General features: G+C 39.3%; 56 protein-coding genes (2 of these 56 only partly in view). 28 read left to right on the forward strand and 28 right to left on the reverse strand.

The genetic code is table 11. From position 1 onward, the window contains the following. The 5 genes from FKZ43_RS01695 to FKZ43_RS01715 form a co-directional block, all read right to left on the reverse strand. Nucleotides 1–479 carry the 5' portion of a hypothetical protein gene (locus FKZ43_RS01695; protein WP_140944145.1) on the reverse strand. 310 nt of this gene lie to the left of the window's left edge, so the window shows 479 of its 789 coding nt (coding positions 1–479); the start codon lies at nucleotides 477–479; its stop codon lies beyond the left edge, outside the window. 24 nt (nucleotides 480–503) lie between these two features. Then, on the reverse strand, nucleotides 504–1,904 hold the full coding sequence (locus tag FKZ43_RS01700; RefSeq protein WP_140944146.1) for an OmpP1/FadL family transporter: 1,401 nt from the start codon (nucleotides 1,902–1,904) through the stop codon (nucleotides 504–506). After that, nucleotides 1,901–2,440, reverse strand: a complete 540-nt coding sequence (locus FKZ43_RS01705) for a hypothetical protein (protein ID WP_140944147.1) — start codon at nucleotides 2,438–2,440, stop codon at nucleotides 1,901–1,903. The genes FKZ43_RS01700 and FKZ43_RS01705 overlap by 4 nt, the downstream gene beginning before the upstream one ends. Continuing rightward, a complete protein-coding gene (locus tag FKZ43_RS01710; RefSeq protein ID WP_140944148.1) occupies nucleotides 2,437–3,390 on the reverse strand; it encodes a hypothetical protein in 954 nt (317 codons plus the stop codon). The genes FKZ43_RS01705 and FKZ43_RS01710 overlap by 4 nt, the downstream gene beginning before the upstream one ends. A 72-nt stretch (nucleotides 3,391–3,462) precedes the next feature. Then, on the reverse strand, nucleotides 3,463–4,224 hold the full coding sequence (locus FKZ43_RS01715) for a flagellar basal body L-ring protein FlgH (protein ID WP_140944149.1): 762 nt from the start codon (nucleotides 4,222–4,224) through the stop codon (nucleotides 3,463–3,465). A 141-nt stretch (nucleotides 4,225–4,365) separates the two neighbouring features. On the opposite strand from FKZ43_RS01715, the gene FKZ43_RS01720 reads away from it, so the two are divergent. The 13 genes from FKZ43_RS01720 (at nucleotide 4,366) to FKZ43_RS01780 (ending at nucleotide 19,079) form a co-directional block, all read left to right on the forward strand. Then, complete coding sequence (locus FKZ43_RS01720) at nucleotides 4,366–4,806, forward strand: hypothetical protein (RefSeq protein WP_140944150.1); 441 nt, start codon at nucleotides 4,366–4,368, stop codon at nucleotides 4,804–4,806. Nucleotides 4,807–4,825: 19 nt separating this feature from the next. After that, nucleotides 4,826–5,161: an AtuA-related protein gene (locus tag FKZ43_RS01725; RefSeq protein ID WP_140944151.1), complete on the forward strand. Its 336-nt coding sequence runs from the start codon at nucleotides 4,826–4,828 to the stop codon at nucleotides 5,159–5,161. Nucleotides 5,162–5,253: 92 nt separating this feature from the next. After that, entirely contained in the window at nucleotides 5,254–6,018 is a 765-nt protein-coding gene (locus tag FKZ43_RS01730) for a glycoside hydrolase family 191 protein (RefSeq protein WP_219916499.1), read from the forward strand. After that, nucleotides 6,015–6,422, forward strand: coding sequence for an ATP-binding protein (locus FKZ43_RS01735; protein ID WP_140944153.1), 408 nt, complete (start codon nucleotides 6,015–6,017; stop codon nucleotides 6,420–6,422). The genes FKZ43_RS01730 and FKZ43_RS01735 overlap by 4 nt, the downstream gene beginning before the upstream one ends. Beyond that, nucleotides 6,415–7,620: a GT4 family glycosyltransferase PelF gene (gene pelF / locus FKZ43_RS01740; RefSeq protein WP_140944154.1), complete on the forward strand. Its 1,206-nt coding sequence runs from the start codon at nucleotides 6,415–6,417 to the stop codon at nucleotides 7,618–7,620. Before FKZ43_RS01735 ends, pelF (FKZ43_RS01740) begins: the two co-directional genes overlap by 8 nt. Before the next feature lie 5 nt (nucleotides 7,621–7,625). Next, nucleotides 7,626–9,161 (forward strand): GT4 family glycosyltransferase PelF, encoded by a 1,536-nt coding sequence (pelF, locus tag FKZ43_RS01745; RefSeq protein WP_140944155.1) that lies wholly within the window; start codon nucleotides 7,626–7,628, stop codon nucleotides 9,159–9,161. Further along, nucleotides 9,130–10,752, forward strand: a complete 1,623-nt coding sequence (locus FKZ43_RS01750) for a hypothetical protein (RefSeq protein WP_140944156.1) — start codon at nucleotides 9,130–9,132, stop codon at nucleotides 10,750–10,752. The genes pelF (FKZ43_RS01745) and FKZ43_RS01750 overlap by 32 nt, the downstream gene beginning before the upstream one ends. 1 nt (nucleotide 10,753) lies before the next feature. After that, a complete protein-coding gene (locus tag FKZ43_RS01755; protein WP_140944157.1) occupies nucleotides 10,754–12,508 on the forward strand; it encodes an LTA synthase family protein in 1,755 nt (584 codons plus the stop codon). Next, nucleotides 12,501–13,943, forward strand: coding sequence for a PP2C family protein-serine/threonine phosphatase (locus tag FKZ43_RS01760; protein WP_140944158.1), 1,443 nt, complete (start codon nucleotides 12,501–12,503; stop codon nucleotides 13,941–13,943). Before FKZ43_RS01755 ends, FKZ43_RS01760 begins: the two co-directional genes overlap by 8 nt. A gap of 7 nt (nucleotides 13,944–13,950) precedes the next feature. Then, nucleotides 13,951–14,322 (forward strand): response regulator, encoded by a 372-nt coding sequence (locus FKZ43_RS01765; protein ID WP_140944159.1) that lies wholly within the window; start codon nucleotides 13,951–13,953, stop codon nucleotides 14,320–14,322. Beyond that, nucleotides 14,322–16,370 carry an anti-sigma factor antagonist gene (locus tag FKZ43_RS01770; RefSeq protein ID WP_140944160.1) on the forward strand — a complete coding sequence of 683 codons (2,049 nt, stop codon included), beginning with the start codon at nucleotides 14,322–14,324 and terminating at the stop codon, nucleotides 16,368–16,370. The genes FKZ43_RS01765 and FKZ43_RS01770 overlap by 1 nt, the downstream gene beginning before the upstream one ends. Next, nucleotides 16,327–18,192 carry a DUF2194 domain-containing protein gene (locus tag FKZ43_RS01775; protein ID WP_140944161.1) on the forward strand — a complete coding sequence of 622 codons (1,866 nt, stop codon included), beginning with the start codon at nucleotides 16,327–16,329 and terminating at the stop codon, nucleotides 18,190–18,192. Before FKZ43_RS01770 ends, FKZ43_RS01775 begins: the two co-directional genes overlap by 44 nt. Then, nucleotides 18,189–19,079 (forward strand): hypothetical protein, encoded by an 891-nt coding sequence (locus tag FKZ43_RS01780; protein ID WP_140944162.1) that lies wholly within the window; start codon nucleotides 18,189–18,191, stop codon nucleotides 19,077–19,079. Before FKZ43_RS01775 ends, FKZ43_RS01780 begins: the two co-directional genes overlap by 4 nt. On the opposite strand, the gene FKZ43_RS01785 is transcribed toward FKZ43_RS01780, so the two are convergent. Beyond that, nucleotides 19,058–21,151 (reverse strand): response regulator, encoded by a 2,094-nt coding sequence (locus FKZ43_RS01785; protein ID WP_140944163.1) that lies wholly within the window; start codon nucleotides 21,149–21,151, stop codon nucleotides 19,058–19,060. The genes FKZ43_RS01780 and FKZ43_RS01785 overlap by 22 nt on opposite strands. Nucleotides 21,152–21,277: 126 nt before the next feature. On the opposite strand from FKZ43_RS01785, the gene glmM reads away from it, so the two are divergent. The 3 genes from glmM to dprA are packed head-to-tail and all read left to right on the forward strand — an operon-like array spanning nucleotide 21,278 to nucleotide 24,013. Continuing rightward, complete coding sequence (gene glmM / locus FKZ43_RS01790; RefSeq protein WP_140944164.1) at nucleotides 21,278–22,633, forward strand: phosphoglucosamine mutase; 1,356 nt, start codon at nucleotides 21,278–21,280, stop codon at nucleotides 22,631–22,633. Continuing rightward, complete coding sequence (locus FKZ43_RS01795) at nucleotides 22,630–22,917, forward strand: EutN/CcmL family microcompartment protein (protein ID WP_181180208.1); 288 nt, start codon at nucleotides 22,630–22,632, stop codon at nucleotides 22,915–22,917. The genes glmM and FKZ43_RS01795 overlap by 4 nt, the downstream gene beginning before the upstream one ends. After that, nucleotides 22,907–24,013: a DNA-processing protein DprA gene (gene dprA, locus FKZ43_RS01800; RefSeq protein WP_235894660.1), complete on the forward strand. Its 1,107-nt coding sequence runs from the start codon at nucleotides 22,907–22,909 to the stop codon at nucleotides 24,011–24,013. Before FKZ43_RS01795 ends, dprA begins: the two co-directional genes overlap by 11 nt. 38 nt (nucleotides 24,014–24,051) lie before the next feature. Here the strand turns inward: dprA and FKZ43_RS01805 are convergent, their stop codons facing one another. Beyond that, nucleotides 24,052–24,537: a Spy/CpxP family protein refolding chaperone gene (locus tag FKZ43_RS01805; RefSeq protein ID WP_140944167.1), complete on the reverse strand. Its 486-nt coding sequence runs from the start codon at nucleotides 24,535–24,537 to the stop codon at nucleotides 24,052–24,054. A gap of 82 nt (nucleotides 24,538–24,619) precedes the next feature. Between FKZ43_RS01805 and FKZ43_RS01810 the strand changes: the two genes are divergently transcribed. Continuing rightward, nucleotides 24,620–25,882, forward strand: a complete 1,263-nt coding sequence (locus FKZ43_RS01810; RefSeq protein WP_140944168.1) for an amidohydrolase family protein — start codon at nucleotides 24,620–24,622, stop codon at nucleotides 25,880–25,882. Here the strand turns inward: FKZ43_RS01810 and FKZ43_RS01815 are convergent. Genes FKZ43_RS01815 through FKZ43_RS01825 form a run of 3 tightly spaced genes read right to left on the reverse strand, consistent with a single transcriptional unit; the run spans nucleotide 25,862 to nucleotide 28,448 of the window. Next, nucleotides 25,862–26,830: an ROK family protein gene (locus FKZ43_RS01815; RefSeq protein WP_181180209.1), complete on the reverse strand. Its 969-nt coding sequence runs from the start codon at nucleotides 26,828–26,830 to the stop codon at nucleotides 25,862–25,864. The genes FKZ43_RS01810 and FKZ43_RS01815 overlap by 21 nt on opposite strands. A 5-nt stretch (nucleotides 26,831–26,835) precedes the next feature. Continuing rightward, nucleotides 26,836–28,140, reverse strand: coding sequence for a replication-associated recombination protein A (locus FKZ43_RS01820; RefSeq protein WP_140944170.1), 1,305 nt, complete (start codon nucleotides 28,138–28,140; stop codon nucleotides 26,836–26,838). Between the two features lie 20 nt (nucleotides 28,141–28,160). After that, nucleotides 28,161–28,448: an FtsB family cell division protein gene (locus FKZ43_RS01825; protein ID WP_140944171.1), complete on the reverse strand. Its 288-nt coding sequence runs from the start codon at nucleotides 28,446–28,448 to the stop codon at nucleotides 28,161–28,163. A gap of 119 nt (nucleotides 28,449–28,567) precedes the next feature. Between FKZ43_RS01825 and FKZ43_RS01830 the strand changes: the two genes are divergently transcribed. Both FKZ43_RS01830 and FKZ43_RS11640 read left to right on the forward strand, forming a co-directional pair. Further along, nucleotides 28,568–30,118, forward strand: coding sequence for a sodium-dependent transporter (locus tag FKZ43_RS01830; RefSeq protein WP_140944172.1), 1,551 nt, complete (start codon nucleotides 28,568–28,570; stop codon nucleotides 30,116–30,118). Nucleotides 30,119–30,123: 5 nt separating this feature from the next. Then, complete coding sequence (locus tag FKZ43_RS11640; RefSeq protein ID WP_268904355.1) at nucleotides 30,124–30,255, forward strand: hypothetical protein; 132 nt, start codon at nucleotides 30,124–30,126, stop codon at nucleotides 30,253–30,255. Between the two features lie 36 nt (nucleotides 30,256–30,291). Here FKZ43_RS11640 and FKZ43_RS01835 read toward each other — a convergent pair whose 3' ends face one another. Together FKZ43_RS01835 and FKZ43_RS01840 are read right to left on the reverse strand one after the other, a co-directional pair. Further along, a complete protein-coding gene (locus tag FKZ43_RS01835; RefSeq protein ID WP_235894661.1) occupies nucleotides 30,292–33,090 on the reverse strand; it encodes a T9SS type A sorting domain-containing protein in 2,799 nt (932 codons plus the stop codon). Between the two features lie 24 nt (nucleotides 33,091–33,114). Further along, nucleotides 33,115–33,534 (reverse strand): hypothetical protein, encoded by a 420-nt coding sequence (locus FKZ43_RS01840; RefSeq protein WP_140944173.1) that lies wholly within the window; start codon nucleotides 33,532–33,534, stop codon nucleotides 33,115–33,117. Between the two features lie 164 nt (nucleotides 33,535–33,698). Between FKZ43_RS01840 and FKZ43_RS01845 the strand changes: the two genes are divergently transcribed. The 7 genes from FKZ43_RS01845 to FKZ43_RS01875 are packed head-to-tail and all read left to right on the forward strand — an operon-like array spanning nucleotide 33,699 to nucleotide 40,185. Then, entirely contained in the window at nucleotides 33,699–34,898 is a 1,200-nt protein-coding gene (locus FKZ43_RS01845; RefSeq protein ID WP_140944174.1) for an alanyl-tRNA editing protein, read from the forward strand. Between the two features lie 3 nt (nucleotides 34,899–34,901). Then, the gene (locus tag FKZ43_RS01850) at nucleotides 34,902–35,192 is read left to right on the forward strand and encodes an acylphosphatase (protein WP_140944175.1); all 291 of its coding nucleotides are present in this window, start codon (nucleotides 34,902–34,904) and stop codon (nucleotides 35,190–35,192) included. Then, nucleotides 35,188–35,697 (forward strand): 2-C-methyl-D-erythritol 2,4-cyclodiphosphate synthase, encoded by a 510-nt coding sequence (ispF, locus tag FKZ43_RS01855; RefSeq protein WP_140944176.1) that lies wholly within the window; start codon nucleotides 35,188–35,190, stop codon nucleotides 35,695–35,697. The genes FKZ43_RS01850 and ispF overlap by 5 nt, the downstream gene beginning before the upstream one ends. Next, nucleotides 35,675–36,283 carry a DedA family protein gene (locus FKZ43_RS01860; protein WP_140944177.1) on the forward strand — a complete coding sequence of 203 codons (609 nt, stop codon included), beginning with the start codon at nucleotides 35,675–35,677 and terminating at the stop codon, nucleotides 36,281–36,283. The genes ispF and FKZ43_RS01860 overlap by 23 nt, the downstream gene beginning before the upstream one ends. Before the next feature lie 3 nt (nucleotides 36,284–36,286). After that, a complete protein-coding gene (locus tag FKZ43_RS01865; protein ID WP_140944178.1) occupies nucleotides 36,287–36,874 on the forward strand; it encodes a phosphatase PAP2 family protein in 588 nt (195 codons plus the stop codon). Next, nucleotides 36,855–38,462: an apolipoprotein N-acyltransferase gene (lnt, locus tag FKZ43_RS01870; RefSeq protein WP_140944179.1), complete on the forward strand. Its 1,608-nt coding sequence runs from the start codon at nucleotides 36,855–36,857 to the stop codon at nucleotides 38,460–38,462. Before FKZ43_RS01865 ends, lnt begins: the two co-directional genes overlap by 20 nt. Further along, a complete protein-coding gene (locus tag FKZ43_RS01875; protein ID WP_140944180.1) occupies nucleotides 38,455–40,185 on the forward strand; it encodes a DUF885 domain-containing protein in 1,731 nt (576 codons plus the stop codon). The genes lnt and FKZ43_RS01875 overlap by 8 nt, the downstream gene beginning before the upstream one ends. Here the strand turns inward: FKZ43_RS01875 and FKZ43_RS01880 are convergent. The 15 genes from FKZ43_RS01880 to FKZ43_RS01950 form a co-directional block, all read right to left on the reverse strand. Further along, complete coding sequence (locus tag FKZ43_RS01880) at nucleotides 40,135–40,902, reverse strand: SIR2 family NAD-dependent protein deacylase (protein WP_140944181.1); 768 nt, start codon at nucleotides 40,900–40,902, stop codon at nucleotides 40,135–40,137. The two genes, FKZ43_RS01875 and FKZ43_RS01880, sit on opposite strands and share 51 nt — an antisense overlap. A gap of 80 nt (nucleotides 40,903–40,982) precedes the next feature. Continuing rightward, a complete protein-coding gene (locus FKZ43_RS01885; RefSeq protein WP_140944182.1) occupies nucleotides 40,983–41,351 on the reverse strand; it encodes a sigma-54-dependent transcriptional regulator in 369 nt (122 codons plus the stop codon). 30 nt (nucleotides 41,352–41,381) lie between these two features. Beyond that, entirely contained in the window at nucleotides 41,382–42,758 is a 1,377-nt protein-coding gene (locus tag FKZ43_RS01890; RefSeq protein ID WP_140944183.1) for an Ig-like domain-containing protein, read from the reverse strand. 15 nt (nucleotides 42,759–42,773) lie between these two features. After that, the gene (locus tag FKZ43_RS01895; protein WP_140944184.1) at nucleotides 42,774–44,000 is read right to left on the reverse strand and encodes a type II secretion system protein GspD; all 1,227 of its coding nucleotides are present in this window, start codon (nucleotides 43,998–44,000) and stop codon (nucleotides 42,774–42,776) included. A gap of 12 nt (nucleotides 44,001–44,012) precedes the next feature. Beyond that, complete coding sequence (locus FKZ43_RS01900) at nucleotides 44,013–44,894, reverse strand: hypothetical protein (protein ID WP_140944185.1); 882 nt, start codon at nucleotides 44,892–44,894, stop codon at nucleotides 44,013–44,015. A 14-nt stretch (nucleotides 44,895–44,908) separates the two neighbouring features. Next, entirely contained in the window at nucleotides 44,909–46,528 is a 1,620-nt protein-coding gene (locus tag FKZ43_RS01905; RefSeq protein WP_140944186.1) for a PilN domain-containing protein, read from the reverse strand. Nucleotides 46,529–46,557: 29 nt separating this feature from the next. Further along, the gene (locus tag FKZ43_RS01910) at nucleotides 46,558–47,796 is read right to left on the reverse strand and encodes a type IV pilus twitching motility protein PilT (protein WP_235894662.1); all 1,239 of its coding nucleotides are present in this window, start codon (nucleotides 47,794–47,796) and stop codon (nucleotides 46,558–46,560) included. Between the two features lie 26 nt (nucleotides 47,797–47,822). Next, a complete protein-coding gene (locus tag FKZ43_RS01915) occupies nucleotides 47,823–49,202 on the reverse strand; it encodes a hypothetical protein (protein WP_140944188.1) in 1,380 nt (459 codons plus the stop codon). Nucleotides 49,203–49,219: 17 nt separating this feature from the next. Continuing rightward, on the reverse strand, nucleotides 49,220–49,912 hold the full coding sequence (locus tag FKZ43_RS01920; RefSeq protein WP_140944189.1) for a hypothetical protein: 693 nt from the start codon (nucleotides 49,910–49,912) through the stop codon (nucleotides 49,220–49,222). Nucleotides 49,913–49,925: 13 nt separating this feature from the next. Continuing rightward, nucleotides 49,926–50,471 carry a hypothetical protein gene (locus FKZ43_RS01925; protein WP_140944190.1) on the reverse strand — a complete coding sequence of 182 codons (546 nt, stop codon included), beginning with the start codon at nucleotides 50,469–50,471 and terminating at the stop codon, nucleotides 49,926–49,928. Nucleotides 50,472–50,476: 5 nt separating this feature from the next. After that, the gene (locus FKZ43_RS01930; RefSeq protein ID WP_140944191.1) at nucleotides 50,477–52,264 is read right to left on the reverse strand and encodes a GspE/PulE family protein; all 1,788 of its coding nucleotides are present in this window, start codon (nucleotides 52,262–52,264) and stop codon (nucleotides 50,477–50,479) included. A 12-nt stretch (nucleotides 52,265–52,276) separates the two neighbouring features. Beyond that, complete coding sequence (locus FKZ43_RS01935; RefSeq protein WP_140944192.1) at nucleotides 52,277–53,647, reverse strand: type II secretion system F family protein; 1,371 nt, start codon at nucleotides 53,645–53,647, stop codon at nucleotides 52,277–52,279. Between the two features lie 64 nt (nucleotides 53,648–53,711). Then, nucleotides 53,712–54,161, reverse strand: a complete 450-nt coding sequence (locus FKZ43_RS01940; RefSeq protein ID WP_140944193.1) for a type IV pilin protein — start codon at nucleotides 54,159–54,161, stop codon at nucleotides 53,712–53,714. Nucleotides 54,162–54,385: 224 nt separating this feature from the next. Further along, nucleotides 54,386–54,838, reverse strand: a complete 453-nt coding sequence (locus FKZ43_RS01945) for a hypothetical protein (protein ID WP_140944194.1) — start codon at nucleotides 54,836–54,838, stop codon at nucleotides 54,386–54,388. Between the two features lie 19 nt (nucleotides 54,839–54,857). Next, a complete protein-coding gene (locus FKZ43_RS01950; protein WP_140944195.1) occupies nucleotides 54,858–55,550 on the reverse strand; it encodes a tetratricopeptide repeat protein in 693 nt (230 codons plus the stop codon). Nucleotides 55,551–55,675: 125 nt separating this feature from the next. On the opposite strand from FKZ43_RS01950, the gene FKZ43_RS01955 reads away from it, so the two are divergent. Further along, nucleotides 55,676–55,933: a hypothetical protein gene (locus FKZ43_RS01955; RefSeq protein ID WP_140944196.1), complete on the forward strand. Its 258-nt coding sequence runs from the start codon at nucleotides 55,676–55,678 to the stop codon at nucleotides 55,931–55,933. A 35-nt stretch (nucleotides 55,934–55,968) separates the two neighbouring features. On the opposite strand, the gene FKZ43_RS01960 is transcribed toward FKZ43_RS01955, so the two are convergent. Then, nucleotides 55,969–56,742 carry a transglycosylase SLT domain-containing protein gene (locus tag FKZ43_RS01960; RefSeq protein ID WP_140944197.1) on the reverse strand — a complete coding sequence of 258 codons (774 nt, stop codon included), beginning with the start codon at nucleotides 56,740–56,742 and terminating at the stop codon, nucleotides 55,969–55,971. A gap of 285 nt (nucleotides 56,743–57,027) precedes the next feature. Here FKZ43_RS01960 and dnaN point away from each other — a divergent pair, with 285 nt between their 5' ends. Further along, nucleotides 57,028–57,671 carry the 5' portion of a DNA polymerase III subunit beta gene (gene dnaN / locus FKZ43_RS01965; protein ID WP_140944198.1) on the forward strand. It continues 496 nt past the right edge of the window, so only the first 644 of its 1,140 coding nucleotides appear in the window; the start codon lies at nucleotides 57,028–57,030; its stop codon lies off the right edge, out of view.

Genomic DNA, 57,671 nt, shown 5'->3' on the forward strand with positions numbered 1-57,671 from the left:
AAATCAACCACCGGATAAAGCCAGCCAACCTCATAATCACCAGAACTTGTGAAAACATTATCCGCTGGAGCAAGATGTAGGATAACGAAAGTGTTTGGGAAAACATCTATCTGCTCGGGCTTTAAACCAACAGGTGAATAATTCAACTCGTTAATATAGTTAAAGTTGATAACCTTGGACGATTTCATACCGATGAAAATTTGTGCCTCGTTCAAGTTCAACCAGATTTTTTCACTTGTTTTATTTTTCAATCTCAAATGAATAAAAGAATCATCAATCACAAAATCAACCCCGATATTTTGGTCAGAAAAATAAAGCTTATCCCTTACGACTGGCTTGATGATTCTGTAAACATACTCGTATTTTTTCCCGTAGGGAAAGACCTTGTGGTTTTCTTTTTGGGGTGGTTTTTCAATGACTTGTTTTGAGCTGGTGCAACCCAATAAGAAAAGCAATAAAACAAAAGAAAATTTTCTCATTTTTAAGGCATTGCGAATTTATTTTCAAAACCTATATCGCAATGTCAAAACAAAACTCCGAGTTGAGTTCTCCTCATCGGTGACTAAGCTATAATATGAATTCCCAAGACTATAACTATATTGTGTGTGGATTGTGCTCCATTTGCCCGTCACGTAAGCGAAATCAACAAGGAGCGTCTTTTGTAAAAGAACGCTTAAACCGAAACTTAAATACTTGATAGACCTACTTGTGATTCCTTTGTCTTCAAGATAAGGTGATGGTCGGTAAGAGTAACCCATCCTTAACTTAACCTGTTCAAAAAAAGGAAGCGTAACTTCCACACCACCATTCAAAATAAATGTCTCAGTGAAAATCTGCTTTATTTCCCTATTCAGCTGAACAAGGTCTGGATTATTTTTAAACTCCATTTGTCTCCAATCAACATAAACAACATCTCCAGCTACCAAGACGACATCTTTTAAGTTAAAAGACATACCAGCGCCAAAATAAAAAGGTGACACAACATCATATCTTGAAACCCCAGAGTAAGAATAAGAAAACGAATCGCCATTATCAAAAGAGCTTTCACCGCTCCTTGAATAGTTCTCTTTAACACTCAATGACATCGGTAATCTCGTCATCAACCCAAATCTAAAAGTCCTGCTTCTATACATCAAACCAGCATTTGCAGAGAAACCACTGACGCTTGCATCTATCAAATCTGAAACTGTCAAACTTTTAAAATCCCACGGGTAATCCCTGTAAAAATTTCTAACATCACTCTCAATAAATTGGCGATCGTATTTATAACTTCCAGTTACAATTGCCAATGTTAATCCAACCGATAAATTTTCCGCTATGTCAATTGCCCCGGAGACGAACCATTGATTTAAACCGCCACTTTCATATAATGTTATCTTTTGTTGAACATTGCGCAAAATTTGGGTCGCCCCGGTTGAATCTTCAAGTCCGAGATTCCAAGCAAGGTCAAAATCGGGGTTTGGGTCATAAAGTGAAGGAACTATTGAACTTTCTGAGTTGAAAAGTGAAAGGGATAATGTCCCTGTGAAATCCGAGACCTTTGCGTATCCACCGGCAAATACCAAACTCCCGCGTATAGTTGGAACCGGCATGACAAGTGCAATTGTCCCAAGCGATGTGTTTGTATTTTCAAATGAATTTGAATATCCCGTAACCCTTGACAAATTTTTCAAACTGAAATAATTCAAACCACCAGCAAACTCAAATCTTTTTATCTGCGCAAGCCCAGCTGGATTCCAGAATATAGCCGAGTAGTCATCTGAGACACCAATATAAGAAAATCCAAGCCCAATAGCTCTTGCCCCAAGACCGAGATTTAAATTTGAATACCTCAAAGCATCGTCAGGAAATTGCGAATAAGCGAGGTTGAAAACGAAGAACAATATCGCTGTTAATTTCTTCATTTTCTTCTTGAACCAATATTTCTTTTTCCTTCCTTGTTTTGTTCGCTTTCTTTATTCTGCTCTCGGGAGTTCCCATCCGATGAACGCAAATTGCCAAGACTTCTTGCCCCTTCGGAATTCACCTCACTTCCCTTGCTAATTGAACCGGTTGACGATGATTTTGAAGAGGAATCCGAACCCGATGGTGTCCTTGAAGGCGGTGGCGAAAACGACTCGTTTGACGGTGTCCTATGTGTCCCAAACTCACGCACTCTTTCAAAAACCGAACCAGTTGAAGAACCAGTATCTGCTTCCATATTAACCCAAGAAAACCACCAAGGATAATTGTAATAAACCCAAGCCGATGCATCCTGAGATGGCATCAAGTCATAAAAATAATCAAGGTCAGCCCTTGAATGACAACCTGAACAATTGCTCCTATAACTCACATGTGAAGTATAAACCCCACCGGAGGAATCTTCATAATTCACCTCAGGATGTTTTATAATTGTATAACAGCCAGCGAAAATCAAAAGGACGAAAATTAAATTTCTCATTTTCTTCTATTCCCTGTTTGTCTCCTCCCTTGCGTTACAGTATTATCACCTTGTCCGGAACTATTAGATGTTCCTGAATAATGCGGTGTTAAACCGATCCGGGGCTGAAAGCCTCGGGAATCTTCAATCAACATACTTCTGCCAGTGTTATAATCTCTATACAATTGAATTTTTGAGGTCCTGTTAGAACCGCTTCTGCGTGGGGGCGTTGAATCATTTCTCGGTTTCTGTTCTTTATCCCCAGACCTTGGTTCAATTCTTGGCGCAGATGTCCCTCGTGATGAACCTATATTTCTCGGTGATTCACTTCTTACACCACCCCTTTCAACCCCGGGTGTTTCTCTACCTGAAGACCCGGACGGTTTTCTCAAAGTTCCCTCAGTAGAACTTCCTTGAACATTGCCACCCGAATTTATTGCAGGCGCAGACCTCGTCGGCGGAGAGAAAGTTACACCTGTTTCATCACTATTTCTACTCTCACCCGAACGCGTTGAGCCGAAGTTTCTCGTCCTATAAACGATCGCCTTGCCACCGGAGACAGGATAATACGGATTATTAATCACAATTATAATCGGAGCCCTATACCACCACGGGTAATAATACCATCCCGGGAAATAAAGATATGAATAGTATCTATCCCACCAATACCAATCCCACCACCAATATCTATCCCACCAAAACGGGTCATAATACCACCACTCACCCCATCCAACGACGAACCCTGGCGTATAATACCTGAAGAAAAGGTAATATCTCGGATAAGGAAGGTAATAACGATAGGTGTAACCTTGATAATACCAAAAATTGTAATCGTCGGTGTAGTAGGAATAATTTTTCTCTTTTTTGCTCTCAAAACTCTGATAGCCCTCATCTTCCCTTATAGTTCCGATCTGTGTATAACACCCCCAAAGGAAAAGCGTTGCAAGAGCGAGAAAAATTAATTTTTTCATGGCTCACACCTCCAAAAATATCTTAAAGTTCCTTTTCAAATACTTTAACAAAACAAAAAAGCAAAAAATTCTTCAAAGTCCCTGAATATACTCAAGTTTCACAACCCTTGAATTTCCCGGGTCTTTATTCACAAGTATATCTTTCCAATTAAACTCAATCGTGAAGCCACTCCCAAGCGACCACCTTATCCCAGCGTTTAAATAACCTTTCCCAGAGCCAAGTGCATTTGCAGAATTATCATTCACAGCGAAATTATATTCAACGGAAAAAGTTATATCTTTCCCTATCGTTTTATCAAAGCCAATGTAATAATTCAGCGACTTATCTCCGTCATCTTTTTCAAGTGAATAATTAATCCCACCGTGAACGGATGAATATCCTAGGAACTTAAACGACTTACTCGCAACAGCATAAAACCCAGGCGATTTAAATTCATATCTTTTCAAACTATCAATATACCCCTCTCTTCCCTGCGAATCAAAGCCAAGAGCGATCGCTGGAAAATTCAAGCTTTCATCAATTATCCTTATCTTCAAATTCACCCCGGGAAGTCTATACCAATTCACATTTCCATTGCCGATTATCTCTGTCCCGCCGTAAGAGATACCAAAATTCAATCTGTTAAATGCAGATGCGGTAAGGCGAAGCATTAGACCGCCATCTGCGAAAAAATCAGCATCAAGTGCCACACTATTTGATTTCAAAAGCCCAGCCGTTGGCATATCAACGATAAATCTTTGCTGAAAATTTGCCGATGCCCCAGCTGAACCTTGCCCACATAAGTAGTTGGCTAAAACAACAAACAAAACCAAAAACCTCAAGACCAAACCCATTTACAAAACTCCTTTAAATTTGAATGCTACACTAAAAATAGCAAAAAAATTAAAACTTTTCAATTCCTTAAAAGCGCAGTCAAGCGAACCTTGAAAATCTTATAAATTTTTGATAACTTTTTTGAAAAAAGGCGCACCAATATGAAAAAGATATTCCCGTTAATTTTAGCTCTTGCGATTTTCCAACCGTTACAATCTCAACATAAACTCGGTCTTGGCGTTTATCTTGGAGCACCAACCGGCATAACAGGTAAATTCATTCTTTCAAGTTCAAACTCATTTGACTTAACCTTAGCGTGGCGTTTTAACGATGCTTTATTCCTACAAGGACATTATGTCTTCAACTTGAATGAACTTCAAAAATACGGCGACGGAACTTTTAATCTATACGCAGGACCAGGTTTATTTTTCAGAGCCTCTTCAAAGAAAGATGACTTCATCGGTGCAAGCGCTAATCTCGGTGTGAACTTTTTCCTGAAGAAAAGATATGAATTTTTCATAGAAATCTCACCAAAACTTGGACTGATCCCAGGAACGGATTTTGACATAACCGGCGGAATTGGATTTAGATTTTTCTTCTAAATTAAATCCGTTCGCTAAAATGAAAAAAATAAAACTTCTTGAAATAGCCCATGCAAGATCGGGTGATAAAGGAAATTCTGCAAATATCGGCTTGATAGCAAGGAAACCAGAATATTATCCCCTGCTTGTTGAGAAAGTAACCGCAGAAGTGGTAAAAAAACACTTTGAGGGAATTTGCCTTGGTGAAGTTGAAAGATGGGAATTGCCAAACCTTTACGCTTTAAATTTCCTCCTACATGATGCACTCGCGGGCGGTGGCACCATCTCGCTAAGAAACGATGCACAAGGCAAAACACTTGCCTTCGCCCTCTTGCGACTTGAAATTGAAGTTCCCGATGACTTTGAGATAAAATAAAAGTTCAAATATGGGGAAAGTTGAAAAATTAATCAATGAAATGGACAAGCTCTTGAGCATTATAAATTCAAAAAATCCATCAAATGCTGGTATTGATCTGCCTTCTGACGATTAGTTCAATATCTCAAGCTCAAAAAATTGATCACATAAAAAAGTATGCTGTCTGCTACGCAAAAATAACCCCTCAAGAAACGAGCGGTTTTGAGCTTTTAATACTTGACCCCGACATCTACACTAAAGATGAAATCCTTGACTTTAAAAAAAGAGGCGTTAAAACGATCGCCTACCTTAACATCGCAGAATTTGAAACATACCGAAAACCTGCTCTCCCAGAGTCAATAATTATCAGTAAAAATCCACTATGGGAAGGACATTTTTATGTTGATATAAATTCACGAGCATGGGAGGATTACATCTTTTTTGATAGGATTCCGAAAATAATATCAAAGGAATTTGACGGCTTCTTCATTGACATGGTTGACATCGTGAGCATTTTCCCGAACTTTGAAGATAAAATCATTGATTACATAAAAAGAATAAAAATCCAAAACGATGACAAAATTTTGATCATAAACAACGGTTGGGTCTTGCTTGATACATTGAAAAGTTTCGCTGATGCTTTTTTAATTGAAGGGCTATTCACACGCTACGATTTCAAAACAAAAAGATATTTCGTGCGATTTGAAAAGGAATACAAAGACAGAGTTGAAATCCTTAAGAAACTCGGTAAAAAAATTTTTACGCTTGATTTTCTCCCCGAGAATGACAAAAGAAAATACTTCGTCAAATCACTTTCGTTGAAATACGGGTTCACACCTTATATATCAACCATAGAACTAAACAAGATCTACAGATGAAATTTGAAATCAAAGACAGGGTCAGCGCAAATAAAATTTCAGAGATAAGATCAAAGCTGAAAAACTTTTTGCTTTCAAATGAAATTCCAGAAGAGACCGCCTCTGACATTGAACTTGTCATAAGCGAAATGCTGACAAATGTTTATAAGCACTCATATAAAGAGAAAGAAGGCGAGGTGATTGTAAAAGCATCAATTGACGGTGATGAATTAACTATTTCAATCAGGGACTTCGGAGAGAAATTTTCGCCAGCGGATATAAGAGAGCCAGACCCTGATTTCCTCGCCGACCATGGTTATGGGCTTTACATAGCAAGTCAAATAATGGACAAAATTGAATACATCCTGTCACATGAAACCGGGACCGAGGTAATTCTAAAAAAACTGCTTAAAAGTAATGGTTGATGTCTGTCTTATACTTGAGGGAACATATCCTTACGTCGTTGGTGGCGTTTCAAAGTGGACACATGCATTGATAAAAAATTTAAGCCATTTGAAATTTTCAATCGTTCATCTTTATGAGGAAAGGAAAGAAACGATGAAATATCCAATCCCTGAAAATGTTGAATCAATTATTGAGATTGATGTAAAAAATGGTCTAGGTTTCAAATTTGATTTTAGAGATGTTCTTTACCTAATCCCTCGGGCGAAGGTTTATCATTGTCTATCAACTGGATTTGCTGGGGTTTTGGGGTTGCAGATAAAATCGGCACTAAAAAGACCGCTCATCGTAACTGAGCACGGGATTTATTGGAAAGAGCTTGAGTTTGGCGTTTACGAAGTTGAATGCGGATTTAAAATTTTCAAAAGCGAAAAAGAAAAAATGAATATTTGCATCGCACGAAGAGAATTTTTGCGAATATTCAAAGAGATCGCACTTAAATGTTATCTTAAAGCTGACCTCGTGACGACGGTTTGCAAATATAATCTTGAACAACAATTAAGTTTAATCCCTGCGCAAATGGTTGAAGATGTAAAGCATAAATTCAAAGTTATAGAAAATTTCATTGAACCTGGATTTTTTAACCCAGGGGGGAGATCAACCAATGATGAAAAGGTTGTAACTTTCATCGGCAGAGTTGTCCCGATAAAAGATGTTAAGACATTTATAAAAGCAATGCCTTTAATTTCACGGCGCTTTCCAAATGTTAAATTTCTAATTGTGGGCGATCTTACACAAGATAGCAGTTACTCATCAGAATGCATTGAACTCGCTGACTCGCTTGGGGTTTCAGATAAAGTTAAATTCATCGGTGAAGCAAGAGCGCTTGATTATTTAAAATCAACCGATATCCTCGTCCTGCCAAGTGTGAGTGAGGCTCAACCGTTTGTCATCCTTGAAGCCATTGCATCGGGAATCCCAGTTGTCGCAACATCGGTTGGGGGTATTCCAGAAATTCTGAATGAAAGGGGTATTGAATGTGGTCTTTTGTTTGAGGCTGGAAATCATGGAAAACTCGCTGAACATGTAATCAAACTTTTAATAGATGAAAACCTGTGGAAAAAGTTTTCTGAAAATGCTATTAAAAAGGCACAGAAATTCACACTTGAAAATTTTATAAAAAGCTATTCCAAAATTTACAGCGAATTTATAAAGAGCTGACGAAAATGGGCAAAAGACCGGCGGTTTTATTTGAAACAGAGGGGACATATCCATTCGTTGGGGGTGGAGTTAGCACCTGGGCTGATATACTTGTGAATAATCTTCCAGAGTTTGATTTCTACATTTACGCTATCACTGGATTGCCGTATGTTGAATTCAAATATAAATTGCCGAAAAATGTAAAACTTGTCAGACAAATACCGCTTTGGGGTTCGGAGGAACCGTTTGAGGACATCTTCTTTGAGGTTCCGTTTTCAAGCATTTATATGAGAAAAACCAAGGTAAATGAAAGAGCAGTTTTGAGAAAGTTCATCCCAATTTTCATTGAATTTTTGTCCTCATTGATGGACCCATTTTCAAACCCTGAGGATACAGCCGGGTATATATGGCTTATGCATAGATATTTCAGCGAGTATGATTACAAAGAGACCTTTAGAAGTTTTACACTTTGGCAAGAATTCAAACGCTTCGTGATTTTGAAATATATTGAGGATAATCAATTTCTTCACGAGGATGAGATGCCATCAGTATATGATTTAACGCTTGCCATGCGTTGGCTCTATCATTATTTGATGCCACTTTATGTTGATGTCCCTGAAGTAGATTTAAGCCATGCAACAGCTGCGGGGTTTTGCGGGATTCCAAGCGTAGTTGCAAAGATGCGCGATGGCACACCGTTGATAGTCACGGATCACGGCGTCTTCGCAAGAGAAAGATACATAGGGATCGGCAGTGAAAAAAGTTTGAGTTTCTTTGCGAAAAAATTTCTCATAAACCTTTCAATACTTGTCAGCAAAATGCTTTACAAACTTGCGGATAAAGTTTTGCCGGTGTGTAGATTCAACACGGTTTGGGAAAGAATCTTCGGCGTTGAAGAGGAAAAGATAAAAGTGATATACAATGGGGTTGATCCGGAGGTCTTTAAGCCGAAGCCAAAACCCCAGAAAAATCAAGGGATACCAACGGTCGTAGCAGCTGCACGGATAATGCCACTTAAAGACATTGAAACGATGATAAAATCGTGTGCAATCGTAAGGGAGGAAATCCCAAATGTTAAGTTTATCGTCTACGGCTCGCTTGATGTTGATCCACTTTATACAAGGAAATGTCAGCTTTTGATAAAACAATTAAAGCTTGAAGATAACTTCATACTTGCGGGACATCATCCAAATCCGAGCGAAATTTACAACGAAGGGGATATTTCAGTTTTATCAAGTATTTCAGAAGGTTTCCCATATACAGTCATTGAGTCAATGGCATGCGCAAGACCTGTAGTTGCGACAGATGTTGGGGGTGTTAGAGAAGCCCTTGAAGGATTTGGAATAATTGTGAGACCCAGGGACCCAAAAGCCCTTGCTGAAGGGATAATAAAACTTCTAACTGACCACGAACTTCGCGAAACCCTCGGAAGAAGAGCAAGGGAGGAGGTCCTCGCAAAATACAGGATAAATTCAACGATTGAGGAATACAAAAAATCCTATTTTGAGGCAATCCAAAAATTAAAAGTAGATGAAAGGGAAGAACTTTCCGTCAAATACTGAAATTGAAAGATTAAAGAAAATTGAAAAGGTCGCTGATGAAGTAATTGAGAAAATTGGCAATCCAGTAAGCCCACTTCAAGTTTCCGCCGTGATTGAAAGCCTAGGATATAGACACGCAGATTGCCCAACCGAATTTGGGAAAAAGAACATTTTTGAGTTAAGTAAGGATGTGTATAAAATTTGCAAGCTGAAAGTAAGAAGGGGAAAAGCCAAGAAAGGGAAAACAAAACAACTTGGCTTTCTTCATTCATTCTGGATTTTTATAAGATATTTTTCTGGTGGAATTGCACTTGGACTCCCTATAGCAAGTCAAATCGCCTTTATCGCCTTCACTGGTTATTCTCTATGGGCGTGGATTAAATTCACTGAACTTCAAGCAACGATTGTTGCTCTGGGAACGATTTTAAGTTTTATCGTCACCGGTGGATTTACACAAGTTATAGGAAGAGAAGTGACATATTACTTAAGCATAGGAAACAAAATAACAGCAAGGGCAATCGCATTTAAACTTTTCAACTACGGGTTTGCAACATCCATCGCCTTTGGCTTTTTACTTTTCATCTTAAATTTAGTTTTTGAAATCTTCCCCAAAAAATTTCTTTTAATAGCCCTCGTTTACTATTTTCTGCTCTCAATCCTTTGGCTTTCAACAAGCTTGATTTATTCGGCGAAAAGAAAACTTGCGGTATTCACAATTCTTTCAATAGGAACACTCGTTGTGATCTGGCTTCACAAGTTCAATTCCCTCAACATACATATCGCGCATATAATTGGTTTGACGACTTCGGATGTCTTAATGACGCTATGGGCAAGGTTTATTTTTAGATTAAAAAAAGGCGAAAAGAAAATCACCTATGTCTCATTAAAAGTTAAAAGGCGTTCTGTTTTAGCTTATGTCAATAGCCCGTTCTTCAAATTTGGGCTTTATTATTTCCTGCTACTTTTCCTTGACAGGTTGATCTCGTGGAGTGCCCCCTCAAAGGGGAAATTTTATCTCTTTTGGTTCAGAACTCCTTATGAGCTTGGGGTGGATTGGGCGTTACTTTCCTTCGGGCTAATGCTAGCCATGCTTGAATATACGGTTAATGATTTCTCAGAAAAACTCATTCCAACGCAAAAGAAATTTCCCGCGTTTGAGATAAAATCTCATAATGCTTGGTATCTTAACTTTTACCTTGTTAAATTTTCACTTCTTGTTATTTTCGGGCTTGCAAGTATAATAGCGGTATATTTAATCGTGATGAAACTCGGTGAGGTGTATCAGCACATAAAAGAAGTAAGGGAATTCTTTTCAAGCCCGATTACATTTAAGGTTTTTTACTTGGCTTCAATTTCATATTTATTTCTCGCTATCGGATTATTGAATAATCTTTTCTTCTTCACCCTTTGGAAACCCGAATTTGGACTTAAAGCGATAAGAAGCGCTCTCCTCGTTGACCTTGTAGTTGGATTGATCTCAAGCAGATTGATAAGTTGGGAATACGGAGTGCTCGGCTTTACACTTGGTTCACTTGTGTTCGCAATTACTACAACTTGGCATATGCTGAAATTTTTAAAAACGATAGATTACCAATACTATTCCGCTTTTTGAGATGTTTGAAAAAGTTCTCTACATATTAAAACTTCATCTCGGCATAGCTTTAATCTCGTTTATCTTATGGAAATTAAGGTTTTGGAGCGAGTGTGATAAGCGGATTTGTTTTTGGAGACATTTCTATTTGTTCTTTACAATTTTGCTGTTCGCATCATCGGTTACGATCGCTTTAAAATCGTTTGACATAATTTTCATAATCTTTCTCATCTTTCTTTTCATCTCGTTTGATTTCTTCGTCGCGAAAAGAGGCAAAAAAATTGAGATTTTTAAAATAACTTTGAATCAAAAAATTTACGACTTGCTTGACGGAAACATCACCTTAAAAGTGAAACTTTTCAAAACGAAACCAAACATAACAAATATCATCGCGATCTTCATCATATATGTGCTTGGGTTATTTATGTGGGTAAAGCCAGCGCTTGAAAACGCTTCATTTTTCAATCTCCACCAATATAATCTCCTTGTCAAAACAACATCAATTTTAACAAACAGCTCTAACTTAACAATTGCAAATCTTGGGATATGTTCACTTTCCGCTTTTTTTGCCTCAATTTTCAATGTAAACCAACATCAAGTGATTCACTTATTCGGTGCGTTTAACTTCATGCTGTTATTTTCCGGGGTTTCCATCTTAACATTTAGGTTGACCAATGACTTAAAATCAGTGATTTTGAGCGGTTCAATTATAGCGTTTGTCTTCCCACATCTTAATTTAGTTTCAAACCCCGTTGAAGGAAGTTCCTTTTTACTTGGGATTTCATGGGCTCTTTTCACCTTATACTTCTGGAAGGATGAAAACCTAAACTTTACCTTCAAACTCGCTGGAATATTGAGCGTATTTTTGATTGACATATTCATCGGATTTATTTTAAGCATCTTGATCTTAACGGGAGAAACTTTTGAAACTTGGAAAAAAGAGAAAAGTTCTCGTTTGATCTTTACTGCTCCTTTAATTTTCCTCTCACTTCTTGTTTTTGAGTTTTATATTTTCCGCCATGACCCCAAACTTATGACCCTCGCTTACGCTTTGCTCTACAATCAAGAGATATCCAGCGTTGTATCCCGAGACATTGGGATATTTTTAATTCTCATCTCACTCCTTGGCTCCGTCATTGGAATTTTCTCCGGGTTGATGTTTTACAGCGTATTAACTTTTACCCTGGTAATATTGATTTCTCTCTGCGAGCTTTCAATTTTAAGCTTCATACCATACGAGCAATTCTACCCGCTTGTGTTTGTTCTCTCAACCCTTTGGCTTTCCTTTTTGATTTCAAAAATTTTAAATCATAGAAAATTTTTGCGCGATGTTATAACTTTACTTACGGCTCTTCTTGTCACGCTCAATGGTCTTCTTGCTGGTTCTGTGAAACTTGATACACCAATTGAACCCGACGAATTCGTCGTCCTTGTTGATAAAATCAGTAAAGATAACCTGCCGTTTTCATTCGCTATCGTCTCCCATCGTGGGACAAAGGCAATGGTGGAAAACTTATCATGGTTTATGGATTGGGAATATTTTGCAAAAAATTATATTTTTATAGATGATGTCAAAAAAATTTACGATGTGGTTTACATACTCGTTCCAGAGAAAGAAGCAATTGACAAGATAAACAAAGCATTTTTACCGCCAATTGAAAATTTACCCGAAGTTCTTGACTCAATTTGTGTAAACTACAAATACGCAAGGGCACAGGTATATTTTAAAGGCAGATATGTGAAAGCTTATAAACTAACGAAGTTGAGAAATGATTGAACGTCTTATAAAAATATACACCGAGAAATTCTCAAAGTTTTCACGAGCCAGGTTTGCTGTATTTGATAGGAACGGAAGGTTAATAGCGAAGACAGGTGAGTTTGAGGATTTTGAGAATGGGATAAAGGTTGATCTTATGTCAAGTTATGGTGAGATGTTTCTCTATGTCAAGCCATCGGAAAACGCAGAAATGGAGATTGAGCTTTTGAAATTTTTATACACTGAGCTTTTAAACTACGAGGGTTATATAGAGCAACTCGTCAAGGAGCTTGCAAACAGACAAGAGGAGCTCAGCATCGTTTATGATATTATAGCAAGGGCAAGTTTGGTATTTGATGAGGCTGAGATAGCGAAAATAGTTATGGGTAAAATCAACTCAATGCTATCACCAAAGGCATGCATAATTGGAATTTTTGAGGGGGATACTTTAAATCAAAAGTATGCAAGCGGTGTGATTAACGGGGATATGAAGTTTGAAGCTGAAAAATTGATTGATAGAGCAATTAAGCAGAGAAATTTTATAATTTTGTCCAGGAAAATGGCTGTCCCGATGCTTTCCGGGGAAAAACCTATAGGTGGAATTTTTGTCTATAGCGATAAAACTGAATTTGACACAACGGATGCAAAACTACTTTTAACGCTTGGGAACTATGCTGGTATTATACTTTATAGGAACCAACTTATTGAGGAGATAAAGAGGGCTGAAGTTGTAAGACACGAGATTGAGCTCGCAAAAAGGATTCAAGAAAATTTGCTCCCCAAGTTCATACCAAGATTTGAAGGTCTTGATATATTTGCACTTATAAAGCCAAGCTCAGTTATAGGCGGTGATTATTACGATTTCATAACGGATAAAGGGAGAAGGATTTTCTTAATAGCTGATGTGTCAGGGCACGGTATAAGCTCGGCTCTTTTACTATCAAGCTTGAGGAGCATTGTGAAATTAATGTATGAGTTTTCAAAGTCCACAGGTGACTTTCTTTCTCTTATAAACGATGTCATTTATAAAGACACCTCTGAAATAGGGATGTATTCAACGATTTTCGTGGGCGAATATAATTCAACTGAGGGAACGGTTACCTATTCAAATGCTGGTCATGTTCCACCTTTATTTTTCAGACGAAGAAATAATGAAATTTTTGAGCTTGAGGTTCATGGAGCACCTGTGGGCTTGTTTGAAGGGGAAAATTATGAAGTCAATCAAATCTTACTTTCAACTGGGGATATGATACTTGCCTTTACAGATGGTTTGACGGAACTGAGAAATGAAAAAGGCGAATTTTTTGGGATTGAAAACCTAAAGAAATTAATCTTTGATACAAGAGATAAATCCGCCTCAGAGATTTGCAATATAATTTATGAAAGCGCTCTGAAGTTCAAGGGAAACGCTGAACAAAAGGATGATATAACATTGCTCGTCATAAAAAAGGTTTAAGGAAGAAATGGCATATAAAATTCTTGTAGTTGATGATGACATAACGGTTCAGCGATTGCTTGAGTTTATCCTGCGTAAACTTGATGTTGAAATTTTAATAGCAGGTGATGGTGAAACCGCAATTGAGATGATAAGAAAGGAGAAACCCGGACTTGTATTTCTTGATGTTATGATGCCTGGTAAAAACGGGATTGAGGTATGTCGCGAGGTAAAACAGGACCCAGAGCTCAAGGACATATATATTGTCATGTTAACCGCTATGGGAGAGGAATCAGAAGTAAGGGCTATGCTTGATTCAGGAGCTAATGAATATGTCCCGAAACCGTTCAGCCCGTCGGGGATAATTGAGATAGTTAAAAAAGTAATTTCGCAAAAGTGATGTTAAGCAAAATCCTTGGGAAAGAGGAAAGGAAGCTTGTTGATGTGTGGAGAGAATTTGGGAAATTTATGTTTTTTGAAAGGTCATCAGCTGAAGGCTTTGAATTTATATTTGATGTGCTTGAGGGTGTCTTTAAAGCGCCAGCTTACTATATTTACTCCGTCTCCGTTTCCGGTGAAGGTTTAATACTTGAAAGCATGCGCTTAAGAAGCGAAAGGATAGATAAACTTGATGAAGAAGTAAGTGAGTCAATAAAAGAGCCAGAGTTAAAGATGGTTTTGAGAGATGAATATAAAAACTTCGGTTACGCTTTGATTTGGGCTGGGGAATTCATAAACATCCCGCTTTATCTTTCTGGCAAATATATCGGAAATGCTTTCTGCGGTCCATATGAACGCGAATCCTTTGACAAGGAAATAATCCTCTGGATGAAAAATTTCTCAGAAGCTTGTGCCATCGCTTTAAGGCAGATAAAGCTTGGGGAGGAAATGCGCTCAAAAATTCACCTTCTTGAGTCACGGGCAAATGTCAGCAAAAAGATGCTTGGCTCAACTCTTGAAATGAATAAATTCTTAAACCTCCTCCTTGAACTTGCCATCACTGCTACAGGAAGCGATGCTGGCTTTATAGCAATGTGGGATGACAAAGTCAAGAGAATGAAATTGAAAGCGAGCAAAAACTTATCCGATGATTTTATAAATAACCTTGACCTAAATCCCGACACCGGGCTCTTTGAATGGGTTGGAGAGGAGATGATAGTTCGCGATTTTGATTTTTTGTTGAAGTTTAAGGTGAATTCAATAATTGCGGTCCCACTTGCCGAGGAGAAGAAATTGCTGGGGATATTTTCACTGATAAATTTCAAGAAATTAAAACAATTTGATGAATTCGCTCTGAAAATACTCTCCTCTTTCGTTGAACAGATAAAAATTGTCGTGCAGAACTTTGACCTGTTCAACCAATTCAGCGAAAGATACTTGAAAACATTGATGGCTTTAGCTGAAGCGTATGATATGAGAAGTGAATTCACAGCTGGACACTCAAACAGGGTTACGAACCTTGCGATTGAGATAGGGAAAAAACTTGGACTTGAAATGGAAAAAATTAGAGAGCTTAAAATTTCGGCGCTTCTTCACGATGTCGGTATGTGCGGTGTCGTTGACATTGGCGAGGGCTATCAAGCTGATTTCAATCATCCGATAATTGGAGCGAGCATGCTTGAAATTCTACCCATAAGCCCAGATATAATTGAAGGTGTTAGAACGCATCAGGAGTGGTATGACGGGTGGGGTTTCCCTCAAGGTTTAAAAGGTGAAGAAATACCGTTGTTTGGCAGAATCCTCGGACTTTGCGAATTTTTCGTTGAGATGTCATCAAATTCAAAGTTAAGAAAAGCCCTCAGCTATTCACAACTTGAAGCAGAGATAAGGCAAAGGTCGGGCTCTCAATTTGACCCTAAAATCGTCTCCGCCTTCTTCTCAGTTATGAACGAAAAAAGGCAAAATGCGGGGACAGATTGGATTGAAGAGTGTTGGAAATTCAAAGGTGAACCGAAAGATGTATGTTCAAGATGTCCTGTCTATGAAAGCAAATTGAAAAAGTGCTGGCAATCGCCCGAAAATATGTGTAGGTTTCACGGCGATTACACTTGCGACGAATGCTTCATTTTCCTTGAATGGATTGAAAGAGTAAAAACAAAAAAATTGGAAAGTAAAATGGAATACAATGTCACGGAAAAAAACAACTACGCAATAGTTAAACTTAAAGGGGAACTTGATGTCGGCAGTTCAATTCAAGTAAGAGAACTATTCAAGGGCTTGATTGAAAAGGGAAAGGTAAATATAATCATTGATTTTTCCGATGTGACTTTCATTGACAGTTCTGGGCTTGGAATTATAGTTGTCGCCTATAGAAACGCAAAAGAAAAGGGCGGAACCATAAAATTTGCAAATGTCAATCAAAGGATAAGAAAACTTTTTGAGATAACGAGAACGGAGAAACATTTTGAATTTTACGAAACGCTTGACGATGCGGAAAGGTCATTTTAAAATACTCTTTCTCATCCCATTTTTAGTTTTTTCAAATTGTAGCGGGAAAAGAAACGAAATCAACTTGACGATACAAAAAAGCGAAAAGCTACTTCTTATATATGACTCTTCTGATCTTTATGCTCTTGAATGTGTTGAAAACGCAAGGATGTCTTTTAAATACGCAAAACTTTTATATGACGAGATAGACCTAAAAAACTACAAAGGTGGCGAACTTTCAAAACTCGGAAATTACTTTGCGATAGTCCTTGCGACCGAATTCATAAAAAAACTTACAAAATCAGATTGCGAACATTTAAAGTCGTTTGTTTCGTCAGGGGGAGGTCTTGCAGTTATTTACCGCGGATACAATGAAAATTTAGCCGACATCTTTGGAGTTAGGATTAGAGATCAAAACCAGCCATTTTTAAAACGTGGTCGTTCGGGTCTTCACTTTAAAAGTGATTTCATCCCTGGTTTAAAAGGGACGGCAATTCCTGATTCAATACTTCGCGATATTTCAATGTTTGATTTCGTTCATGTGGGCGACAAAAATATAATTGCAGCTACATCTTCTGGAATACCCGTGGCTTGGAATTTAAGATATGGCATGGGAAAAGTCACCTATTGGAACTCTTCTATTCTTTCAAATAGGTCTTTCCGTGGTTTCATAACGCAAACGATCGCTTCCGTCTCATCAAAATTTGTTCAACCGATAGCGAATTTTTCTGTCATTTTTATTGACGATTTCCCAACCTCTGTTCCCAATGCGGTAAAAAAGATTATATGGGACGAATTCAAAATGAACTTGGCGGAGTTTCATTTTTTAGTTTTTTATCCCGATATGCTCAAATTGTCAAACGAGTTCGGATTAAAATACACTGCAGGTCTTGTTTTCAACTACGGGGCGAGTATAACGCCACCCTTTCACTTGAATGAGTGGAGGATGGGAAAAGCAAATGTTCTCAGCAAGGAAATTGAAGTTTCAAAAACGATAGCAAAGCAGTTCAAAATCAACCATGAGCTTGGATTCCACGGCTACAATCATACATCTCTTTTAGTTGATGATTGGGGGGACATTGAGAATATGAAAAGAGCTATAGAGTATGCTATGAAAAAGTGGAAAGAGGAAGGGCTTGGAAATCCACCTGTAACATACATACCGCCGATGAATTTAATTGATTCTGTTGGAATTCAAGCGCTTGTGCAGTCGGCTCCATCTATCAAAGTAATCGCTGGACTATACGCTGGCTTTTTTGAACTCGGTCAAAGAAGAGAATTTGGTCCAGAACCTTGGAATGGGAAATTTTATTGTATACCGAGGGTTTCAGCTGGATTTATGATTGATGATTATACGAAGGCGATAATTTTAAGTGCTATTGCGATGTTAGGCGTTTGGACACACTTTGTTCACCCGGATGATGTAATCTACACACCTGAAGAAGTTGAAAATCCTGAGCTTATAAGAAATTGGTTCAGTTTGCCATGGCGTGGGACAAAAGAAGAAGGGCTTTATTTCAAGTTTAGGAACTGGGTCAAAACTTTAAAGGCAAATTATCCTTACCTGAGGTTTATGAAGTGTGAAGATGCTTATGAAGAGATGAAAAGGTTTGACGACTTAAAAATTGAATATGAATTCTCAAACGATGAGATAAAAATCAAGGTAAATCAAAAAGATGCCTTCATCATCGTTCAGTTTGACGCAATTTATAAAGGCGTTGATGTGTTAAACGCAAACATAATTCATTATGGGCAAACATCAACTACTAACTATGTGGTACTTAAAACCGAAAGCGAGCCCATCATTTTAAAATTAAAAACAAAAGTGACAGCTCTGGGATGAGATCTTTTGTTATGGAGTTGAAAAGCACCTTTTTCCATCTTAGTTTTAACATATCTTTCGCTTTCCTTCCTTTATTTCTTTGGGGCTATGTTTTAAGCGGAGCGGATATAACCGCGAGGTTTTGGATTGGGATTTTAATTTTACATCTTTTGATTTATCCCGGTATGAATGGAATTTACGCATATTTTAGCAAAAGAAAGGGTTTGATATCGGGGCTTTGGGACATCAAACCAGCTTCTAAATTTACACTTTTTATTTCCTTGATTTTTGTTTTGGCGGGCGTTTTTACAAGTTTAAGATCAAATTGCTTCTATTCTCTGACAACCTCAGTGATTTTATTCATTTTATTTTCGCTCCCATTTACAGGTATAAAGTCAAAACCCTTCTGGGGTATTTTGGTGATCTCATTTTCTTACGCGATTGCTGGATTCGGTAGTGGATGGCTTTGTGGGAGCAACTTAAATAATTTTTTCAAAGATTTATTCAATATCGTTGGGTTCATCTCGGCGGTTACTTTTGTAGCTGGCTTCTATACTTTATCACTTGTTTACAGAATTTCGGAGGATTCCGAAAGAAAAGGGGACCACTTCATTGAGAATCTTGGGGAGAGTAGATCGTTCGGAATTGCAAAGTTAATGCTTTCAATCGCTGGGATAACCGCAACTGTTGTCGTAGCGGGAAAATTTACGCTTTATGAGTTGATCGGGGTAATACTTTATTTCTTGATCGGTTTTCTCGCTGTTGATAGGTTTGAGAAGAATTTTCATCTCCAAAAAGAGATACAAAATTACAGGACGGTTTTAAGTTTTAACATCACAAACTCAACTGTTCTCTCACTTTATCTGCTTTTTAGAATTATCGCCTCTCACTTTTTGTTTATTGATTGAATGGCGTTGTTGACGATAAGCAGAAGTTCATCAAGTTCAAAGGGTTTGGTTATCAAATAATCAACACCTCTTTTTTTAGCGTCATTCACCGTTATATCAATTCCCCATCCAGTTAACATTATAACTGGGGTATTAGCGTTTTTATCTTTTACTTCTTTCGCTATCACCCAACCGCTGAAGTCGGGAAGTGCGAGGTCTGTGACGACGAGGTCAAATTCATGGACTTTGACATATTCAAGTGCTTTTTTACCATCTCCAGCTTCTGCAATTTTACAACCAAGCCCTGTGAAAATATCCCTCAAAAGATAAAGAACTGATTCATCATCCTCAACGATCAAAACATTTAATTTTTGAATGTTTTCCATTTCTTTTCTTCCTGCTATCCCTTTGGAAGTTTTTTCTCTACTTGCTGGGAGGACAATTATAAATTTTGAGCCCTTTCCAAGTTCACTCTCAACGAGGATTTCTCCGTTATGGCTTTTGATGATCTCATAAGCTATTGAAAGCCCAAGCCCTGTGCCAGATGAACCTTTGGTCGTGAAGAACGGCTCAAAAATCCTTGTCATTGTCTCCGAATCCATGCCAATTCCCGTGTCGGATATATAAATTGCAACTTTCTCATTATTTATGTTGTAAATTCCAACGGTCAACTTTCCACCATTTGGCATCGCTTCAATTGCGTTTAAAATTATATTCACAATCGCTTCCCTAAGCTCAGATGCGTTTGTAATTCCCATTAATCTATCTTCGGGAAAATCCTTGACTATCTCGTATTTGACGCCCTTCAATTCCGCTTCGTCTTTCCATTTTGATTTTGTAATTTCAAGTGCATCCTCAATTATATTTGCAAGGTCAAGGGGGATAAGGTTTGGATGTGTCCTTGGTTTTGAAAATTCCCTTAAACGAGAGATGACCCTGCTTGCGTCTTGCCCTGCTTTTTCAATTAATTCAATTTCTTTTAAAAGCGATTCATCTGTTAATTTGGTTTTAAGAAGTTGCGCTCTGCCGAGGATAGCGCTCAAAAAATTGCTTAATGTATGAACTATACCACCAGCAAGCTGACCAAGCGTCCTCATCTTTTCGGTCAAAAGGAGCTGCTGATGAACTCTTTTTAATTCCTCATACGCCTGACGGAGCGATTTCTCGGACTCTTGAAGTTCAATAAAGTATCTGACCCTTTCAATCGCCACCGCTGATTGATTTGCTATTTGCTCAATGAACGGAATCTCCTCATCAATTTCAAAATCACCACTTATCTGTAATGTCATAACCCCAAGTACTTTACCCCTTGAAAACATCGGCGTGCTTAATATAAAACCACCAGTTTCACTCTCATCAATGAAAAGGTTATATGGCGATGGAATATCCTTCCCTGAATATCTCACACACTTGGTTTTCTTCTCGTAAATTAACTCCTTCCACAACTCATGCGACTTTATGCTGAAACGATAATTCGGATAGGAAATCATAACTCTTCTTCCGTGGATTAAGTAAACATGGGCAAGCCCTTTTAACTGCTCCATCTCTTCGTCGTAGATATCAATGAAAAAACTTTCAACGGGTATAACTTTAACTATGTGATCGTATATTGATTTAACAACTTCATCAATCGTCATGGCAGATGAAAGTTCGGAGCTAAAACTGTGAAGGATTTTAATCTCACTTAAAGTTTTTTGTAACTTTTCCTCTGCTATTTTTCTCTCCGTTACATCGTGCATGACACCTTGGATATACTTAACATTTCCGTTTTCGTCTCTAACAACCGACCAATAAATGCTGATCCATTTCACTTGTCCATCCTTTCTTACGATCCTGAACTCTGTGACCCTCGGAAGCTCGCCTGTTTTGAACGCTTGGTAATTCGCCCTAAGAAGTCGCCAATAATCTTCCGGATGGACGAGATTTTTAGCCCTTACAAAACCATTTAGAAATTCCTCGGCTGTGTATCCGGTTATAGAGTAGCAAGATGGTGTTATATAAATGAAGTTATAATTTGAGTCAACAGCGAAGACGACATCGTTAAGGGCTTCAAGGATTGAGCTACTAATTGATGAGAGATGTTCACCGCCCATAATCAAACTTCTTTAGTTTTCTCTACGAGAGCAATTTACAAAAATATCTTTCGCTTATCAAGTTTTAGAGCATTTGTCATTTTCAATCGCTTTGTTTAAATTTTTGAAAAAATTGAGCGGTTGCGGATGAGCTTAATTGTGAGTGTTTCTGGGGTTAGAGGAGTTATTGGGGATACTTTAACGCCATATGAGATTATTCGTTTCACGGGCGCATTTGCAAAATTTTGCTCCGGGGGAAAGATAATGGTCGGTAGAGACACGAGGATTCACAGCGAGATGATCTCAAAAATTGTCGTTGGAACATTGCTTTTTATGGGTTGTGAAGTTGTTGACCTAGGTATTTGTCCAACTCCAACCATTCAACTTGCCGTTGAACATTCCGACTCGGATGGCGGTGTGATGATAACCGCAAGTCACAACCCAAGCGAATGGAACGGTTTAAAATTTTTATCTTCAGAGGGCATCTTTTTAACGCCAGAGCAACATAAAAAATTCATTGAGATAGCAAAAAGTGGCAATTTTAATTTTGCGAAATGGAACAAAATTGGAAAACTCATCAACGATGAAACATTTATTGAACAGCACATTGAGAGAATTTTAAAAATTGATTTCATTGACCTTGAGAAAATCAGGTCACGAAATTTCAAGGTTGTCGTTGATTGCATAAATGGTGCTGGCTCAAAAATTGTACCGATGCTTCTTGAAAAGTTCGGTTGCGAGGTCATAAAATTAAACTGCGATGGGAATGGGATTTTCACCCATGAACCCGAACCACTGCCAGAAAATTTAACTGAACTTTGTGAAACCGTGAGGAAAACGGGTGCAGACCTTGGCATCGCTGTTGACCCGGACGCTGACCGTGTTGTTTTTGTTACTGAAAAGGGAGAACCCTTTGGTGAAGAATATACGGTAGTTCAAGCGGTAAAAATCGCTCTTGAAAAGAAGAAAAGTTTACCAGAAAAAAATATCGTTGTAAATCTATCAACTACAAAAGCGGTTGATGAAATAGCGAAAAAATACGGGGCAAATGTTTACAGAAGCCCCGTTGGAGAGATAAATGTCGTGATGAAAATGAAGGGGACGAAAGCGATAATTGGTGGTGAAGGGAGTGGTGGGGTAATCCTGCCAGATGTTCACTATGGAAGGGATTCTCTCGTTGGAATCGCACTAATTTTGCAAAACCTTGTTGAATTTGGTGGGAAAATCTCGGAGTTCAAGGAATCGCTACCGAAGTTTGAAATGGTGAAAGAGAAAATTAACATCGCTGGTGTCAACCCAGATGAAATTTTGAAGAAGGCAATTGAGCTGTTCAAGAAATCGGAGATCAACACGGAGGATGGCGTGAGAATTGATTTTGAAGACGCCTGGATTCACATCAGGAAATCAAACACCGAGCCGATTTTGAGAATTATATCCGAGGCGAGAACAAAACAGGATGCGGAAAATCTCGTTAAGAAATTAAAAATGGAGTTACATTTGTGATACTTGCAAAGGTAACAGGGACGATAGTCGCAACACAAAAAAACGAGAATTTAAAACCGTATAAAATTCTGGTGATTCAACCAATTGATTTGAATGGCAATTTCATAGGTAGAGATATGTTAGCGCTTGATATGGTTGATGCCGGGATTGGAGATACAGTTATAGCGCTTCAGGAAGGAACCTCAGCAAGACAAATACTTGGCAGGGATGATGTCCCAGTTCATACACTTGTAATAGCAGTAGTTGATGGAATTGAAATAAAGGAAGATGGAAATGAAAGTTGAGGTAAAGCATCTTCTACAACTGATGACAATCCCAGGGATTGGTTCAAACAGGATAAGAAACCTTATAAATCATTTCAAGGAGACAGAGCTTATATTCAAAGCGACGCCCTTTGAGCTCTCAAGGGTTGAGGGGATAAATAAAACGCTTGCGAAGAAAATTTTTAAATTAAGGGAACAAAATTCAAAATTTGTGGATGACCAGCTTTCAAAGGCGGACAAACTAAAAGTTAAAGTCATCACCTTTTGGGACGATTCTTACCCGGAGCTTTTGAGGAAAATTTACGACCCACCGGTTATACTTTTCGTTCGTGGAGAATTAAAGCCAGAGGATAAATTTTCAATTGCGATTGTCGGGACAAGGACTCCGACAAATTATGGGAAGATGATGTGTGAAAAGTTTGCGACCGAGTTAGCGAAGATGAACTTGACAATCGTAAGTGGTTTTGCTCGCGGGATTGACACAATCGCACACCTTTCAGCTTTGAAGTCAGGTGGTAGAACCATTGCAGTCCTTGGTTCAGGGGTTGATTACATTTATCCACCGGAAAATAGAAAAATAGTTGAAAGCGTCCTCTCAAATGGTGCTATTGTCTCTGAATTCCCCATGGGAACGAAGCCGGATGCGATGAACTTCCCAAGAAGAAATAGAATAATAAGCGGTATGTCAATAGGTGTTTTAGTGGTTGAAACGAGCAAAACAGGCGGTGCGATGATAACAGCAGAATTCGCAAACGACCAAAACCGTGATGTCTTTGCCATCCCGGGAAACATTGACAGCATAAAGAGTCAGGGGACGAATTTTTTGATAAAACAAAATAAAGCAAAGCTTACAGAAACGGTTGATGACATAATTGAAGAAATACGCCCGTTGATACATCCGATTTTGAAAACTGAACCACCCAAACCGAAGGTTGAGCTCAATGTCTTTGAAGGGAAAATTTTTGATGTCCTATCACCTTCCCAACCTCTACATGTGGATAAAATAGCTGAACTTTCAGGTCTTTCCATAACGGATACGCTCGTTCATCTTCTGTCGCTTGAATTTAAAGACCTTGTGATTCAATTACCGGGCAAACTCTTCGTTAAAAAAATTTAAGCCCTCTCTTTCCGAGAGGGCTTTTTAGGATGTGCTTTTTACCAGCACCTGTGCAATCTCAAACCAAATCCCGGTTTACCTCTGCGCCCCAAACCAAGACCCCAATAAAATTTCTCCTTCAAAATTTTCCTCTGCTCCGGTGTGAGGACTTGCTGAACGCTAAGCCAATGATTAATCCTTAATTTAGTAAGCTCGTTCACATAACCAGCTATCTCGTTTGCCTTTTTATCAATCGCTGACTTGTCCAGTTTCTCGGCGGAGAGAAGCTCTTGTAGTTCAATTCTTGCTTTACTTAACTTCCCGATGAGTTCAGCTTGCGATTTTCTAAATTCAAAGGACAACGACTCAAGTTTTGATTTCTGTTCATCAGTGAGTTTAAGTTCTTCAACAATTTTCGCTCTGTTCCACCACCGCGGGATTCCATCGTCTGGAACTCCCCTGAACCTCGGTCCAAAAAATTGTGCTTGTGCTAAAGAACCAAAGAATATCAGCAAAAGTGCTGTGATTATTACTTTCGGCTTCATTTCGCCCTCCAAAAATTGTTTTTGTTTTGCTTTTTCGTCTTCGCTAAATTAGATGTGATTTAAATCAAAGTGGTTTAATGAGGTGAAAATTTTTTACGCAAAATATATCCTTCCGGTGACATCAGAAGTAATTGAAGATGGCGCAGTTGTAATTGAGGGGCGAAAGATAGTTGACTTTGGAAAGAGAGAGGAAATTGAGTTTAAATTCAAAGATGTTGCGAGAAGAGAAATTGATTTAAAAAATGCGTTGATAATGCCCGGGTTCGTCAACGCACACACTCACCTTGAACTTTCCGACTTCAAAATAGAGAAAGTGAACGACTTCAAAGAATGGCTTTGGGAAATCGTGCTTAGGAAAGATAAAAAATACGCTCCAAAATGGTATGACGAGTTTAATTTCATTGTCTCGTTCCTTGAAAGAAGATGGTTAAGAAAAATTTACAGGGCGCTTCAAGAAATTATAACCTCAGGGACAATCGCCATCGGTGATGTGACGAACACGGGGGAGCTTGTAACGCGTCTTGTCAGTTTGCCTTTGAGGGTTCATATCTTCGTTGAGTTGATCGCTTTTTCAGATGAGAAAGCACTCCAAGTTTTTGAAAAGCTTAAATCAAATTTAAATGACATAACTGCCGTAATTGAAAGACATAACTACCAAAATAAATTCCGTCTATCTTTTTCAGCCCATGCTCCTTATTCTGTTTCCGAGCGACTTTTTAAATTGATCAAGGATTTCAACGGCGAAAGAAAAACAAGCGTTCATCTTGCCGAGCCGATTGAGGAGATTGAATTTATAAAACATGGAACTGGATTTTTCAGGGACTTTCTCACGAAAAGAGGGAGTTTCAACTCGGGATGGCAACCGCCAGGGAAATCGCCAGTTAAATATCTTGATGATATTGGTTTTCTTGATGAGAACACGCTCGCTGTTCATTGTGTAAATGTTGATGACGAGGACATTCAAATTTTATCCTCAAGAAATGTAAGCGTTTGCACTTGCCCGAGGAGTAATTTCTTTTTGAAAGTTGGAAAGGCACCGTTGAGAAAATTTCTTGACAATGGTATAAATGTTTGCCTTGGGACGGACAGCAAGGCGAGTAACAATGATCTTAACATACTTAACGAACTTAGATTTGCAAGGGAATACTATCGGGATGTATCCGACGAGGAATTGATAAAAATTGCAACGATTAATGGTGCAAAGGCGCTTGGGTTTGACATGATCGGGAGCATTGAAAAGGGAAAGGATGCGGATTTGATTTATTTTACTATACCGAAAGATTTAAAAAAGAGCGAAATTTACGAGTTCATTTTCAGTTCAAGTTTATGTGGTCGTTTGATTTAATTCTTCAAAAGCGAGCGCCCCTGCGCCCAAAATCCCTGCCCTGTTTCCAAGTTGGCTTGGTATCACAATCGCTTTCTCTGCTATTGGCTTAAGAGCTCTTGATTTGACGGTTTGATTCATTGCATCAAACAGGACTTTTCCTGCTTTCGCAACACCGCCACCTACGATTGCAACATTTATGTCAAATAGATTCATCACAGATGCAAGCATAACCCCGACATAAAATCCAGCTTTTTTCCAAACATTTATTGCAAACTCATCACCTTGCTCTGCTGCAAGTGAAATTATATAAGGTTCAATTTTTGAGAGGTCTCCGTTTACTAGTTCAATTATTTTTGAGTTCGGGTTATTTTCAAGCTCTTTTGCAACCCAAGCCGAAAGATACCTTTGCCCGACATATGACTCAACGCATCCGTAATTTCCACAATTACATTTTGGACCTTCAAAGTTTATTGAGACATGCCCAATTTCCCCAGCTCCGCCTGTTGGTCCGCGATAAATTTTACCGTCAATTATAATTCCGCCACCTATTCCAGTTCCAAGCGTCACCATTATAAAGTTTGGGTGTTCTCTGCCGGCGCCAAATTTAGCTTCGCCGATTGCTGCAACATTTGCGTCGTTATCAACTACGGTTTTAATGTTCGTTTCTCTTTGAACTTCTTGCGCAAGATAGACAACTTCCCAACCAGGAAAGTTCGGCGGATACTTAACAGCCCCAGCTGGATCAACCTGCCCAGGTGCGCCAATCCCAACACCAAAGATTTCCCCAAAGTCAAATTCTTCGCTAAGTTTTCTTACTACTTTTGAAATTTGAATGACCACATGCTCAGGTCCTTTTTCAGCTTCGGTTGGGATTGAATCCTCAAGTAGAATATTACCGAAGCTATCAACTACGCCTGCTTTGATAAATGTCCCGCCAAGGTCAACTCCGATAACGAACTTATCCATTTTGTTCATTTTTTAATTTGTTTTCGCTTTTGCCATAAAGATTCAAGCCGTTCCTTTAAAATTTTTTCCCTGCCGAGTTCGGTCGGCTTGTAATAAATTTTATCCCTAAGTTCGTCTGGCAAAAATTGCTGTTCAACAAAATGTCCAGGGAAATCGTGGCTATATTTGTAGTCCCTGCCGTAACCGAGCTCCTCCATTAACTTTGTGGGGGCATTTCTTAAATGAAGTGGCACGGGCAGATCGGGAAATTTTTGTGCATCTTCAATTGCTTCTTCAATTGCAAGGTAAGCGGAATTACTTTTTGGACAACTTGCAAGATAAGTTGCAACCTGAGCAAGTATTATTCTCGCTTCAGGCATTCCAACATAATCAACCGCCGTGAAACAACTAGTCGCAAGTGTAAGAGCGTATGGCTCAGCGTTACCGATGTCTTCACTTGCAAGTATTATCATACGTCTTGCTATAAATTTGGGGTCTTCGCCAGCAAGAAGCATCCGTGCAAGCCAATAAACCGCCCCATCGGGGTCACTACCTCGGATACTTTTTATAAAAGCTGAAATCATATTGTAATGCTCTTCCCCAGCCCTGTCATATTTAAAATGCCTTCTCTGAAACGCTTCAGATATTATCTCCTTAGTTATCAAAATCCGCCCGTTCTCATCAGGTGCTGCCAATTTCGTAGCTATCTCAAGCGCGTTCAACATCACTCTGGCATCGCCACCAGAATAAAGAAAGAGAAGATTTCTATCCTCAATTTCAATTTTGAACTTTGATAAAACCTCATCCTTCGTCAAAGCCCTTTCAAGTATTGCGTTAAGCTCCCTGACACCGAACGGCTCAAGGACAAAAACCTGACACCTTGATAAAAGCGGAGATATTATTTCAAATGATGGATTTTCAGTTGTGGCACCAATAAGAACAATTGTCCCATTTTCAACGCTATTCAAAAGGACACTCTGCTGTGCCTTATTGAACCTGTGTATCTCATCAATGAAAAGTATTGTCCTTCTGTCATAGTATTTTAGGTCACTCTCGGCTTTCTCAATTATCTCTTTAAGTTCCTTCGTCCCAGATAGAACTGCGTTTATCTGATAAAAGTTAGCATTTACCATCTCGGATATGATTTTAGCAAGGGTTGTCTTTCCAACCCCAGGTGGACCCCAAAGTATCATTGATTGAATTTGACCTGTCTCAATCATAACCCGAAGCGGTTTCCCAGGACCAATTATATGTTCTTGACCGATGAATTCATCAAGCGAACGAGGTCTTATTCTATCTGCAAGCGGTGGGAGTGTTTTTTGTTGTTTCATTTTCGGAGCGATTTCATAAGTTACTTTTCTTTTATCCTAAAAATTTCTTCACCCTCTTTCACCATCCCATATTTCTCGCGAGCTATTTTCTCAATGGCTTTTGGATTTGTCTCTAACTCGTGGATTTTTTTTCTAAGTTGCTCATTTTGCATCTGGAGCAACTCAATTTCCTTTTTCAACTTTCTGCTTTCAAATTCAAGTTTAATTCTCTGAACAAGACCCTTTTTCGCAAAGAGAAGATAAAAGACCAGCGCGAGAATAACAGCACTAAAAAACAGGTTGGCGGGATTTGAAAAAAATCGCCTCATCTAAAAACAATTAATTGTTTTCATCTGCGTTGAAGTTATAAAATTCGCTTGAAAATTTCAATTAAAGTTCTTATCATTTGATTAAATTTTGTTCTTTAAAAACAAAACAAGGAGGTCTAATGGCGAAAAGAGAACGCTGGGGAACTAGAATTGGACTTATCCTTGCGATGGCTGGAAATGCTGTTGGACTCGGGAACTTTCTCCGATTTCCAGTTCAAGCTGCACAAAATGGCGGTGGCGCCTTTATGATACCATATTTTACCGCTTTCCTTTTGCTCGGAATCCCATTGATGTGGGTTGAATGGGCTGTCGGAAGATACGGCGGAAAATTCGGACACGGAAGCGCACCGGGAATGTTTGACGCAATGTGGAAAGCCCCAATATCAAAATATCTCGGTTCAATTGGACTCTTTATATCAACCGTCATAATGGTTTATTACACATACATTGAATCCTGGACCCTCGCTTTCAGCTTCTTTTCTATTACAAAAGCATACTTCGGTGAAACAACATTTGAAGCGATGGGTAGCTTCTTGAGAAGTTATCAGGGAATAGAGAAAAATTATTTCCAAAGCATTTTACCAGCTTATCTTTTTATGTGCTTTACGCTTTTGATTAACTTTTCTATACTCTATCGCGGGATTTCACGCGGGATAGAACTTTTAGCGAAAATAGCAATGCCAACACTTTTTCTGTTTGCGATAATCCTTGTTATAAGGGTTGTAACGCTTGGAACACCCGACCCAGTTAATTATCCTGATCGGAGCGTTGAAAGTGGTTTTGCCTTCATTTGGAATCCCGATTTTTCAAAACTTGGAGATGCGAAAATTTGGCTCGCTGCTGCAGGTCAAATCTTTTTCACCCTGAGCGTCGGAATGGGAACACTTCAAGCATATGCGAGTTATCTTAGGGAAAGCGATGATATTGCTTTGAGTGGACTTTCAACTGCTGCAACAAATGAATTTGTTGAAATAATCCTTGGTGCAAGCATTGCAATTCCAGTTGCTGCTGCTTTCTTTGGAATTGAAACAACCCAGGAAATTGCAAAGGGAGGGGCTTTCAACCTTGGCTTCGTCTCAATGCCGATAATCTTCCAAAAACTTCCTTTCGGTGAATTCTTCGGTTTCCTCTGGTTCTTACTCCTTTTCTTTGCAGGGATAACATCATCGGTTGCAATGGCTCAACCCCTGATCGCCTTCTTAAAAGAAGAGTTCGGAATATCCCATGGTAGAGCAACCGCAATAATTGGATTCAGTGTCTTTATATGCATACAATTTGTTGTCTTTTTCCTCAAGCATGGCTTCCTTGATGAGATGGACTACTGGGCTGGGACATTTGGGCTTGTGATATTTGCTTTGTTTGAAATAATAATTTTCGCCTGGATTTTTGGAATGAAAAAGGGATGGGCTGAAATTGTAAAGGGTGCTGACATAAAAGTCCCCAAAATTTTCTACTACATCATAAAATATATCACTCCGCTTTACCTTCTTTTCATAATGGTAAACTGGCTCATTCAAGATGCAATTCCAACATTATTGATGAAAGGCGTTAACCCGGAAGATGTGCCTTATAGATGGGGAGCAAGGGTCTTGATGCTTTTGATTTTCCTTGCTATAGTTTTAATGGTCAGAGCAGCTTGGAAAAACCATGAAAAAACAAAAATCGGATAAAAACAATGAAATTTACAACCGAGGGAATCATTTTCATGACGCTCGCTTGGGGAGTTGTCATAACTTTGACAATTTATTGTTTTTCCAAGGTTTTGAAGACAAAGACAAGATATGATAACAACGAAAATGACGAATAAACTAAAAAAGCCCGGGCTAAAACCCGGGCTTTGTCTTTATTTGAGCAACATCATCTTTCTTGTCTGCACAAACTTACCCGCCTTCATCACATAGAAGTAAACACCAGATGAAACAAACGCACCATTTCTATCCGTCCCATTCCAGCGAACTTTATACTTCCCGGGTTGCAATGTCTCATTTATAAGCGTTGCAACTTCTCTGCCGAGAACATCATAAATTTTTATCTCAACATTAGAAACTATCGGGATTGAAAATTCAATATCTGTTGAAGGATTGAACGGGTTAGGATAGTTCTGTGCGAGATAGAACTCCTTTGGTATTTCATCTGTTGCGATCCGAACCTTGGTTGGCTTCGGTGCTTCGCGTATTTCAATTGCATCAGCTCTTATGACAAAACTATCAACCTTTGCTCTATTCACAAGCGAATCAGCATAGTAAGCATTCACAAGCGCTGTATCGTTTTCAAGTCGGATGTAACCAAAAATCGCTGTCTGTTTTGAACCCATTGTGAAGTCGCGTCCACCACGCCTAAATTGGAATCTGCCAAGGTAAATTCTTTCAACGCCATTTTGACTGACAATTACTGTTTCGGGTTGAGCCCCACCTTGCTGATAGATTAAATATCTCGCCCTTGGCGTTGAATTCGTCGCAGCAAGTCCAGTCCTAGCATAAACATCAAAGCTATCAACCTCCAAACCACCCTCCCTCAATGGAATAAATGGATACCACTCAGCAAAGGCGTTCGGGGCACCATAAATATAAGCAAGTAATCTTGAATTGTTCATACCGCTTCCAACAATCCTGTTCCACTTATCATATGTCGTGTCAAGAGGTGGATAAACATAATCAACGATGCTGGGCTGTGCATAAAATTCACCCTCAACATCATTATCAGCGTAAATTAGCGTTCCCCTGCCTGTTCCAGTGAACCTAATCGTAAGGACGCTATCAAACTTTGAATTTGAAACAATGAAAAGCGTATCAACATATGTCTTCATATCCCGAGGCGCAAACTCAACGACAAGGTTAAACTTACCATTTATCGCCGGAAGCTCAAGCGGTAACCTCGGCATGTTTATTATCTTGAAAATGCCCGTCGTGTCATTAAAACGAATTTCATAAATCCAGAGCGACTTTTCACCATTACTTCCTATCGTTATCGTCTGCCTATAATTCCCAACTATCTCCCTCTCCAACGGGTCAATTGAAACCTCACCAAAGCTAAAACTCCGCGAAACAACAGTGATCTGCGGATGTGTCGGGACTTTCCTAACCCTTAATAGATCAGTTCTGAGAAAGTTACCTGATGCTTGACCAGGATTGCTGAAAATTACCTTTGTCGGTCCGCCTGGGTTTAATTTGAAGGTGTATCCAGGTCCACCTATTTGTGCCCATACAAGGGCAGTTGTTATCTGACGTTCATTAAATCCAGTAACCCTTTGGGTATCGGCAAAAAATGGAGTTATAACATCAATCTGCGCAGCTGTAGCTGCATTAGGCGAGCCAGCAGGTCCACTATACTCAAGTATATAGTCACCACCAAGTGTATCCGGAATCACAAACTGATAAAGTGCTTGAGGAATCTCCGCCGTTCCAGTGTAAACTCTACTATATCTGTTGCCTCCAGGGATAGGGAATGGATAAGTGCTTGCGACTGAATTAAGCCATCCAGTCGGTGTCTCCTGGTATAAAACTTGGTCTCCGCCCGGGGCTCTCCAATGTGGTTCTGTCCCATCGCTTGCGTTCATAATGAAGTTATAGTTCAATCCCTGACCGACAACATGAAGATAAGCAACTGGTTCTTCAGGATCGTCGCTTTCAATGGCAAGTGAATCTACAACAAACTCCTCCTGATAAGGTCTGAAAACAACTGTTAGGTCATAATAACTTCCAGGTTGTATCCTTATCGGCATCGGGTCTTCAGTGTAAAATCTTCCCGTATGTCCATAAACATTATAAATCGTCAAAACACTATCACCAAGATTAAACAGCCGAACTTTCTTTTCTGCTGTCTCACCGATTGTCACCTCCGGGAACACTTCGCCAACTCTGTAAAGCCCGAAGTGATCTGCGTTTGGTCTTGTAGAATCAGGCGTTGTCGTCTCCCATGGGTTTCCTTTCATCCTGCGACCGAATTCAAGATCGCGAGGAAGATCGCTTCTCAGAACTCTTACAGCATCAACCCTCAAAAACGCTGGCGTTAAAGTATCGGCTCCAATTGTTACGATCACTGGTGCTCCTGCATTTAATCTTAAAATCGTAAGTGGATACCAAGAACCATCAGCGCCACTTTGAGTTGGATTCCACAAACCAGCAGACTGTAAAGTTGGCAATCCAGCACCATTTAGCATTTGGTTATGCCTTAAAGAATCAGCATATACACCTTCACCAAATCTTTCAACCGTAACATAACAATTTGGAGACGCATTGCCACTTTGTTGCAAATAGTAATAAAGGATGTAGTAATCGTCTTTGTCAAGGATGTTGTTCTGCGTTTGTGTTGGGATATTGAAGATATACCGTGCCCAAGCACCCGATGGGCTTCCAGCTGTGTAAGGTGTTCGCCTGTGGTCTGGACCAACATTTGCAGATCCAGTATTTGTAAACCAACCTGGACCTGGCTGACCGCTTGCGACTGTATTCGGCTCTTTCTCGTAGTAACCATCCGTTGAATCACGATCAACCTCCCAATTGGCTGATGTTCCAGCTAAATTCGGCGTGTTATCTACTGTGAACCACTTATACTTTGCTGTATCAAGCGGTGCCCATTGTGCCAATCCCCTGCCAGACATAAAGAGCAGGAGAACCACTAATATAAGTGTAATTTTCCTCATAACTGATCACCCTTAATTTTGTTTTTATTTACGGTAAAGAGTTAAACGAATTATCCCGGGCTTGCCGAGAAATCTGTCAAGCCCAACTGGGATAACCTTGTAATACACCCAGATGCTATCCTCAACAAATTTTGGTATCGTTGAATCGGAATAAGCTGGAACTTTCACCGGTGGTTGAAGGAAAGAATAATTCCCACCGGCTGTATCCCTCAAAGCCCTGTAGACCTCCCACTCCCTTAAATTTCCATTATCGTCATAACTCCATCTTAATTGAACAAGAATTTTCCCTGTTCTCGTCGTATCAACTGAAGCACTTAAATTTTTAACTTCTGGAACCCTATTAAAATGAGTCGGGGTGGGCAGGTCGCGTGGCTTATCACAGCTATAAAACAGCAAGATCGGGAATAGAAGCAGATTAACAATTCTGAGGGATTTGCAAAGCATCCAGACGAAATTTTTGTTTTGTCCTCGCAAGCAAGTTACTTTTTCAATTTTAAAAAAGCAAGCATTTTCAACAGAAAAAATAGCATTTTAAAAAATTCCCTTTTTGAAAATCAAACCCGCTATGCGTAAATTAATTTCGTATATCAAACAAATCAAAGCCGAAAATGACTGAGCGACTTTATTACACCGACAGTTACACAACAAAGTTTAAAGCCAAAGTCGTTGATATAAAAAATGTAAACGGGAAAATTGCTCTCCTCCTTGATAAGACCTACTTTTACCCCACATCTGGCGGTCAAGAACACGACACTGGATATATAAACACCGCGAAGGTGGTTGATGTTCTTCTTTCTGAAGATGAAGAGGTTCTTCACATAATTGAAGGTGAAATATCAACCGGAGAGGTTGAGTGCACAATTGATTGGGAGCGAAGGTTTTCAAACATGCAACAGCACACAGGGCAACACATACTTTCAAGGGCATTTGAAATTTTGTTTAGTTGCGAAACCGTTTCCTCACGACTCGGTGATGATATTGGAACGATTGACCTTGACGCTGTAGATCTAAATTACGATAAAATCCACGAAGTAGAGGAACTTTCAAATAAAATCGTTTGGGAAAACAGAGAGGTTAAAATTCACTTGATCAACGCTTCTGAAGTATCAAAATTTCCGCTTAGGAAACCACCAAAAGTATCCGGAACGATAAGGATAATTGAAGTTAAGGATTTTGACTTTTCACCCTGCGGTGGGACCCATGTATCAAGGACTGGGGAAATCGGTCTGATAAAAATAAGGCGATGGGAAAGAGTTAAGGGAGGACTTACACGGGTTGAATTCGTCTGCGGAATCAGAGCTTTAAGGGATTTTCAAAACAAAAATAAAATCTCAAATGAATTGGTTTCAATTTTAAGCGTCCCTGAAGTGGAACTCCCAGCTCAAGTCAACAAGATTCTTGATCTACAAAAAGAAAAACAGAAGTTGATAAACTCTTTGACCGAGAGAATAATTGATTTTGAAGCCGAGAAACTGCTCCAAAGTTCAGAAAAGATAAACGGAATAAATTTTGTGATCGCAAAATTTGAGAACAGATCTGTTAACGAGTTGAAAATTTTTGCAAGGAAATTTTTAAACCTGCCAAACACTGTTTCTATCCTTGGTTCAAAAACTGATGGAGCAAATGTAATTATGACAAGGTCACCTGAAGTTGAAATTGACTTAAGAGAGATTTTGAAAGAGGTTTTATCTGTAACTGAAGGAAGAGGTGGGGGGAAAGCGGACTTTGTGCAATGTGGTGGCTCAGCTGAAAATTTTGAAAAAATGTTTGACATAAGCGTTGAAAAATTGAAAACAAAGATTTCCTAAACTATGCCCGGGGATTATATCTGTGCTCATATCATAGTAAAAGGACTTGTTCAAGGTGTTGGCTTTAGATGGTTCGTCCAAAAACACGCAAATCATCTCGGTTTAAACGGCTGGGTCAGAAACCTATCAAACGGTGATGTTGAAATTGAAGTTGAAGGAGAACGCTCGCTCGTTGAAGAACTTATAAAACTTGTCAAAGTCGGACCAAGATACGCCCAAGTTGAAGATGTCCAAATAAACTGGAAACCATACGAGGGCAAATACAAATCATTTGAAATAAAAGGTTGGTATTGAATTGAAGGTTGGCATCGGTTATGACATACATCCGCTTGTGAAGGGAAGAAAACTTTATATCGGTGGGGTTGAAATCCCCTCAGAAAAGGGCTCGCTTGGACATTCCGACGGCGATGTCTTGATACACGCTATTTGCGATGCATTGCTTGGAGCAATGGGCACTGGAAATATTGGAGAACTTTTTCCCGACACCGATGAAAAATTTAAAGACGCAAAAAGTGAAATCTTTTTAAAACAAGTCAAAAAAATTCTTGATGAAAATAACTTTGAAATCTTGAACATTGACTCAACCGTCATACTTGAAGATGTCAAGCTCTCGCCTTTCGTCAAAGAGATAAAGGGAAGATTAAGCGAGATACTTGAAATTCAACCCGATAAAATTTCCATCAAGCCGAAAAGAAATGAAAAGTTTGATTCGCTTGGAAGAGGTGAGGCGATCGCTTGCTTTGCCATCGTCTTGATAAAACCAAAGGGAGATTTAAATGGAGATAAAAGAAATTCTTGACCTCGTCTTGAGGGTTGATAATATCTGGATTTACGCTTTGATTTTCTTCTTCGCATACATTGAAAACATCTTCCCACCGTCACCGAGCGATGTCGTGATCGTTTTTTGCGCTTCCCTTTCAGGGCTTGGCAAAACCGATTTCACACTCACGCTTATATCCGCAGTCGTTGGAAGCACATTGGGATTTATGACGATGTATTTCATCGGAGATAAATTTGGGGACGAAATAATTGAAAAGGGGAAGATAAAGTTTATAAATCCAGCCAATGTCAAAAAAGTTGAAAAACTTTTCTCAAAGTTTGGGTATTTCTTGATCATCATAAATAGATTCCTCGCCGGGACGAGAGCATTCGTTGCCTTCTTTGCTGGGCTTGGTGAATTTGACCCGAAAAAATCAATCCTGCTTTCACTCATCAGCGCTTTGATTTGGTATTCAATACTTGTAACAGCAGGGAAAATGCTCGGGGAGAATTGGGAAATAATTGCAAATATCATTTCAAGCTACAGCAAAATCATAACGATCACCCTAACATTGCTTTTGATATTTTACATTGCTAGAAATTTTTTAAAAAGCAAAAAGAGATGAAACTTGCTTCAAGAGATAATCAAACTTGACAAAGGTATTTTCTACCTTCTCAACGGTCAGATTTCAAATCCCGTCCTTGATGTGATCATGCCATTTGTGACGAGCGATTTCAATTTAAGAGTTTTTCTTGTCATTTTATGGCTATATTTCATCTTTTTTGGTGGCAGAAAAGGGAGAACCCTTGCGTTGCTTTTGATACCTGCAGTTGCCTTGAGCGATATTTTAAGCAGTCATATAATTAAACCACTTATCGGAAGGATAAGACCTTGTCATGAGCTTGAAGGGGTGCGTTTACTTGTCGGATGCGGAAGTGGGCTATCGTTCCCATCAAGCCATGCGGTGAACAGCTTCACAACGGCGACGCTTATCTCAAAATTTTACCGAAATCTTCGCATCTATCTCTTTTCGCTTGCTTCGCTTATCGCTTTTTCAAGAATTTATGTCGGCGTCCATTATCCGTTAGATGTAATATCCGGGGCTATAATCGGGCTTGGGGTTGGAATTTTAATTACATCACTCTGGAACACAGTTGAAAATTATGTCTGGCGAAAACAAAAATTGAACTCAAAAAGTGAGAAAAATTTTAAATGAAAAATTCCTCCTTGCACTCACCGGAGCTGTTTTACTTTCGGCTTCCTTTCCACCATTGAAGTTTGGATTCCTCGCAACTGCTGGTTTCGTCCCAATTTTTTTTCTGATTGACAAAATTGAGAACTACAAACAACTTTTTCGCTATTCATATATCTTCTTCTTCTTTTTTAATCTTTTTACACTCTACTGGGTAGGCGGATGGTCAAAAGAAGCAGACCCATTCCTCATGGTCGGTTGCGTCCTGTTGATTTTAATTCACCCCATTTTGTTCTTCCTCCCAATATGGTTTTATATGTTCATCAAAAGAAATCTTGGCAAAAATTTTCATCTGTTAACTTTTCCGTTCGTCTATGTTCTATTTGAGTATTTTAGGTCAACGACGGAACTCGCTTTCCCATGGCTTACGCTCGGAAATACACAGACATATTACATTGAAAAAATTCAATTCATTGAGTTCACAGGCGTCTACGGACTCTCGTTTCTCCTTCTTATCGTCAATATCCTTTTCTATCTTTCGCTTAAAAAACTGCGCTTCAAATACTTTCTACTTGCTGTTTTAATCTACATACTGCCCAATTTTTACGGTGCTCTTGTTCTGAAAAATTCAGAAACAAAAAGTTTTAAGAAAATAAAAGTCGGTTTGATCCAGCCCAACATAAATCCTTGGTTGAAATGGGAGGGGACTTTATCCGAGCAGATAGAACTTTATCTTGGGATGACGAATGAGATAATTAAAGAAAATCCAAATGTTGAGTTGATAGTTTATCCCGAAACCGCTATAACATATTTTTTCCTTCTACCACAATATCGCTACCATTTCAATTTTTTCAAAAGTGAAATTGATAGGCTAAATGTCGCTATTTTGACAGGGTTTCCCGATGCAAAATTTTATGACGATCCATCTCAAGCGCCACCAAGTAGTCATCTGATAAAGGAGACGGGACAAAGATATGACGCCTTTAACTCAATGGGACTTTTCCTCCCGAATTCGGATGAAGTTCAAAAATACGCGAAGATAATTCTTGTCCCCTTCGGGGAGCGATTACCTTATGCGGATACATTTCATTTTTTGATTGAACCGCTTCAATGGGGCGTTGGCATAAGCAACTGGGCAAAGGGAAAGGATACAACGATCTTTGAGATGAGGACAAGAAATGGAGAATTGATAAAATTTTCCGGGGTTGTTTGTTATGAATCAATCTATCCAAGTTTCATAAGAAAGTTCGTAAACAAAGGTGCTCAATTCCTCGTCGTCATAACAAACGATAGCTGGTATGGAAACACATCCGGACCTTATCAGCATTTCCAATACTCAATCTTGCGGGCGGTTGAAAATAGAAGAAGCGTTGTAAGATGCGCAAACGGCGGAATTTCTGGATTCATTGATCCATACGGCAGGGTTCAAAAGAAAACAAAATTTTATGAGAAAACCCAAATTGCTGACGAAATAAAACTTAACGATGAAAAAACCTTTTATACACTTTATGGCGATTTGATCGTCTATCTGTCGCTTTTAGTCGTTTCGCTGTCCTTTTTTACAGTTCTGTTCAAAAACTTCAAAACAAAGTCGGAGAACAAAAATGCTTAAAAATCTAATTTCACTCCTAATCCCCTTGTTAATTTTCGGTTGTGTAAACCAAAACCAGAATGAAAAATTTTCAAAACTCGTCCAAGAATTTATGGAAGATTACTTCAAGTTTCACCCCGTGACGGCAACTTGGGTCGGATATCACAAATATGACGGCTTGCTTGACGATTTATCAAACGATGCATTGAAGAGAAAAACCGAATGGCTTGAAAAAAATAAAGAAAAATTTTCAAACTTTGACCCGAAGAAACTTTCAAAAGATAACGAGATTGACCGCCGAATTTTGATCGAAAAAATTGATGAGATGCTTTTTGAACTAAAAGAGTTAAAAGAGCATGAATGGAATCCATTAATCTATAATTCAATCATCGGTGACGGTTTGATGTATCTTATAACGCAGGACTTTGCCCCTGCGGAGGACAGGTTGAAAAGCGCACTTGAAAGGGTCAAACAAATACCTCGCTTTATTGAGCAAGCGAAACTAAACTTAAAGGACGCACCACAAATTCACATTGAGACAGCGATAAAGCAAAACAAAGGAAATATCAACATCTTGCAAAATGATCTGATTAAGTTTGCCGAGTCGCTTAACATATCTAATGATTTAAAATCCGAACTTAAAAGAGCAAGTGAAAAAGCGATATCATCACTTGAAGATTTCGGAAGATGGCTTGAAGATGAGTTAAAACCAAGGTCAAAGAGGGATTTCCGCCTTGGGAAAGAACTTTACTACAAAAAGATGAAATACTACCTTAAAACCGATTTGACCCCGGATGAAATACTCTCGCTTGCTGAAAGCGAAAAGAACAAGACCCATGAGGAGATGTATCATATTGCTCTTGCACTTTACAAATACTATTATGGAAGAGAACCAAAGGGGAAAGATAAACTTGAGGTAATAAAATCTGTCCTTGACAAAATTGTGCTTGAGCATCCGAAACCAAGCGAGATAATGGAAAGGATAAAGATGGACTTAAATTACTTGACGCAATTTGTGAAGGAGAAGGACCTTTTAACGCTTGATGAAAGCAAACCACTTGTAGTGCGCGAGACGCCTGAATACCAACGGGGTGTTGCGGTCGCCTCGCTTGAAGCCCCAGGACCGCTTGAGAAAAATATGAAAACATTTTACAACGTCTCACCGATACCGGACGATTGGACGCCAGAGCAAGTTGAATCTTACCTTCGTGAGTATAACTATTATTCGCTTCTTGAGCTTAGCATCCACGAGGCAATTCCAGGGCATTATGTCCAGCTTTACTATTCAAACCGTTGCCCGTCAATCGTAAGAAGTGTTTTCTGGAGCGGGACTATGGTTGAAGGATGGGCTGTCTATGCAGAAAGATTGATGATTGAAAATGGAATTTTAAACAATGACCCGAAGATGAAACTCATTCACTTAAAATGGTATCTCAGAGTTATAATTAATGCTATACTTGATCATAAAATTCACGCTGGAAATATGACACAGGAAGAAGCAATTGAACTTATGACCCGGGAGGGATTTCAAGAGAGAGCCGAAGCCGAGGGCAAATGGAGAAGAGCATGTTTGACATCAGCTCAACTTTCAAGTTATTTTACGGGCTTCCAAGAGATAATGAAATTAAGGGAGGAATATATGAAGCTGAAAGGGGAAAAGTTTAACATAAAAGAGTTCAATGAAAAACTTCTATCACACGGTTCTCCACCTGTTAAGTATCTTCGTGAAATTTTGCTCTTTTAACTTTTCAACTAACTTCGGCAAAACTTCGCCAGATTTACCGATTATAACTTCATCCATAAACCAGGATAGTTCCGTTCGCTCTATGTTAATTTCAACCGTGTAAGCACCGTTCATTTTCGCAATCTGTGGGAGTGAGGCAGCTGGATAAACGACACCAGATGTCCCAACTGAAAAAAATACATCGCAATTTGAAGCTGCTTCTTCTGCTTCTTCCCAAGCTCCGATGGGAAGCATCTCACCAAACCATACAACATCCGGTCTTATCAAACCACCACATTCACATTTTGGGACTTTCATCTCAAGGGCAAGATTGACATCATCATACCTTTTGCCACATTTTATGCAATAATTTTTCTCAATGTTCCCGTGAAGTTCAATTATATTTTTATTCCCTGCCCTTCGGTGAAGGTTGTCAACATTTTGAGTTATAAGCGTAAAATTAGGGAAAAGATTTTCAAGTTCAACAAGTGCATAATGCCCTGGGTTCGGCTTAACCTCTTGAATTAACTTTCTTCGGTAATTATACCATTCCCAAACAAGTTCTGGATTTTTGATGAAGGCATCAAAAGTTGCAAGTTCCTCAGGTTTGAATTTTTTCCACAGACCTTCATTTCCTCTGAAAGTTGGAACACCACTTTCAGCTGAAATTCCAGCCCCCGTCAAAACGACGACATGCTCTGCGTTTTTTAACCTTTGAAATAATTTTTCCGAGAACATTTTTTGAGTTTCCTTTTTTTAAACAAAAGCCGACCACCGAAATGGGGTCGGTATATCAATTTGGCAAATAAGTCATGAAACTATTTCCCAAGAGCGCGGTTGATTGAAGTTAAAATGTCTTCAAGGTCATACGGCTTGCTGACGAAATCAGAAGCACCAAGTTTAAGGGCTTCAATTGCATTTTTAACATCGGCATAAGCTGTAAGCATTATGACCTTTATCTCGGGCTTGTTCTGCTTTATGAATTTTAACACCTCAAAACCATCAACTCTTGGCATTTTGATGTCAAGGAGAACGACATCATAATCTTTTTGTTTTATCGCCTCAATAGCCTCATCTCCATCACCGGCTGTTTCAACCTCATAACCTTCAGCTGCAAGCTCAGTGCTTAACAAATATCTCAAAGCTTCTTCGTCATCAACGACAAGAACTCTTGATTTCTCAGCCATTTAGGATCGCCTCCATTTTTATTTAACTTTTTACCTTACCTTTCCAGATATATTGACCGTTGCCGAACCATTTGGACCCGAAGTAGAGATACGTATTAAAACTGGTCTTTCAACTATATCAGAGGTCGTGTCTTGAATCGCGAAGGAAAATCTCGTCCAGCTCCTATCTCTCGTATCCGGTAAGGTTATATCAAGGTCACCAAGCGCTCTTATGTCTTTCCCATCTATAGTAACCCTTATCGTCGTCCCACCAGCAAGCGGATTTCCATTTTGATCGCTGACAGTATAATTAAAAACTTGAGACCCAAGATTTGGTATATCAAAATTTGTCGGCTCAACCGTTATCTGCGGAATGCCAGAGAAAAGAACAATCGTTTCAGCTTTTATAGTCCTTTGATTCTCATCAGCAGTCGTCGCTGTTATAACAGCATAACCTGGACCAAGAACTGGGTGAACTGGCCTTGGCTCTGCGGAGATCAAATTAACACTTCCCTGTCCTTGTTCATTCGTCAACGCTGAACCTTCAATTATCCCGCCTGTAGTCGTGAAATATACGGCCGTTCCGGGTTTAACGGGATTTCCATATTTATCTCCAACATAAGCTGTTATTCTATTTCTCAAGCCGAAAACATTATATCCTGGGAAATTAAGCTTTTCAGGCGCAATGCTGAAGTGAGCTGAATCAGGAAGCCCTCCATGAATAACTATCACAACCGGAAGTGACTTTATCGTTTTAGACCCAACATTTGATTCAGCTACAACTTGAACGACACCGGCTTTTGTTCCGCTGACTATATTTGCAGTTACTCTTCCTTTTGCATCGGTTCTTGCTTTAGGCGGATAGATAAACTCCCCCCCGCCTGGACCAGAACCGATCTTAAAGCTTACTTCAACTGAGTGCGCAAGGTCAACCGGTCTTCCCGATGAATCCTGGACTTCAAAAATCATTTGTGCAGTTTCAACTGAGCCACTTCCTTTAACTCCGATATTTTTTGCCGTTTGAGAGATCAAAACTATGCTCGCAGCCTCACCGCTAGTCGGTGTTTCAGGCGCAGTTCGTTTTAAAAATAAACCAGGGACATTGACCGTTCTGCCCGGAACCGCAAGGACGACAACAGTATCTGGCTCGTATCCCTCCTTGAACGCAATGACATTAACATTGATTTCCGCTTCAACTTCAAAACTAACCCTGTATCTTCCAACCGAATCAGTGTAAGTAACAACCTGCGGTGTAATTCCCGTAACTTTGATGACGGCGCTATCAATCGGCCAGCCAGTTACTGATTCAAAAACGCTCCCACTTAAAATAACCGTTTTTTGCTGAGGGACTTCCGGTTCAACAGCTTTTTTCTTGCAACCCATCAAGACAAGAAAAAACAAGGAAATGTAAAGCACAAATTTTTTCATCAGAGAATTCAAAATTTATTTTGATTTCAATTGCCTTTTGTAATTTTCAAGCGCCTTTAAAAGTTCTTCACGCTTTTCTCTCAAAATTGATCTCTCACTTATTCTTTCAGCTCTTTCCTTCAACCTTTCAGCCAATGTCGGCAAAATTTCAGCTTTTAGCAAAATTATCAACTCCTTTTTAACTGTCGTTTTCACATCAAACCCAAACAAATATCTCAAACCGAAAAACCACCAAGGCAAATCCTTAAGTATCGGAACACCCTCACGCGTTTTCCTTTCCTCATTTATGTAAAGTCCACCAATTATCGTTTCCTCCCCATCAAGTAAAAGAACGGATGTCTGAGCCGATGACTTATTTATGATTATCTGACCAACCGCAACTTGCGCAGCGTTGCTTCTTTCTATGCTCAAGTTAAGGTTTATAAAATACACAGTGTCATATCTTATAACTTGAGGTTTAACTCTTATGATTGAACCAGTTGAAATAAATTGTGTGATAGCATTTCCAGCAAAATCTCTAACCGTTGTTGAAACATCGCTTCCAACTTGAATTTGACCCTCTTGCCCCGATCTTACTGTTATCCTCGGGTTTGCAACAACCTCGCCTATTTGCTGCGATTCAAGCGCCTTAAAAACTGCAACCAAACTCCCAAAATCAAGGTCCGGGCTGACATCAATTGTGAATAAACCTGACTTTCCTTCTGCAGCGGACATCGTGACACCTAAGTTAACGTCTTTACCACGAAAGAAATCCCAACTGAAACCATATTGCTTAAGTTTTGAGGCATCCGCTTCAAAAAATACAGCCGAAATCATAACTTCACGACTTTCAAATTCAACCTTTGCCTTCTCCTCCTCGGTTGGTGCGGTCGGAGCAACAGCAACTCCAGTAACCTCAGCAAGCGGAACAATCTTTATATAATCTGCATATTCCTCATACCAAAGTTTATTCGCCCTCAAAATCAACTCAAGAGCATCAAGCCAATGCATGCGATCAATATCAACCCCAATCGGGTTTGTCCTTGATTCAGGGTCAACTATAACCTTTCCAAGGAACTTTTTGCTTAAATCATTAAAAATCTGAAGCGCTTGATTAAATGGCATTGTCTTTGACATTGAAACAATCTCTTCTGGAGCAACATACGCCCTTCTTAACTCGCGCGGACGCCCTCCAATTTGTGAAAGAGCTAAACCCGTTAAAACTAAAAAAAGGAGTAAAAAGATACAGATTTTCCTTTCCATCTCACCTCTCTGTTATTTTTGTTGCTCAAATCTGAGTTTCAAGACGAACTTTTCTACTATCCCTGCTTTGTTAAGTGTGAATTCAACCTGATTCTTCTCAACATCAATTTTTGTGACATAACCCAGATAAACTTCATCCCCCTCCTTTAAAACATGGATTTTACCCGTATGGTCCGCTACAAAAGCTCTACCAGGAATGATCGCCTTAAGGTCAGCCCTCTCAACTTCAAGAAGCCCTCGTATATTAGGCGGTAAGTCACGATAAACATATGGAACAAATGGATTTTTCACCTCTTCAACTTGAACATCAGCCAAAGTCCTTTTTATCGCTGGCAAATCCTTTACATCCGCATAAAGAGCGTGAATTTCCATCTGAAACGGAACAACAATTTGAAATTGCTTCGTCTTTTCATCCCTCGTTTCAACGCCACGCAGATCAAAACGGCTTATCCTATAAATTTGCGGTCCCTTTTCAAGATACCAGATGAATTTATAAATGTTATCAAACGACGCCTCACCTTTTATATCGTAAATGTTATAAGCATACTTTTGCGCCTTCTTGCTTCCAATATAAAGCATATCAAACTTTACAAAACCTGCATAACTTAAAATTGAATTTAGATAAGAATAAGTCATTGCAGGTGTCACATCTGGAAGTATCTGCTTGTCAAGTTGAGCAAGCTTTTCCTGTTCCTCTTTTATCTGCTTTTGCAAGTTGTAAAGCTCAACCTGTAAACCAGCCATCGCGTTTATCTGTTGGTTAACCCTCTGCGTCTCCTCCTTAACCTGCTTTAACTTTTTGGGATATGAATAAACGATGAAATACGCACCAACTGCAAGTATTATTATCAGAAAACCCAAGAGTATAAGCGTATTCCTTGTTTTATACGGCATCTATAAATCCAAATTTATTTTTTCATCGGTTGCGCTTTTATCGGCTCTGGTTGAATTCTCGCTTTTATCTCAAAATTATAAACTGTCCTCCCTCTTATCTCCTGAACCTGAACCTGCATCAAAGTCGCATTTCCAATCGCGTTTGAAAACCTCGGTATTCTGTTCCTGTAAAGCGAATACCCTCTTATCGTTATATTATTCAAATCAACCGCGTTTATATCCGTGATCCAAATCCTTCCAACCCTTTGAGCTTCAGTTGCAACCTTGTTCAAAAAGTTGCTCCAAATATCTGTGTTAACCTTCATTGAGTCAAGGACGCCAAATGTTGATTTATAATAAGCGAGTTTTTGCCTCGCTAAATCAACCTGTTGTTGTATCGCTTGAAGTTCAGCGAGTTCGGACTTCTTCCTCTGCAATTCAATCTCGGCTTCTGTCAAAGTCCTGCTCAATTGAGCTATCCTTGTCGTTATCTGAAATGTAAGCGCTGGGATCAGAAGTAAGAAAAGCCAACCGAGGATACCGAGTTTAAAAACCTTTTGCCCTTCCCTTACCTCAAAGGGTGTCAGGTCAATTGAGTAAAGTTCTTTATTCTCTATCTCAAGCGTTCTCCAAGCTGAACCAATTGCAACAGCAACCCTTGGCAAACTTTCCCAAAGCAAGGGGTCAGCACCGTTTGGGGACAAATTCGGAAACTTTATATAATCAATGTTGACTTCTTCCGGAAACACCTGCTCAAGCAATTCTTTCACCCCAGCTGATTGTGCCTCACCAGCGAGAATTATGTTATTTATCAACGGCAAACCTAAACTGTCCTGCTCAAGCATTAATCTGCTGTAAATCGTATTGGCAATATTATACGAATCAACACCCTCACCTATCATTGGCGAGATGTGATAAAGCTCGTTCCCCTTCATAAAGATAAAACGGCTAAATTCATGTCCAACATAAATTATCACAGTGACAGCGTCCGGTGGGAATTTATAATTTAACTTGACAAGATTGACAAGCGAAAACTCCGGCGTTTCAACGAATGCTATCTTGGGTATTCGCCCCCCAATTGCCCCTTTTATACTTTCAAGCAGATCAATAAGTACAATTCTTGAATCCCTCACGATTGCAAGAACTGAACCATCTGGAAAGCCAAGATAATTTACCATATCTGGTTTTATTTCTCCGGTCGTTTTCCCCTTTGAAAGCTCCTCAATTATCTTAGCTTTAAGTTTTTCCTTTTTTAATCCCCAGTTCGTCTCAAAAAACGAATAATAGATGTATGGCTCTGGCGTTGATATGGCGAGTTTATATTTCCTTCTTGGATATCTGCTCAAAACACCCGCAAGTATTGACGCATTATCCTGTGCTCCCTTTCCCGTCTCCATAAAGAGCAAATCCGCCGATGCTGTTTCCGATGTTATATCTATTGGGGATTGATCAAATGCGGATGTCTGCTTCGTCTCCTCAAAAACTTGTGCTCCAGCGACAGCTGTCTCAAGCTTACTCGCAAGATTAACAATTTGCGCATCAACGAATTTAATTCTTTTCTTACCCACCCTAGCAAGACAAGCAACTTGTAAGGATACGCCATCAACAAATACACCTACAGCAAGTTTCCCAGAAAATCTCTTATTTTTTGCCATCGCTTTCTAAAAATTTCTGTTTTAAAATATCAAGCTGCTTGCAACAACTGCTGCATCCTTCTCTTGTTGTTCGCATAATTAATTGCCGTCTCAAGTGAAATCTTACGCTCCAGATAAAGCCGTCTTAAATCTTGCTCCATGGTTATCATCCCCAATTCCGCACCCTCTGCTATCATCTGATAAATTTCACCAGTGTTATTATTCTTTATCGCTGCTCTTATTGATGGTGTCATAACCATTACTTCCTTAGCAAGGACACGTTTCCCATCCAAGCTTGGAACAAGCTTTTGAGAGATAACGCATCTCAAAATGTCCGCTAAACGATTTCTAACTCTTTCTTGTTCTATCGGTGGCACTTCTCCAATTATCCTGTCTATGCTTTCAACCGCCGAGGATGTGTGAAGCGTTGACAAAACCTTATGACCGCTATCGGCAACTTCAAGCGCAGCCATAATCGTATCCGGGTCGCGCATCTCACCAATTATGATTATATCCGGGTCCTGGCGCAACGCCTCAATTGTTCCCTGCTTGAACGACATCGTGTCCCTCCCAACCTCCCTATGCCTTATAATACATCGCTTCGACTCGTGAACATATTCAACAGGTGACGCAATTATAATTATATGTCCGTCAACCGTCCGATTGTTAAGGTCAACAATTGCATCAAGCGTCGTGCTTTTACCAGACCCAGTTATACCTGTGACAAGAATTAAACCCTCCTTCGTATATTGCAAACTTAAAACTCGCGTCACATTCGGATGAAAACCATAACTCTCATAAGGTCTTATCTGCGTGCTTATCGCCCTCATGTTTAAAGCAAGGTCATCAAGATCAAAATAAGCATCCGCACGATAACGGAAAATCGTCCCACTGTCATCCTTAAATGTATATGAAAAGTCAAGGTTTCTGTTCTCATACAGATATTGCCTTTGTCTTTCCATTAACAAACTCTGTATAAGTATGTTAAACTCATCAATCTCATATGTCCCAAACTCTGGGATCGGTTTCTTTGCCCCGTGTATCCTCAACCAAACCATTTTCTTTGAACCCCACCCACCAAAATCTATATCCGAGGCTTCAACCTCACGCATCCTTAAAAGAAACATATTGATCAAATTCCTTAAAACAAGCTTTTGGCTTTCGCTCATCTTTTTTATCAACTCATCACCTATAAACATCTGCTTCTCAACGCTGAAAAGCGTAATCGGAATCTTTGACGCAAGCGAACTTAATAATTCTTTCGCCTCCTTAACAATTTGCGGATTCACAGGCATAGATCAAATCTTCTTAATTTTTATTCCCACCATGAAATTAACCTCAACTGCCTTATATCAGGGTAACTTACAAGTGGATAAAAAGGCGGTGCCTTCGTCCTAAAGCGCGGGTCGTATCTATACCTTTTGCTAAAGCCATTTTGAATTATACCACTTGCTCCCGAGAAATGTCCAACGGGTCCTCTTTGCTCTTGAACTATACTCCCCGTTAAATAAATCGCTCCTGACGGAGGTCTTTTATCCCAATTCTCAGCAATGAAAACCTTGTCGCTTGAACCACCATCCCATGCAAGTATAGCAGCTTGAATTACAACATCATTTTGATTCGGATCACTATCCGCAACTATCACATTCCCACCATTTGAAATAAGCCCAAGAAAATCATCAGAATTCGGGTTGACATTTGGATCCTGTGCATATTTTAAATCATCCCATATTCTTATGTCTCTATCCGCAAGAATTGTAAGCTGACCATCTATTGTCCCTTCAACCACAACATCACCTTTCACCCATACGACACCAGTTGAACTGATGTTATTAACATTTAATGTTTCTGGACCGGCAGATGTAAATTGCGGAACCTTGCGTGTCCTTCCATATGAACCGCTTCCTATCGTTTGATTCTGATAGCTTTGGACATATCGTCTTATAACCTTACCATTCGGTAAAAATTTGAAGTAAACCCCAACTGCGCCAGCAGAGCTTGGGTCATACACCCCGCCCCCATTTATCGCTGCTGTTTTTGTCCTTGTCATATCAACAGGTATTTCAGCCCTTATGCCAACTTCCCAACCCCCGTAAAACTTTGCCTTATTTCTTGAAGATGTCGGAGCCGGGTTAATTCCAGAATAAGCTGTAACTTTATCATAAAAAACAGGCGTCCCATAAGTATGAAGCGTTGAATTCGTATGAACAGGACCCCAAACGGTATCACCATTTATCCAATAGACAGGTGCACCATTGAAAAATTCAGTCCCAGTAAACCAGAAATATTTTGACGCAGGCGTTACAGGACCGCTTGAATATTGAAAATATGCGAAAGCTGAATCCTCCAATCTATACGGTCTTTTATACTTGGCATAATATGTATCAACGAAAGCATATCCCCAAGCCTTAACACTTAACTTAACAATTGAATCAGGAACAACCGGGAAAACTCTAACAACAGCGGTGCAGTTGTTCATAACGACATTGAAAGTTGTATTCGTCACCGTATCTTTCCAAACCTTGTTCACACCAATGTTCATAGCACTTACAGCTGTCTCGTGAACCAATGTTTTAGCATAGTAATAGTTAAAGCTATCCGAAGCGGACATAACTGCTCGCGCCATTCTCAATTGATAAATAGAAAAAGCAGTTATAAAACCGATCAAAATCAAAAGAGATGATTTCCCAAACATAGAACAACCTCTAATTTTTACCTTCTTAAATTCTTTGAGACAAGTCGCGTTTGCCTCCAAAACGATGTTCTGAGTAACCTTCTTAACTCTTTCTTTCTATACTCAACATCTTGTATGTTTGCCATATCTCTCTTCACAAGCTCTGGCGAAAGGACAACCCTTGGATTAAATGCTGTCAATGTGACCTCAACCATCTTTGAAGCAATGAGTTCCGTACCTGGGTCAACTGGATTTCCAATCTGATCAAGGTATCTGAAGACCCGACCATTACCTATCCTCCCGATATCAGAAACTCTTTCACCTTCTCCGGTTATCTTAAGTCGTCGTGTGACTTTATACATTGTTATGCTCGTATCGCCGTAATCAATCACCTCAGCTGGCGTGATAATATATTCAATTGTGTCAGCAATATTATCTCTATGAGGTATGACATGCCCAAAGTAGTCAAATTCCCTATTAAGATGGGCGATAAACTTCAAACGATTAGGTAAAGCTGTAAATATAACCTGCTCACCCTCAGGAACTCCATACCCCATCTTTCTGAGGTCATATTCAATTATTCCCGACATATTCGCAAGATTTATCTGAGAGATCGCATCAGCATTGTAATTGAAAAAATCTCTCGTCCCAGAGTCGGTCACAGTTATTGTAATAAGCAAAATCGCTCCACCAACTATCATTGCCGTTATGTAGTCAAGGAAAGTTGTCATAATAATTATTTCGTTAATTGTAAAACCAATAGCTATACACAAAACTTATCTTCACCGTATCCCTTACCCTGCCGGTCGCTGTATCTTTATAAATCAATGGCGGGTCATATGCGTCCGTAACTATAACAGTCATACGCTTGTGGAATGTCTTATTTGAGACAGGCACAACTTTATCACCTACAAGGTCAACATATTCAACCTTGAAACTTACTCTATAAACCACACTGCTTTTCCCAGTATCAACTTTAACAATCCCGTTATAATCATCAAAATCATCTATCTCAATTAGCCCTGTCATCGTTGTATCATCTGGGTCAAGCCCAAGCGTTGATGAGAAGGTGCTCGGGTTGGTTTTCTCAGTGTTGTTTGAATCTGCAACCGCCTCATCAAAATAATATTGTGATGCCTGTTCTATATATGATGTTGCAATTGAAAGCGCCTCAAGCCTATACCTATTTTGCGCAAGCGATATATCATGACTTGAGATCCCACGGTTTATGTTCAAAACCGCAAGCGTAAGCAAAGCTAAAGCCAAAATTGTTATCAAAGTTTGAGTCATAGCATTTAATCCTCTGTTGTTGCATGTGCAACTTCTTCAAGGGTTGTAAGCCCTTGCTTTATCCTTTCCCTACCAGCTGCTCTCAAAGTTAACATCCCATCCTTTATTGCTTGCTCACGTATGGCTTCCTCATCTATATCCTTACCCGTTTTGAAAATCAACCTCCTTATCTCCTTCGTAAAATAAAGCGCTTCATGAATTGCAATCCTTCCTTTATATCCACCGTGGCAGTTATCACAACCAACCGCTTCATAAAACACAGTGTTCTTTATTTCCTCTTCCGTGAAACCCAAGCTCAAAGGTATTGATGGATCAAGGTCCTCTATTGGTCGTTTGCATTTATCGCAAAGTTTTCTTATCAACCTTTGAGCGATGATGATATTAATCGCATAAGCAATCAAGAATGTCTCTATCCCCATCTTGTAAAGTCGCGATATCGCACTTGGAGCGTCATTCGTGTGAAGTGTTGAAAATGTCAAGTGCCCAGTGTTCGCAAGTTTAATCGCAATCTCTGCCGTCTCCTTGTCCCTTATCTCACCAACCATCACAACATCCGGGTCATGCCTTAAAATCGCCCTTAAAGCTTGTTCAAAATTCATCTTCGGACCGATTTTCAACTGCCTTGCTCCGGGGATTATATATTCAACAGGGTCTTCAACTGTAAGAACATTTATTTCCGGTTTTATTATGTAATGAAGAGCAGCCATCAAAGTCGTTGATTTACCACTTCCCGTCGGTCCAGTAACTATAACCATTCCCTGTGGCTTTGAGATCGCCTTGATGAAAAATTCCTTCGCTTTACCCTGAAACCCTAACTTGTCAAGGTCAGTTATAACCTTTCTATCATCAAGAACCCTTATCACTATGCTTTCAAACTTATACTGGAACTCCTTCCCAACTATAGGTAAAACTGAAACTCTATATCTTATCATATGCCCATCTACTTTCCTCTGTATAAAACCATCTTGTGCCATTTCCCTCTCAAACCTGTCAACATTTTTTGACCTGTCTTTGACAACCGCAGCTATCGCTTCAGGCCTTATACCTTCCTGAACATGCCAGAGACGAAGCTTCCCATCTATTCTAAAATGAATTTCAGTTGTCTTTGAATCCTTCGGGATTATATGAATATCACTTGCTCCCTTTCTCACCGCCTCAACAAGCATCCCCTCAACAAGGTTTACAAGCATGCTTTTGTTTATTTCCGCCTCAATAGCTGCCTCATCAAGCGTCTCCTCTTCAAGTTCATCCTCTGTTATCTCTATCTTTGATTCTTCAAGAACCTTTAAAAACTCATTCTCAGGTGGGAAAACCTTCTCAAACAAACTTTGCATATCCTTTAATCTTACATAACAAACCTCATACCTTTTCACCCCAAGCGCCCTCGCAATAAGAGGAATACTCCTACTTGTAGGATCAGCTGCAATCAAAATCAACTTGTCCGTTTTTTGTTCATCATACTTTAGGGGTAAGATCTTTTCAGCTTTTAACTGCTCCTTCAACGCCTGAGGCAACGGTTCAACAAGTCTCTTTATGAAATCAATCCTACTCTTATCAATGTTTTCGTCGGCAAGATAAATTTCCCTAAACCCATAAAGATTCGCCACCTCTTTAAAAACAGCATCATGGTCAATGTTAAAATCAGTTACAAGTATCTGAGCCAAACTCCGCCTCGTCTTTGAGTCCTCTTGTTCCTTAATTTTCAAAGCTCTTTCAAGCGTCTCATAATCAATTATCCCCTTCTTTAAAAGCGTATACCCAAGCTTATCCGTTATATCAACGCCAACTGTCATTTCGCATCACCTTTAAAAATTTAAATTTAAAAAGGGCAAAATTATTGAATATGGTGTCTTCGGCTTGACCATCGCCGTCTCACTTGAAACAAGCGTCAAAAGCGTCATAACGATCATTATTATCATCGCTATCCCAAGCTGAATGAAATCAACAGCATTTTTGAGCTTATAAACCGTCTCTTTTTCATAATAATTTGCTATTTGAAGTGCGGTTTGCTTGACCGTTCCTGTCTCAGCACCTGAGTGAAATCTTGCAAGCGCCGTCTTGGTAAAAACACCAGTAGCTTCAAACGCCTCAACAAGCCCTTTACCTTGACTTAACATCATCGGTATCGCTATTGTCTTTATCTGATGCTCCATATATTTATTCCCACACGCCTCAGCTGCTAACCTTATAGCATCTATGTTCTCACCCGAACCAGAATATAAAGCGTAGAAAACCCTGCAAAAAATTTCTATAGTCGTTTTGTGAATTAAAGGACCAAGAACTGGAATTTTTATTATATACTTGTCACGCAAAAACTGCCCCTTAGGAGTACGCAGAAAATAGATAAAAGCAAAAATGATAACTCCTGCAACCAGCAAGATAAAAGTCATATTGTTAATCAGGAAATAACTTAACTTTAAAGTCGCAGCTGTCATCGGCGGAAGTTCAACCCCGAGTTTGAGGAAAAGTTCAGCCGTCTCAGGAAAAATATAAGCCACATAAAAAATGACAGCACCTATCAAAGCTATAAGCGTAAAGATCGGCATTATGAGAGCACTTTTGAGATTTTTCTTAAACTCAGCATTTCTCTCAAGAAACTTTGCCGTGCTTTCATAAATATCAGCCATATTACCGCTCTTTGAAGCAAGCCCAAGCATCCGTGCCGTAAATTTACCAAGCACTTTCTCCTGCTTTATAAACGCCTCCTCGCTATCCTTCCCCTGCCTTAAATCGTTATTAATCTCCTTCAACGCCTCTCTTAAAGTCGGATGTTGAACATCATTTATCAAAAGCTGAAGCACCTCGTTATAAGGCAACTTCTCACGCAACATATCCGAACTTACACGAACAAATGTTATAATTTCCGTCTCAGGCGGTTTAAACTTAAAATCAAGAACTTTCGGCTGGATGCTTACAACCTTATAACCAAGCTTCTCAAGTGCTTGTTTAACCTCTTCTTTCGTGAACGCCTTCTGCTCACCTGTTATCGGCTTCTCACTATCACGCTGAACCTTGTAAATAAAAGTCCTACGTTTCTGAATCTTCGTTATCTTGATCTTCCTCTGCTCGGCGAGAAGTTTGATTTTCTTCTTCGCTTCAGAAAAATTATCGGCAGTTATAATACCTTGAACAGGGCGCCCCGTTAATGTTATCCCTTCAAATCTATAGTCAGGCAAGTAAAACCACCTCCCCAGAAAATAATTTTAAAAAGGGGCGCCAAAAACGCCCCAAAATTAACTATTATTGAGGAGTCCACCCTTGCAAAGTGCCATAACCTTTATCCGCATCCGTCGTCTGCAAACCAGTCGCTACTCCTTGGTAAATCCTACTGGCATCAGCGGTCACGCAATCAATAGCTGCAACATAATTATTCCCAATTCTTTCCTTGCCTAACGCATGAATTACAACCTTTTGATCACCAGTGAGTATCTCAACCCTATAGCTTCCATTCGCGTTTCCTGTATCAAGCGGACTAAGAGCAAAGTTTGCAAAGCTATTTCCACCGCCACCAAGTTCAATTGGTGTCCTGTAATATCTCTGCGCCTTTGATGCAAGATTTGCAAGGTCACTTGCAACGGCGCTCCTGTTGGCGTCAACCGCACTGCTCTTGAACATTGAAATACCAACCGCAATTGCAATACCAACTATGATGACGCCAAGAACAATGAGCAAAAGTTGCTGCTGACCCATATTAATTACCTCCTGTTTAATTTTTTAGCTTTAATTAAAGAACGATGCTTCTACACGAAAGATAACTCTATATTTCCTAAAAGTCAAGTGTTCTCCAACATATTCAATAAATTCTATGCCACAAATCACATCCTCAAAACTCACTGAAAATTCAACAAAATCAATCCTTACTATAACTTTCTTTGAAATTTTTACAACCCGGTGATGTCACATTTTGTTGCATCTTAAAATAGTTTGAAAACCGCTAAGAAAACGATCAAAAGAAAAACAAGCAGATTGATATAGGCGTATCTCCTTATAGCGTCGTTCAATTTCCCAAGCTTTCCCTCGTCAGGGTCTCCAACGCTTAAAATTTCACCCCTCTTTGAGACATACTTCACCCCAACAAAAATTCCCGAGATAATGAACCAAACGAACAAAATCAACTTAACAAGTAACCACCCCGGAAAACCACCGATATGAACCCAATTATAAATTCCCGTCAACAGCGCAAGAAAACCGCCAATGCGTGCTAACCTTGAAAAATCAATGGTCAATCTATGCAAAGATAAGGCGATCTCTCTTTGCGATTGTTTTATTGCCAACTCAACTATTGGAAGCCCGAAAACAGCAACAGAGATAAGCATCGCGGATAAAAGATGAAGGAAGAAAAAAATATTTTCAATTAAACCGCCCATGGCTTCAAATTTTTAATTTTTAATCGGATTTCAAACTTGCAATGTAAATTTCAACATCGCGAATCTTTTGGAAATTCGGATAATCTTTTTTTATCCTTTCAAAAAGTCGCAACGCTTTTTCTCTTTCACCGGCAAGTTTATAATTCCTTGCCGAATTATAAAGATATTCTGGGACAAGGATATTTTCCTTAAACCTCTGTGCTGCTCTTTCAAAATATTCGCCCGCCTTTTTGTAATCGCCCTTTACCTCATAAACTGATGCAATTCCAGCAAGAGCCGAAGCAAGTAAAAGTTTATCATCCCCATCATATTTTTTGAAGTACTTCAAAGCATTGTCATAATCGCCAATCATAAAATAAGCATTCGCAAGATAATAAGTTGCTATTTCTCCCGCCTTTGTCCCGCCATAATTTTCAACTATATATTTCAATCCTTGGATATTCCTCTGCGGAATGCCGTCAATGGCTGTTTTATAATCTCCACTATCATAATAGCCCATAATTTTTGCAAACAAAACCTCCGCCCTTTCATTCTCCGCCTTCAAATTATTCCGATAGATTATCACGCCAGCAACAACAATTATAAGCCCAGTTAACACATAGCTTAAAATTTTCCTGTTTTTTTCAACAAATTCCCGCGCTTTGTAATAGGTGAGAACAAGCTTGTCCTCTTTAAGTTCTCGCTTTTTTATCTTCTTTCTCGGTTTGAGCATAAAGTTGCGAAATTTTATTTTTTGTTTTTAAAAATATACAATTTGAAAGTGAAATGCAAAACAAAAATTTGAAAATCTCGCTTAAAACTCGTAAAATTTAGCAAAAACAAAAATGCAAACGCACAATGACAACAAAAGCCCCATCACCTGTGAAAGAATTCCCAGCTGATAGCCCCGAAAAAATTGCTTATTCAGTGGTTGAAGGAATTCCCGCCGAAGAACCCAACGACTTAAACCGCCTTGGATATCATATATGGCTTTACCTTACGGGAAAGGTTGCTTCACTTGAAGAGGCGATTAAAATGGCAAGGTCACGTTTAAAAATTTCCGAAGAATCAGCAATTCAAATAATAAAAGAGCGACTTAAAGAAAAAGGATTTTAACTTAAAAAGGGCGGTTGAAAAACCGCCCTTTAATTTTACTTTAACAACCTCTTATACTTCTCGTAATACCTCAAAATTTTCTCAACATAATTTATCGTTTCCTTGTAATTTTTGAAATAGCCACTTCTTGGTCTACCTGTCTCCCAAACATATCTATGAAGCGTGTAATATTCTGGTGAAAGTAGAGATAACGCCAACTTCACCGATTCCCACTCGTTTGGGTTTCTGCCTAAATAGAGCGCAAGATGCTGAGCATCAAGCACCCGTCCCGGACCAGCATTATAAGCAGCAAGTGCAAGCTTTAAGCATTCAAGTGAATCCATGCCCCGGGAATAAAATCTATTAAATTGCGTCCAAAGGTAATGCATCCCGGCAACGATGTTTTGTTCAGGTGTTTTATAGTCATAAATATGCGAAACCGCTGAAACGATTTCTTCCCCTGTCTCAGGCATCAGCTGGAGTAATCCATAAGCTCCCTTTGGGCTAACTGCGTTATGGTCAAAGTTTGATTCCTGTTGAATGACAGCCAAGATTAAACGCCAATCAAAACCGTAAATTTTTGAATACCTTTTTATCAATGGGAGATATTCCCTTATCTGGTTTATGTTCCCCGTCCCCCATAACGATGGTTCTAAGCTTTGGTCCCCCAGGGGTTCTTCAGACGCTTTTTCAGATGTGACAATTACATTAACTCCTCTATCCGAGACATTGGTATTCCCAGCGCAACTTAAAATCATCGCCATGCTAAAAAGCAAAACGATGATCTTATGACCCGCATCCTTGTTAAATTTACGATATTGTTTATGCATAAAAATAAATCTCCTTTTGTTTTTAATAAATCACAAAAGCGCAAGGGTTATAAAAGGGAATCAAAAGCGGGCTAAATAATATAACCCTTGCAAATTTAAAATGCAAAATAAACCCGAAAATTTCTGTGACCAGTGTAACTTGGACTTGGAACGAAATTTTCAAACGCAATTTTTCTTATTGATTTTCAATAAAAAAGCAAAGAAACTTTGAAATTTCTACTTGAATTTTATCGTATATTTTGCTAAATTAGTTCAGTTAAACTACAAAAATTTTGGAGGTAAGAGATGCGATTTTCAATTTCAAGCGACAGGTTAAAGGATGTTTTAACCAAGGTAAGCGCTGTCGTCCCATCAAAAACAACCTTGCCGATACTTCAAGATATTTTATTTGAGGTAAACGGGAACACATTGAGTTTATCTGCAACAGACCTTGAAATTTCGGTTAAGGTGACTTTAAACCCGATTGAGGGTGAGGAAGATGGCGCCGTGGCAATCCCGGAGGACAAGCTTACAAGCATAATTAAAGCGCTTCCCGAAGGATTACTTTTAAAAATTGAATCCCTTGACTCGGACAGAGTTTTAATAACTACGAACAAAGGTGGAGAATATAAAATACCAAGCTCAAGTGCTGAAGCTTTCCCGACAATACCTGAAGACATAGCCGAGACGGCAGCTTTTAGGGCTCAAATTTATGGTGAAACACTGAAAGATATAATTGAAAACACTGTCTTTGCTACATCAAAAGAGGAAATAAGACCTGCTACAATGGGTGTCTTTTTCCAGTTCAAGAGAAATGAATTTATAGCGGTCGCCACCGATGGATATCGCCTTGTCAAAATCGCAAAGAAAGGAATAGACTTTGAGGGAGAAGATACCCCAGGGGTTATAGTCCCGGCGAAAACACTTCAAATAATTAACAAATCAATTGA

Origin of the sequence: Candidatus Thermokryptus mobilis, from assembly GCF_900070205.1 — a bacterium.
Classification (GTDB): domain Bacteria; phylum Bacteroidota; class Ignavibacteria; order Kryptoniales; family Kryptoniaceae; genus Kryptonium; species Kryptonium mobile.

Excerpts from the sequence above, each read along its gene's own strand:
- FKZ43_RS01820 (WP_140944170.1), bottom strand. The coding sequence starts at position 28,140 with ATGAAACAACAAAAAACACTCCCACCGCTTGCAGATAGAATAAGACCT.
- FKZ43_RS01700 (WP_140944146.1), bottom strand. The coding sequence starts at position 1,904 with ATGAAGAAATTAACAGCGATATTGTTCTTCGTTTTCAACCTCGCTTAT.
- FKZ43_RS01770 (WP_140944160.1), top strand. The coding sequence starts at position 14,322 with ATGTTAAGCAAAATCCTTGGGAAAGAGGAAAGGAAGCTTGTTGATGTG.
- FKZ43_RS01805 (WP_140944167.1), bottom strand. The coding sequence starts at position 24,537 with ATGAAGCCGAAAGTAATAATCACAGCACTTTTGCTGATATTCTTTGGT.
- glmM (WP_140944164.1), top strand. The coding sequence starts at position 21,278 with ATGAGCTTAATTGTGAGTGTTTCTGGGGTTAGAGGAGTTATTGGGGAT.
- FKZ43_RS01955 (WP_140944196.1), top strand. The coding sequence starts at position 55,676 with ATGACAACAAAAGCCCCATCACCTGTGAAAGAATTCCCAGCTGATAGC.
- FKZ43_RS01895 (WP_140944184.1), bottom strand. The coding sequence starts at position 44,000 with ATGGAAAGGAAAATCTGTATCTTTTTACTCCTTTTTTTAGTTTTAACG.
- FKZ43_RS01830 (WP_140944172.1), top strand. The coding sequence starts at position 28,568 with ATGGCGAAAAGAGAACGCTGGGGAACTAGAATTGGACTTATCCTTGCG.
- FKZ43_RS01715 (WP_140944149.1), bottom strand. The coding sequence starts at position 4,224 with ATGGGTTTGGTCTTGAGGTTTTTGGTTTTGTTTGTTGTTTTAGCCAAC.
- FKZ43_RS01940 (WP_140944193.1), bottom strand. The coding sequence starts at position 54,161 with ATGGGTCAGCAGCAACTTTTGCTCATTGTTCTTGGCGTCATCATAGTT.
- FKZ43_RS01815 (WP_181180209.1), bottom strand. The coding sequence starts at position 26,830 with ATGGATAAGTTCGTTATCGGAGTTGACCTTGGCGGGACATTTATCAAA.
- FKZ43_RS01825 (WP_140944171.1), bottom strand. The coding sequence starts at position 28,448 with ATGAGGCGATTTTTTTCAAATCCCGCCAACCTGTTTTTTAGTGCTGTT.
- FKZ43_RS01860 (WP_140944177.1), top strand. The coding sequence starts at position 35,675 with ATGGAGATAAAAGAAATTCTTGACCTCGTCTTGAGGGTTGATAATATC.
- FKZ43_RS01900 (WP_140944185.1), bottom strand. The coding sequence starts at position 44,894 with ATGCCGTATAAAACAAGGAATACGCTTATACTCTTGGGTTTTCTGATA.
- FKZ43_RS01755 (WP_140944157.1), top strand. The coding sequence starts at position 10,754 with ATGTTTGAAAAAGTTCTCTACATATTAAAACTTCATCTCGGCATAGCT.
- FKZ43_RS01925 (WP_140944190.1), bottom strand. The coding sequence starts at position 50,471 with ATGACTCAAACTTTGATAACAATTTTGGCTTTAGCTTTGCTTACGCTT.
- FKZ43_RS01950 (WP_140944195.1), bottom strand. The coding sequence starts at position 55,550 with ATGCTCAAACCGAGAAAGAAGATAAAAAAGCGAGAACTTAAAGAGGAC.
- FKZ43_RS01880 (WP_140944181.1), bottom strand. The coding sequence starts at position 40,902 with ATGTTCTCGGAAAAATTATTTCAAAGGTTAAAAAACGCAGAGCATGTC.
- FKZ43_RS01890 (WP_140944183.1), bottom strand. The coding sequence starts at position 42,758 with ATGAAAAAATTTGTGCTTTACATTTCCTTGTTTTTTCTTGTCTTGATG.
- FKZ43_RS01850 (WP_140944175.1), top strand. The coding sequence starts at position 34,902 with ATGCCCGGGGATTATATCTGTGCTCATATCATAGTAAAAGGACTTGTT.
- FKZ43_RS01780 (WP_140944162.1), top strand. The coding sequence starts at position 18,189 with ATGAGATCTTTTGTTATGGAGTTGAAAAGCACCTTTTTCCATCTTAGT.
- FKZ43_RS01885 (WP_140944182.1), bottom strand. The coding sequence starts at position 41,351 with ATGGCTGAGAAATCAAGAGTTCTTGTCGTTGATGACGAAGAAGCTTTG.
- FKZ43_RS11640 (WP_268904355.1), top strand. The coding sequence starts at position 30,124 with ATGAAATTTACAACCGAGGGAATCATTTTCATGACGCTCGCTTGGGGA.
- FKZ43_RS01840 (WP_140944173.1), bottom strand. The coding sequence starts at position 33,534 with ATGCTTTGCAAATCCCTCAGAATTGTTAATCTGCTTCTATTCCCGATC.
- FKZ43_RS01705 (WP_140944147.1), bottom strand. The coding sequence starts at position 2,440 with ATGAGAAATTTAATTTTCGTCCTTTTGATTTTCGCTGGCTGTTATACA.
- FKZ43_RS01960 (WP_140944197.1), bottom strand. The coding sequence starts at position 56,742 with ATGCATAAACAATATCGTAAATTTAACAAGGATGCGGGTCATAAGATC.
- FKZ43_RS01845 (WP_140944174.1), top strand. The coding sequence starts at position 33,699 with ATGACTGAGCGACTTTATTACACCGACAGTTACACAACAAAGTTTAAA.
- pelF (WP_140944155.1), top strand. The coding sequence starts at position 7,626 with ATGGGCAAAAGACCGGCGGTTTTATTTGAAACAGAGGGGACATATCCA.
- FKZ43_RS01750 (WP_140944156.1), top strand. The coding sequence starts at position 9,130 with ATGAAAGGGAAGAACTTTCCGTCAAATACTGAAATTGAAAGATTAAAG.
- FKZ43_RS01905 (WP_140944186.1), bottom strand. The coding sequence starts at position 46,528 with ATGGCAAAAAATAAGAGATTTTCTGGGAAACTTGCTGTAGGTGTATTT.
- FKZ43_RS01725 (WP_140944151.1), top strand. The coding sequence starts at position 4,826 with ATGAAAAAAATAAAACTTCTTGAAATAGCCCATGCAAGATCGGGTGAT.
- FKZ43_RS01945 (WP_140944194.1), bottom strand. The coding sequence starts at position 54,838 with ATGGGCGGTTTAATTGAAAATATTTTTTTCTTCCTTCATCTTTTATCC.
- FKZ43_RS01710 (WP_140944148.1), bottom strand. The coding sequence starts at position 3,390 with ATGAAAAAATTAATTTTTCTCGCTCTTGCAACGCTTTTCCTTTGGGGG.
- FKZ43_RS01875 (WP_140944180.1), top strand. The coding sequence starts at position 38,455 with ATGCTTAAAAATCTAATTTCACTCCTAATCCCCTTGTTAATTTTCGGT.
- FKZ43_RS01835 (WP_235894661.1), bottom strand. The coding sequence starts at position 33,090 with ATGAGGAAAATTACACTTATATTAGTGGTTCTCCTGCTCTTTATGTCT.
- FKZ43_RS01920 (WP_140944189.1), bottom strand. The coding sequence starts at position 49,912 with ATGACAACTTTCCTTGACTACATAACGGCAATGATAGTTGGTGGAGCG.
- FKZ43_RS01765 (WP_140944159.1), top strand. The coding sequence starts at position 13,951 with ATGGCATATAAAATTCTTGTAGTTGATGATGACATAACGGTTCAGCGA.
- FKZ43_RS01760 (WP_140944158.1), top strand. The coding sequence starts at position 12,501 with ATGATTGAACGTCTTATAAAAATATACACCGAGAAATTCTCAAAGTTT.
- FKZ43_RS01915 (WP_140944188.1), bottom strand. The coding sequence starts at position 49,202 with ATGTTTGGGAAATCATCTCTTTTGATTTTGATCGGTTTTATAACTGCT.
- FKZ43_RS01785 (WP_140944163.1), bottom strand. The coding sequence starts at position 21,151 with ATGGGCGGTGAACATCTCTCATCAATTAGTAGCTCAATCCTTGAAGCC.
- FKZ43_RS01735 (WP_140944153.1), top strand. The coding sequence starts at position 6,015 with ATGAAATTTGAAATCAAAGACAGGGTCAGCGCAAATAAAATTTCAGAG.
- FKZ43_RS01720 (WP_140944150.1), top strand. The coding sequence starts at position 4,366 with ATGAAAAAGATATTCCCGTTAATTTTAGCTCTTGCGATTTTCCAACCG.
- FKZ43_RS01930 (WP_140944191.1), bottom strand. The coding sequence starts at position 52,264 with ATGACAGTTGGCGTTGATATAACGGATAAGCTTGGGTATACGCTTTTA.
- pelF (WP_140944154.1), top strand. The coding sequence starts at position 6,415 with ATGGTTGATGTCTGTCTTATACTTGAGGGAACATATCCTTACGTCGTT.
- dprA (WP_235894660.1), top strand. The coding sequence starts at position 22,907 with ATGAAAGTTGAGGTAAAGCATCTTCTACAACTGATGACAATCCCAGGG.